56 protein-coding genes (1 of these 56 running past the window's edge) are annotated in these 55,144 nt (G+C 71.3%); 31 read left to right on the top strand and 25 right to left on the bottom strand.

Features of this window, described 5'->3' with window-relative positions:
• On the top strand, positions 1-203 hold the 3' end of the coding sequence (locus HJC40_RS23250; RefSeq protein WP_250003874.1) for an ABC transporter ATP-binding protein. The gene continues 1,528 nt to the left of window position 1, outside the view; only the last 203 of its 1,731 coding nucleotides appear in the window; its start codon lies beyond the left edge, outside the window; the stop codon is at positions 201-203.
• A 160-nt stretch (positions 204-363) separates the two neighbouring features.
• On the opposite strand, the gene HJC40_RS23255 is transcribed toward HJC40_RS23250, so the two are convergent.
• From HJC40_RS23255 to HJC40_RS23270, 4 genes are all read right to left on the bottom strand, one after another.
• On the bottom strand, positions 364-990 hold the full coding sequence (locus HJC40_RS23255) for a hypothetical protein (RefSeq protein WP_250003506.1): 627 nt from the start codon (positions 988-990) through the stop codon (positions 364-366).
• 84 nt (positions 991-1,074) lie between these two features.
• Positions 1,075-1,416, bottom strand: coding sequence for a VOC family protein (locus tag HJC40_RS23260; protein WP_250003507.1), 342 nt, complete (start codon positions 1,414-1,416; stop codon positions 1,075-1,077).
• 4 nt (positions 1,417-1,420) lie between these two features.
• Positions 1,421-2,056 carry a nitroreductase family protein gene (locus HJC40_RS23265; protein WP_250003508.1) on the bottom strand — a complete coding sequence of 212 codons (636 nt, stop codon included), beginning with the start codon at positions 2,054-2,056 and terminating at the stop codon, positions 1,421-1,423.
• Positions 2,057-2,391: 335 nt separating this feature from the next.
• On the bottom strand, positions 2,392-3,936 hold the full coding sequence (locus HJC40_RS23270) for a citrate/2-methylcitrate synthase (protein WP_250003509.1): 1,545 nt from the start codon (positions 3,934-3,936) through the stop codon (positions 2,392-2,394).
• Between the two features lie 67 nt (positions 3,937-4,003).
• On the opposite strand from HJC40_RS23270, the gene HJC40_RS23275 reads away from it, so the two are divergent.
• Together HJC40_RS23275 and HJC40_RS23280 are read left to right on the top strand one after the other, a co-directional pair.
• Positions 4,004-5,119: a citrate synthase 2 gene (locus tag HJC40_RS23275; protein WP_250003510.1), complete on the top strand. Its 1,116-nt coding sequence runs from the start codon at positions 4,004-4,006 to the stop codon at positions 5,117-5,119.
• 294 nt (positions 5,120-5,413) lie between these two features.
• A complete protein-coding gene (locus tag HJC40_RS23280; protein WP_250003511.1) occupies positions 5,414-5,641 on the top strand; it encodes a hypothetical protein in 228 nt (75 codons plus the stop codon).
• Positions 5,642-5,676: 35 nt separating this feature from the next.
• Here HJC40_RS23280 and HJC40_RS23285 read toward each other — a convergent pair whose 3' ends face one another.
• The 3 genes from HJC40_RS23285 to glgX all read right to left on the bottom strand — a co-directional run bounded on the left by HJC40_RS23285 (position 5,677) and on the right by glgX (position 9,435).
• On the bottom strand, positions 5,677-6,192 hold the full coding sequence (locus HJC40_RS23285; RefSeq protein ID WP_250003512.1) for an SET domain-containing protein: 516 nt from the start codon (positions 6,190-6,192) through the stop codon (positions 5,677-5,679).
• Positions 6,193-6,272: 80 nt separating this feature from the next.
• Complete coding sequence (locus HJC40_RS23290; protein ID WP_250003513.1) at positions 6,273-7,298, bottom strand: hypothetical protein; 1,026 nt, start codon at positions 7,296-7,298, stop codon at positions 6,273-6,275.
• Positions 7,299-7,326: 28 nt separating this feature from the next.
• Positions 7,327-9,435, bottom strand: coding sequence for a glycogen debranching protein GlgX (gene glgX / locus HJC40_RS23295; protein ID WP_250003514.1), 2,109 nt, complete (start codon positions 9,433-9,435; stop codon positions 7,327-7,329).
• Positions 9,436-9,519: 84 nt separating this feature from the next.
• Between glgX and HJC40_RS23300 the strand changes: the two genes are divergently transcribed.
• Genes HJC40_RS23300 through HJC40_RS23310 form a run of 3 tightly spaced genes read left to right on the top strand, consistent with a single transcriptional unit; the run spans position 9,520 to position 11,818 of the window.
• Complete coding sequence (locus HJC40_RS23300) at positions 9,520-10,143, top strand: hypothetical protein (protein WP_250003515.1); 624 nt, start codon at positions 9,520-9,522, stop codon at positions 10,141-10,143.
• Entirely contained in the window at positions 10,140-11,303 is a 1,164-nt protein-coding gene (locus HJC40_RS23305; protein WP_250003516.1) for a PrsW family intramembrane metalloprotease, read from the top strand. Before HJC40_RS23300 ends, HJC40_RS23305 begins: the two co-directional genes overlap by 4 nt.
• Before the next feature lie 17 nt (positions 11,304-11,320).
• The gene (locus HJC40_RS23310; protein WP_250003517.1) at positions 11,321-11,818 is read left to right on the top strand and encodes a DUF1990 family protein; all 498 of its coding nucleotides are present in this window, start codon (positions 11,321-11,323) and stop codon (positions 11,816-11,818) included.
• A gap of 313 nt (positions 11,819-12,131) precedes the next feature.
• Here the strand turns inward: HJC40_RS23310 and HJC40_RS23315 are convergent, their stop codons facing one another.
• Together HJC40_RS23315 and HJC40_RS23320 are read right to left on the bottom strand one after the other, a co-directional pair.
• Positions 12,132-13,079 (bottom strand): LLM class flavin-dependent oxidoreductase, encoded by a 948-nt coding sequence (locus HJC40_RS23315; protein WP_250003518.1) that lies wholly within the window; start codon positions 13,077-13,079, stop codon positions 12,132-12,134.
• Positions 13,076-13,648 (bottom strand): sugar O-acetyltransferase, encoded by a 573-nt coding sequence (locus tag HJC40_RS23320; protein WP_284043649.1) that lies wholly within the window; start codon positions 13,646-13,648, stop codon positions 13,076-13,078. The genes HJC40_RS23315 and HJC40_RS23320 overlap by 4 nt, the downstream gene beginning before the upstream one ends.
• Positions 13,649-13,803: 155 nt before the next feature.
• On the opposite strand from HJC40_RS23320, the gene HJC40_RS23325 reads away from it, so the two are divergent.
• Positions 13,804-14,595: an inositol monophosphatase family protein gene (locus HJC40_RS23325; protein WP_250003520.1), complete on the top strand. Its 792-nt coding sequence runs from the start codon at positions 13,804-13,806 to the stop codon at positions 14,593-14,595.
• A gap of 153 nt (positions 14,596-14,748) precedes the next feature.
• On the opposite strand, the gene HJC40_RS23330 is transcribed toward HJC40_RS23325, so the two are convergent.
• Both HJC40_RS23330 and HJC40_RS23335 read right to left on the bottom strand, forming a co-directional pair.
• Positions 14,749-15,246 (bottom strand): GNAT family N-acetyltransferase, encoded by a 498-nt coding sequence (locus HJC40_RS23330; RefSeq protein WP_250003521.1) that lies wholly within the window; start codon positions 15,244-15,246, stop codon positions 14,749-14,751.
• 169 nt (positions 15,247-15,415) lie between these two features.
• Positions 15,416-16,678 (bottom strand): DUF1479 domain-containing protein, encoded by a 1,263-nt coding sequence (locus HJC40_RS23335; RefSeq protein WP_250003522.1) that lies wholly within the window; start codon positions 16,676-16,678, stop codon positions 15,416-15,418.
• A 90-nt stretch (positions 16,679-16,768) separates the two neighbouring features.
• Between HJC40_RS23335 and HJC40_RS23340 the strand changes: the two genes are divergently transcribed.
• Positions 16,769-18,160, top strand: coding sequence for an ROK family transcriptional regulator (locus HJC40_RS23340; RefSeq protein ID WP_250003523.1), 1,392 nt, complete (start codon positions 16,769-16,771; stop codon positions 18,158-18,160).
• Between the two features lie 283 nt (positions 18,161-18,443).
• Here HJC40_RS23340 and fliQ read toward each other — a convergent pair whose 3' ends face one another.
• The 3 genes from fliQ to HJC40_RS23355 form a co-directional block, all read right to left on the bottom strand.
• Positions 18,444-18,701 carry a flagellar biosynthesis protein FliQ gene (fliQ, locus tag HJC40_RS23345; RefSeq protein ID WP_250003524.1) on the bottom strand — a complete coding sequence of 86 codons (258 nt, stop codon included), beginning with the start codon at positions 18,699-18,701 and terminating at the stop codon, positions 18,444-18,446.
• Positions 18,702-19,029: 328 nt separating this feature from the next.
• Positions 19,030-19,833: a maleylpyruvate isomerase N-terminal domain-containing protein gene (locus HJC40_RS23350; RefSeq protein WP_250003525.1), complete on the bottom strand. Its 804-nt coding sequence runs from the start codon at positions 19,831-19,833 to the stop codon at positions 19,030-19,032.
• A 55-nt stretch (positions 19,834-19,888) separates the two neighbouring features.
• Positions 19,889-20,512, bottom strand: a complete 624-nt coding sequence (locus HJC40_RS23355) for a hypothetical protein (RefSeq protein WP_250003526.1) — start codon at positions 20,510-20,512, stop codon at positions 19,889-19,891.
• 166 nt (positions 20,513-20,678) lie between these two features.
• Between HJC40_RS23355 and HJC40_RS23360 the strand changes: the two genes are divergently transcribed.
• The 4 genes from HJC40_RS23360 to HJC40_RS23375 all read left to right on the top strand — a co-directional run bounded on the left by HJC40_RS23360 (position 20,679) and on the right by HJC40_RS23375 (position 23,467).
• Positions 20,679-21,077 carry a ChaB family protein gene (locus HJC40_RS23360; protein WP_250003527.1) on the top strand — a complete coding sequence of 133 codons (399 nt, stop codon included), beginning with the start codon at positions 20,679-20,681 and terminating at the stop codon, positions 21,075-21,077.
• The gene (locus HJC40_RS23365) at positions 21,074-21,481 is read left to right on the top strand and encodes a DUF1810 domain-containing protein (protein WP_250003528.1); all 408 of its coding nucleotides are present in this window, start codon (positions 21,074-21,076) and stop codon (positions 21,479-21,481) included. Before HJC40_RS23360 ends, HJC40_RS23365 begins: the two co-directional genes overlap by 4 nt.
• Positions 21,482-21,493: 12 nt before the next feature.
• The gene (locus HJC40_RS23370; protein WP_250003529.1) at positions 21,494-22,660 is read left to right on the top strand and encodes an acyl-CoA dehydrogenase family protein; all 1,167 of its coding nucleotides are present in this window, start codon (positions 21,494-21,496) and stop codon (positions 22,658-22,660) included.
• Positions 22,661-22,726: 66 nt separating this feature from the next.
• A complete protein-coding gene (locus tag HJC40_RS23375) occupies positions 22,727-23,467 on the top strand; it encodes a hypothetical protein (RefSeq protein ID WP_250003530.1) in 741 nt (246 codons plus the stop codon).
• Here the strand turns inward: HJC40_RS23375 and HJC40_RS23380 are convergent.
• Positions 23,464-24,042 carry a DinB family protein gene (locus tag HJC40_RS23380; protein WP_250003531.1) on the bottom strand — a complete coding sequence of 193 codons (579 nt, stop codon included), beginning with the start codon at positions 24,040-24,042 and terminating at the stop codon, positions 23,464-23,466. The two genes, HJC40_RS23375 and HJC40_RS23380, sit on opposite strands and share 4 nt — an antisense overlap.
• 88 nt (positions 24,043-24,130) lie before the next feature.
• Here HJC40_RS23380 and HJC40_RS23385 point away from each other — a divergent pair, with 88 nt between their 5' ends.
• On the top strand, positions 24,131-24,391 hold the full coding sequence (locus HJC40_RS23385) for a hypothetical protein (protein ID WP_250003532.1): 261 nt from the start codon (positions 24,131-24,133) through the stop codon (positions 24,389-24,391).
• Positions 24,392-24,515: 124 nt separating this feature from the next.
• Here the strand turns inward: HJC40_RS23385 and HJC40_RS23390 are convergent, their stop codons facing one another.
• From HJC40_RS23390 to HJC40_RS23400, 3 genes are all read right to left on the bottom strand, one after another.
• A complete protein-coding gene (locus HJC40_RS23390) occupies positions 24,516-25,175 on the bottom strand; it encodes a GNAT family N-acetyltransferase (RefSeq protein ID WP_250003533.1) in 660 nt (219 codons plus the stop codon).
• Between the two features lie 52 nt (positions 25,176-25,227).
• Positions 25,228-28,269 carry a bifunctional diguanylate cyclase/phosphodiesterase gene (locus HJC40_RS23395; RefSeq protein WP_250003534.1) on the bottom strand — a complete coding sequence of 1,014 codons (3,042 nt, stop codon included), beginning with the start codon at positions 28,267-28,269 and terminating at the stop codon, positions 25,228-25,230.
• 78 nt (positions 28,270-28,347) lie between these two features.
• Positions 28,348-29,382: a Gfo/Idh/MocA family protein gene (locus HJC40_RS23400; protein ID WP_250003535.1), complete on the bottom strand. Its 1,035-nt coding sequence runs from the start codon at positions 29,380-29,382 to the stop codon at positions 28,348-28,350.
• Positions 29,383-29,438: 56 nt separating this feature from the next.
• Here HJC40_RS23400 and HJC40_RS23405 point away from each other — a divergent pair, with 56 nt between their 5' ends.
• On the top strand, positions 29,439-30,887 hold the full coding sequence (locus tag HJC40_RS23405) for an MFS transporter (RefSeq protein ID WP_308200934.1): 1,449 nt from the start codon (positions 29,439-29,441) through the stop codon (positions 30,885-30,887).
• A 114-nt stretch (positions 30,888-31,001) separates the two neighbouring features.
• On the opposite strand, the gene HJC40_RS23410 is transcribed toward HJC40_RS23405, so the two are convergent.
• Positions 31,002-31,913, bottom strand: coding sequence for a 5'-3' exonuclease (locus tag HJC40_RS23410; RefSeq protein WP_250003536.1), 912 nt, complete (start codon positions 31,911-31,913; stop codon positions 31,002-31,004).
• Positions 31,914-31,973: 60 nt separating this feature from the next.
• On the opposite strand from HJC40_RS23410, the gene HJC40_RS23415 reads away from it, so the two are divergent.
• The 3 genes from HJC40_RS23415 to HJC40_RS23425 all read left to right on the top strand — a co-directional run bounded on the left by HJC40_RS23415 (position 31,974) and on the right by HJC40_RS23425 (position 33,953).
• Complete coding sequence (locus HJC40_RS23415; protein WP_250003537.1) at positions 31,974-33,116, top strand: acyl-CoA dehydrogenase family protein; 1,143 nt, start codon at positions 31,974-31,976, stop codon at positions 33,114-33,116.
• Positions 33,117-33,174: 58 nt separating this feature from the next.
• Positions 33,175-33,405, top strand: a complete 231-nt coding sequence (locus tag HJC40_RS23420; RefSeq protein WP_250003538.1) for a DUF2007 domain-containing protein — start codon at positions 33,175-33,177, stop codon at positions 33,403-33,405.
• A gap of 71 nt (positions 33,406-33,476) precedes the next feature.
• Complete coding sequence (locus HJC40_RS23425) at positions 33,477-33,953, top strand: Lrp/AsnC family transcriptional regulator (RefSeq protein ID WP_250003539.1); 477 nt, start codon at positions 33,477-33,479, stop codon at positions 33,951-33,953.
• Here HJC40_RS23425 and HJC40_RS23430 read toward each other — a convergent pair.
• Entirely contained in the window at positions 33,948-34,676 is a 729-nt protein-coding gene (locus HJC40_RS23430) for a class I SAM-dependent methyltransferase (protein WP_250003540.1), read from the bottom strand. The two genes, HJC40_RS23425 and HJC40_RS23430, sit on opposite strands and share 6 nt — an antisense overlap.
• Before the next feature lie 341 nt (positions 34,677-35,017).
• Between HJC40_RS23430 and HJC40_RS23435 the strand changes: the two genes are divergently transcribed.
• On the top strand, positions 35,018-35,305 hold the full coding sequence (locus tag HJC40_RS23435; RefSeq protein ID WP_250003541.1) for a hypothetical protein: 288 nt from the start codon (positions 35,018-35,020) through the stop codon (positions 35,303-35,305).
• Between the two features lie 208 nt (positions 35,306-35,513).
• Positions 35,514-35,705: a CsbD family protein gene (locus tag HJC40_RS23440; protein WP_203769777.1), complete on the top strand. Its 192-nt coding sequence runs from the start codon at positions 35,514-35,516 to the stop codon at positions 35,703-35,705.
• Positions 35,706-35,769: 64 nt separating this feature from the next.
• Here the strand turns inward: HJC40_RS23440 and HJC40_RS23445 are convergent, their stop codons facing one another.
• The gene (locus HJC40_RS23445; RefSeq protein WP_250003542.1) at positions 35,770-37,158 is read right to left on the bottom strand and encodes a KamA family radical SAM protein; all 1,389 of its coding nucleotides are present in this window, start codon (positions 37,156-37,158) and stop codon (positions 35,770-35,772) included.
• Between the two features lie 100 nt (positions 37,159-37,258).
• On the opposite strand from HJC40_RS23445, the gene HJC40_RS23450 reads away from it, so the two are divergent.
• From HJC40_RS23450 to HJC40_RS23500, 11 genes are all read left to right on the top strand, one after another.
• Positions 37,259-38,275 (top strand): L-erythro-3,5-diaminohexanoate dehydrogenase, encoded by a 1,017-nt coding sequence (locus HJC40_RS23450; RefSeq protein WP_250003543.1) that lies wholly within the window; start codon positions 37,259-37,261, stop codon positions 38,273-38,275.
• A gap of 5 nt (positions 38,276-38,280) precedes the next feature.
• A complete protein-coding gene (locus HJC40_RS23455; RefSeq protein ID WP_250003544.1) occupies positions 38,281-39,795 on the top strand; it encodes an amidohydrolase in 1,515 nt (504 codons plus the stop codon).
• A 14-nt stretch (positions 39,796-39,809) separates the two neighbouring features.
• Positions 39,810-41,369 (top strand): lysine 5,6-aminomutase subunit alpha, encoded by a 1,560-nt coding sequence (locus HJC40_RS23460; RefSeq protein ID WP_250003545.1) that lies wholly within the window; start codon positions 39,810-39,812, stop codon positions 41,367-41,369.
• 69 nt (positions 41,370-41,438) lie between these two features.
• On the top strand, positions 41,439-42,752 hold the full coding sequence (locus HJC40_RS23465; RefSeq protein ID WP_250003546.1) for an ATP/GTP-binding protein: 1,314 nt from the start codon (positions 41,439-41,441) through the stop codon (positions 42,750-42,752).
• 55 nt (positions 42,753-42,807) lie between these two features.
• Positions 42,808-43,329: an RloB family protein gene (locus HJC40_RS23470; protein WP_250003547.1), complete on the top strand. Its 522-nt coding sequence runs from the start codon at positions 42,808-42,810 to the stop codon at positions 43,327-43,329.
• Positions 43,326-44,060, top strand: a complete 735-nt coding sequence (locus HJC40_RS23475; protein WP_250003548.1) for an OAM dimerization domain-containing protein — start codon at positions 43,326-43,328, stop codon at positions 44,058-44,060. The genes HJC40_RS23470 and HJC40_RS23475 overlap by 4 nt, the downstream gene beginning before the upstream one ends.
• Entirely contained in the window at positions 44,057-44,422 is a 366-nt protein-coding gene (locus HJC40_RS23480) for a hotdog domain-containing protein (RefSeq protein ID WP_250003549.1), read from the top strand. Before HJC40_RS23475 ends, HJC40_RS23480 begins: the two co-directional genes overlap by 4 nt.
• Positions 44,419-45,669: a glutamate mutase L gene (locus tag HJC40_RS23485; protein ID WP_250003550.1), complete on the top strand. Its 1,251-nt coding sequence runs from the start codon at positions 44,419-44,421 to the stop codon at positions 45,667-45,669. The genes HJC40_RS23480 and HJC40_RS23485 overlap by 4 nt, the downstream gene beginning before the upstream one ends.
• Positions 45,670-46,195: 526 nt before the next feature.
• On the top strand, positions 46,196-47,815 hold the full coding sequence (gene lnt, locus HJC40_RS23490) for an apolipoprotein N-acyltransferase (protein ID WP_250003877.1): 1,620 nt from the start codon (positions 46,196-46,198) through the stop codon (positions 47,813-47,815).
• Positions 47,812-48,600: a polyprenol monophosphomannose synthase gene (locus tag HJC40_RS23495; RefSeq protein ID WP_250003551.1), complete on the top strand. Its 789-nt coding sequence runs from the start codon at positions 47,812-47,814 to the stop codon at positions 48,598-48,600. The genes lnt and HJC40_RS23495 overlap by 4 nt, the downstream gene beginning before the upstream one ends.
• A gap of 49 nt (positions 48,601-48,649) precedes the next feature.
• Positions 48,650-49,174, top strand: coding sequence for an FxsA family protein (locus HJC40_RS23500; protein WP_250003552.1), 525 nt, complete (start codon positions 48,650-48,652; stop codon positions 49,172-49,174).
• 157 nt (positions 49,175-49,331) lie between these two features.
• On the opposite strand, the gene HJC40_RS23505 is transcribed toward HJC40_RS23500, so the two are convergent.
• The 4 genes from HJC40_RS23505 to HJC40_RS23520 all read right to left on the bottom strand — a co-directional run bounded on the left by HJC40_RS23505 (position 49,332) and on the right by HJC40_RS23520 (position 53,972).
• Positions 49,332-49,670, bottom strand: coding sequence for an RNA polymerase-binding protein RbpA (locus HJC40_RS23505; protein ID WP_133877974.1), 339 nt, complete (start codon positions 49,668-49,670; stop codon positions 49,332-49,334).
• 583 nt (positions 49,671-50,253) lie between these two features.
• Complete coding sequence (locus HJC40_RS23510; protein WP_250003553.1) at positions 50,254-51,387, bottom strand: serine/threonine protein kinase; 1,134 nt, start codon at positions 51,385-51,387, stop codon at positions 50,254-50,256.
• A 769-nt stretch (positions 51,388-52,156) separates the two neighbouring features.
• Positions 52,157-52,792 (bottom strand): LysE family translocator, encoded by a 636-nt coding sequence (locus HJC40_RS23515; protein ID WP_250003554.1) that lies wholly within the window; start codon positions 52,790-52,792, stop codon positions 52,157-52,159.
• A gap of 133 nt (positions 52,793-52,925) precedes the next feature.
• On the bottom strand, positions 52,926-53,972 hold the full coding sequence (locus tag HJC40_RS23520) for a DUF4037 domain-containing protein (RefSeq protein ID WP_250003555.1): 1,047 nt from the start codon (positions 53,970-53,972) through the stop codon (positions 52,926-52,928).
• 53 nt (positions 53,973-54,025) lie between these two features.
• Here HJC40_RS23520 and HJC40_RS23525 point away from each other — a divergent pair, with 53 nt between their 5' ends.
• A complete protein-coding gene (locus tag HJC40_RS23525) occupies positions 54,026-55,039 on the top strand; it encodes a phosphotransferase (RefSeq protein ID WP_250003556.1) in 1,014 nt (337 codons plus the stop codon).
• The last annotated feature ends 105 nt before the right edge of the window (positions 55,040-55,144 follow it).

The following is a 55,144-nucleotide window of genomic DNA, read 5'->3' on the forward strand; positions in this document are numbered from 1 at the left end:
TCGACAACGAGACCGAACGGGCCGTGCAGAAGGCGTTCGACGAGCTCTCGATCGGCCGCACGACGGTGACCATCGCCCACCGGTTGTCCACAGTCCGCGACGCCGACCAGATCGCCGTCGTCGACCACGGTCGCATCCTCGAGGCCGGCACCCACGAAGCCCTCGTCGACGTCGGCGGCCGCTACGCCGCCCTGGCCGCGTAGTGCTTGATTCGCCATCCACTGTCGTGGCCGCGCAGTCGACGCCTCACTCGGCCCTGGGGTTGATTGCCGTGCCCGGCCGGGCACGCGAGTCGCTGCCCGGCCGCGCGGTCGAGTTCCGACGGAGAGACGCCCCGAGCCGATGGCCCGGGGCGTCTCGCTGTCACTTGCTCTTCTTGCCCTCGGGCGGCGGGCTGGGCAGCTTCGGGGCGCTCTTCGCGTAGTCCACGACGATCGGCTTGCCCACCCGCACCAGCTCACGGGCCCGCCGGCGCACATCCTCGGCGCTCGTGTTGCGACCCGCCGGCACGTGGATGGCGACGTTCCCGACGAACCGCAGCAGGTCGTCGACCGTACCGGGAAAGATGTTGCACAGCTCGGCCGCGGCCAGCAACTGCGACTCGGGGACGGCGCCGACATGGTCGGACAGACCCGCCGACCAGGCCTTCGGGTGCACCAGGTAGCCGGCCGGGAGCAGGCCCGGCCCACCCAGTTCGCTGAGCGTCTGGGAGCGGTCGCCCTTGGCCGGTCGTGCCGCGTTGACCATGTAGAGGAAGCCCAGCCCGCCGAACAATCCGGTCACGGCCAACGCGACAGCGACGGAATCCGCGCCCTTCATCACGATGATGAAGAGAACGGCGAGCAGGAAAGCGCCGGCCATCATCTCGGCGGTGCCGTCACGGGCCTCGTAATCCTCGGAATGGTCGACCGCGCGGGCGATCAGGCCTTCGTAGATCCGGTCCGTGGGCTGCCACCGGTCGTCGCGGACCGGCAGAGTCCGCTGAGCCATGGGCGTGGGTCCTTCCTCGGGAAGTCGGCGTGCGATACCCCGATATCGGTCGGCCCCCGCCGTACTTTACGAGTCGCCGCCCCGCTACTCCTCGACGCAGAACTCGTTGCCCTCCGGGTCACGCAGCACGATGATGCCGTCCGCCTCCCACGCGAAGGTCGCGCCCAGCCCGGTCAGCCGCTCCACCTCGGCCGGGATGTCACCGCCGGGCGCCCGCAGGTCGAAGTGCAGCCGCAGCTTGCCCTCCTTGGGCTCGGGAACCCGCTGGAACCACAGGTTGGGGCCGCCCCACCCCGGCGCCTCCACGAACGCCTTGGCCGACGTCGAGTCGTCGTCGAGTTCACCACCCAGCGCGGCCGCCCAGAACCGGGCCACGACCAGGGCGTCCTGGCAGTCGAAGGTCAAGCTCTTGACGTACGGGTTCATGCCGTCAGCTCCGTTCCTCGTACCTCTCCTGGAAGACCACCTCGTCGAGCGGCCGCCGCTTCGGCTGGGCCCACCGCCCGCGCGCCGGGTAGCCGAGCGGGACCAGCGCCATGGTGATCGCGTCCTCGGGCAGGTTCAGCAACGCCCGTACGCCGTCCTCGTGCGCCGCGTACAGCGTCGTCAACGTCGAGCCGATGCCATGAGCGCGCGCGGCCAGCATCAATTGCTGCACAGCGCCGTAGATGGACGAGCCCAGCCGCGGGTTCCGCGACCGCGCGGGCCCGAGCAGCACGGGAAAGACCCAGACGGGCGCCTCCTCGAGGTGGTGCGCGAGGTGCTCGGCGGCCCGGAAGTTGGCCGGGCTCATGCTGCCCGACGCGAGGATCTGCTCCCGGCGCGACCCGTAGCTGTGCTCCCAGCCCTCGCGGTACCACTCGGCGATCTGCCGCTTGACCGCCGTGTCCCGCACCACGATCCACGCCCAGCGCTGACTGTTGCCGCCACTGGGCCCCCGCACGGCCGCGTCGAGGATGACGCGGAGAACGTCGTCGCCGATCGGCTCGGCGGACAGGTAGCGGCGGGCGGGCGTGGAGTGCAGCCCCTCGAGCAGGGACAGACCGGCCGGATCTTCAGGCGACATTCCCGGACCTTACCCTCCACAGGGGGCACCGGCTGAGGGCGCCGGCCGGCCGTTCTCCACAGGCCGCCGCGCCGATCCACGCTGCTGTGGTGATAGGCCGTCGCGCCGATCCACGCTGCTGGTGATAGGTCGGGATGATGCTGCACGCTGTCGTGGTCTCCTAGTCGCGCATCTCGTCCTCGATTAGGCGGTGGCTTTGGCGGGCTGACGCCACATGCCGGTCGGTGCTCGGCCGGTTGATCCGGTGTGTTGACGCGACTGTATTGACAGGTGCACGTGTTGACGTGTTGACGTATTGATTGGGTCGTGACGGTCGCGGTCCGCGGTGCGGTTCGTCAGGCGGGAGCTCGGCCCGCGTATTCGCCCGACGGGCGGAAGCGTGACGGCCGGTCGGCGTACTCCTCCAAGGCGTGAGCGATCCACCCGGCCGTGCGCGCGACCGCGAAGATCGTCTCGCCGGCGTCCGGCGGCATGTTGTGTTCCAGCGTGATCGCGGCGAGGGCCAGGTCCACATTCGGGTGCAGGCCCGATCGCGTACGCATGACATGAGCGACGCGCTCGGCCGCGTCCCGGGCGCGGGTGTCGCCGAGCATGTCCAGCAACGCCACCGCGCGGGGATCGCCGTTCGGATAGAGGCGGTGGCCGAACCCCGGCACCGGATCACCGGCGCGCAGCTTGTCGGCGATGGCGTCGATCGGGTCGGGCCGCGTCATCGTCTCGGTCAGCAGCGCGTACGCGAAGCTGCTGGCCGCGCCGTGCAGTGGCCCGTCGAGCGCGGCGAGCCCGGCCCCGACAACGGCGTAGGGGTGAGCGCGAGTCGACGCCGCGACCCTGGCGGCCAGCGTGGACGCGGCGATGTCATGGTCGGCCAGCAGGATCAGCGCGGCGTCGAGCAGATTGTGGTCGCGGGGAGCGGGCTCGCGCGTGGTGAGGCGCGGCCAGAGCCTCTCCGCGATGCGCTTCGTACCGGATCGCTCGACCGGATCGAACGGCGCGCTGGAGCCTTCGTAGTGTGCTGAAGCCGTACGTCCGGTGAGCGACTCATCGGCGACGCGGTCACTGAGCGCTTTGTTTTTCTTCGGCTTGGCTGGTGTCTCGTTCTGGGCCTTGAGCGGTTGAGTCGCGGCGGGCGGATCAGTGGCGATCCGTTGTGCGGTAACCGGCAACGCGGCCGACGACGCGGCGGCCGTAGGCATGGCGGCCGGGGACGTGGTGGCTGGGGACGCGGCGGCCGTGGGCACGGTAGCCGGGGACGTGGCGGCCGGGGACGCGGGGGTTGTGGGTGCTCCGGCCGGCAATCCGGCGGGCTGGTGAGGGGCGAGCGGCGATGCGGCGGGGGGACAAGCGGGGAGCGGGAGGGCGGCGACCATCGTGGCGAGCAGGGTGCGGCCGGTGGCGGTCACCGCGGCCGGCGAGGTGTCGAAGCGGAGCGGGTCGCCGGCCGCGGCCGCGGCGGCTATCACGCGGAGGCGGTCCGTGTTCCGGGCGGCCTCGGGCAGCGGCGCGATGACGGCCTCGGCCAGGCGGCGCAGAGACTCGTCGGGGACGAAGTCGACGTAGGCTCGCGTGCCTGTCCATAGCAAGGTGACGACTTCCTCGAAACTGGCCACTCGTGCGAGCTGGACGGCGTCGAGGCCGCGGTAGTACAAAGTTCCGTGCTGGATGAGGGTGATGCCGGTCTGGATGCCGGGCGTGGTCGGGCGTCGGCGCGCGGCCAGGAAGGCGTCCACCTCGGCGCGGTCGAAGAGGCTGCCCTTGCCGTTCGCGTTCCGGTGGCTGCCGAGCAGGCCACGGCTCACGTAGGCGTACACCGTCGCGGGTCTCACTCCCAGCAGGCGGGCAACGTCATTGGTGGTCAGGCGGGGCACGTCGACATCCATGTGCAGATCCTCTCATGTTGACTGGATCAACGTTGACGTCAACATGAACGACATTGACTCTGTAGTCATGGTGAATGTCAATCCAGGACTGGCCGGTGTCGTCGCGTTCGACACCGAGATAGCGGAGCCCGACCGGGACGGAGGCGCCCTCCGATATCGCGGGGTCGACATCCGCTCGTTGGCCGGGATCGTGTCCTTCGCCGACGTCTGGGGTCTGCTGGCCGACAGTTCGTTCGACTCGCCGCTCCGCCCGTCGCCAGCGCCTCGCGTTCCGGTGCGGACGGGGGACGCGCGGGTGGATGTGCAGGCCGCGGCGGCCGCGCTCGGGCTACGACCGCTCATCGACATCTCCGACGAGCAGGCACGCCAGGACGTGGCACGAGCGTCGGCGGCGATGCTCAGCGTCGCGGCGGCGTCGGCTCGCGGAGACGACCTGCCACCGGTGCCCGAGAGTCGCGTCGCCGAGGGCCCGGACATCACGTCGCAGTTCATGATCCGCTGGAGGGGGGAGCCGGACCCGCGGCATGTCGCGGCGATCGACCGCTACTGGGTCTGCGCCGCTGAGCACGGCCTGAACGCGTCGACGTTCACCGCCCGCGTCGTGGCCAGCACCGGCGCCGACGTCGGGGCCTGTCTCTCGGCGGCGGTGGGCGCGCTCTCGGGACCGCTGCACGGCGGGGCGCCGGCTCGCGCGCTCGGCATGGTCGCCGCCGTCGAGAGGAGTGGGGACGCCCGGGCGTACGTGAAGAAAGTCCTCGACAGCGGTCAGCGGCTGATGGGCTTCGGGCATGCGATCTACCGTGCCGAGGATCCGCGGGCCCGCATCCTGCGCGAGGCGGCGCGGGAGCTGGGCGCGCCGCGCTACGAGGTCGCGCTGGAGCTGGAGAAGGCCGCGCTGGCCGAGCTGCGCGAGCGCAAGCCCGACCGCGTGCTCGAGACCAACGTGGAGTTCTGGGCCGCCATCGTGCTCGATTTCGCCGAGGTCCCGGTGGACATGCTCGCCGCGATGTTCACGTGCGCCCGCACGGCCGGCTGGAGCGCCCACATCCTCGAGCAGAAGCGCCTCGCGAAGATCATCCGTCCGTCGGCCGACTACGTGGGCCCGGCCGAGCGCGCCGCCGCCGACCTACCCGGCTGGGACACGGCGGTCAAGCGCCACGCCACCGCCGAGCTGCCCGGCTAGGACACGGCGGTCGTGCGCCACGCCACTGCCGAGCTGCCCGGCTAGGACACGGCGGTCGTGCGCCACGCCACTGCCGAGCTGCCCGGCTAGGACACGGCGGTCCTGCGCCACGCCACCGCCGAGCTGCCCGGCTGAGACACGGCGGTCGAGCGCCACGCCACCGCCGCGTCAATGCGACGGCCGTCGTGCCGAGGTGGGGTCAGTACCTGCTCGATTTGCTGTGCGGGGACGACGACGTGATCGGCTGGGAATAATCGCTCGCGCGCGGTCCGTCCCGGCGCGCACGATGCTGTGATGGCGGGTGCACCGGAGGGATTCACGTACCGCGTTCGCAAGAACGGGGACATCGAACTGCTGCACCACGGCCGCCCGGCCGGTGTGCTCCGCGGGCAGGCCGCCGCGCGGTTCCTGGCTGATGTGGAGGAGTCCGACCCACAGGAGCTGATGGCGCGGCTCACCGGCAACTATCGGCATGGCAACGAGCGCGTGGCCCGCGAGCACCCGCGCAACCGCAGACGGTAAGCCCACCGCTGGGCCGGCTTTGTGAAGGCGCGACGTCAGGTCAGACCCCGTATGCGGCTCCGCAACGCCGGCACCCAGTGGTCCCCGTAGATCTGGCGCAGGTCCAGGCGTTTCCAGTCCTGGCCGCTCACCACGCCCCGGCACCGGCGCGTGCCGCAACGGCAGCTCATCCGCCACGCCTCGACGCCGGTGCTCGTGGCGTAGTCGTTGGTCAGCTCCTCACCGGCGGCCAGGTCCCGCCGGGCGATCAGCGTGTACGGCGGCCCCCACCACAGATTCGGGTCGCAGCTGTGGTTGCCCTTCCCGTTGGGCCGGCCCGGCGGCAGCACCAGATGCACATCCTCGGCCACGGTGATCGTGTCGACCCACCCGGTGCTGTTGTCCAGCAGATCAGTCAGCTCGCCGGTGGACACGAGCCGCCCACCCAGGCGGGAGACGGTCGCACCCCTCGAGATCGGCGTTCGCGCGAACAAGCCGTCGCCATCGACGGCGGACGGGCGCACCTCGACCGCGGGGTGCAGCCAGCAGTCCGGCTCCGGCGTGGGCCACATGCGTCCACCATCCACCGTCCTCGATGGCTCAGGCAACCCCGCCACCGCGCGAGGCTCCACCGGCCGATCCAGCCCCGGCTTCAGATCGCCAGGCTGTCCGGACCCGCGTCACCACCGGGAAACAGGTGCCGGTGCAGCTCCGACTCCCGGAAGCCGGAGCCGTGATGAGGACTCGACCAGGTGAGCGACTCGTCCGCGTCCCCCGTGCGCACGGCCACGTGATAGTCCGGATGGACACGGTCGTCGCTGGTCGTACGGCTGAAGGTGAGGGCCAGGTGGTCGCCGTGCCGGACCGGCAGGCCGTCCGTCGAGAGCGGCACGTACACCGGCGCCCACCCGCGCGTCCCGCCGGCCAGCGTGTCGATTTCCGGACGGCCCGCGGCCGGCGTGACGGCGATACGGCTCCACAGCAGCAGGCCGGTCAGCCGTGCGGAGGCCACGTCGACCGTCAACCTCGTCGTGGCCACCGCGTTTTCGTCGGGAAGGGACCGCCGGTGGTCGAAGACGAGCGACTCGACCACCGCCGCCGACGAGACGCGCAACGACGCGCCGGGACCACCGAGGCACAGCCGCAGATCGAAGGGGGCGCCGGCGGCGGCGAAGACCCGCTCGACGTACGGCAGACTCGCCGGGTCCAGGACGCGCGCGCTGTCGGGAAGTTGCACCGCCGCGGCCCACGTCTGGATCCGGAACGGGATCCAGACGCAGTCCGTCGTGCACAGGCGCCGCCGCGCGTCGTTGAGGACGGCGACGGCGCCTTCGGCCGAGGCGATGTTCCCGACGATCTCCGAGATGCACACCTGCGCCGGCGAGGGCAGCCCGATCGCGGTCGACGAGCCCTCGATGATCGTCACCCGGTCGCCGAGGCCGGCCACCGCCCGGCGCGCCTGGTCCGCCGCGTCCGGCTGCCGCTCGACCGCGTAGACATGCCGAGCCCCGGCCCGGGCGGCCGCGACGGCCCACAAGGCGTCGCGGCCGGTGCCGATGTCGACGACGACCTTGCCCGCCACCGACCCGGCGATCGCCTGCTGATAGGCGGCGAACCGCTCATCCCGTACGTCGAAGCTGTCGTACACCGCGTCGTCGTAGGCCGGATATTCGCCCATCGACGGGAACAGGGCAAAAGGAGCGTCACTAATAGCGGCACCGTAGCACCACGAGCGTGTGCCCCAGGACCGTCAACTGCGACGCGGCTTTCGCCGTCTTCCGCCGCACCGCCAGCAGCGGGTCCGCCGTGTTGACGACAATCTCCCACGTACGCCCGAAGGTGCGGTCGGGCAGGGTGAAGTCCACCGAATCGCCCAGGGGATTGAACAGCAACAGGAACGAATCGTCGGTGATCGGCTCGCCCAGCGCGTCGCGTTCCGGAATGCCGCGGCCGTTGAGGAAGACCGTCATCGTCATGCCGCTGCGGGCGTTCCAGTCCGACTCGGTCATCGGCCGGCCGTCGCGGCGCAGCCACGCGATGTCGGGCACCTTGTCGTCGCCGAAAGCCTCGCCGGTGAAGAATCGCCGGCGCCGGAAAATGGGGTGCGCGGCCCGTAGCGCCGTGACCCGGCGCGTGAAACTCGTCAGCACGTCCTGATTGCGGGCGTCCGTCCAGTCGACCCAACTTGTTTCGTTGTCCTGGCAATAGACGTTGTTGTTGCCGCCCTGGGTGCGGCCCAGTTCGTCGCCGTGGGCAATCATCGGTACGCCCTGCGACAACAGCAGGGTGGCCAGGAAATTGCGTTTCTGCCGCTCGCGCAGGGCGACGATCTCGGGGTCGTCGGTCGGCCCCTCGACCCCGCAGTTCCACGACCGGTTGTGGCTCTCGCCGTCGCGGTTCTCCTCGCCGTTGGCCTCGTTGTGCTTCTCGTTGTACGACACCAGGTCGTTCAGCGTGAAGCCGTCGTGGGCCGTGACGAAGTTGATCGACGCGATCGGGCGGCGGCCGTCGATCTCGTACAGATCGGAACTGCCGGTGAACCGCCCGGCGAACTCGCCGAGGGACGAGGGTTCGCCGCGCCAGAAATCGCGCACCGAATCGCGGTAACGACCGTTCCATTCCGTCCAGAGCGGGGGGAACCCGCCGACCTGGTAGCCGCCGTCGCCGACGTCCCAGGGCTCGGCGATGAGCTTGACCTGTGAGACGATCGGGTCCTGGTTGACCAGGTCGAAGAACGCGGCCAGCCGGTCGACGGCGTGGAATTCGCGGGCCAGCGCGGCCGCCAGGTCAAACCGGAAACCGTCGACGTGCATCTCGGTCACCCAGTAGCGCAGCGAATCCATGATGAGCCGCAGCGACTCGTGGTGGCGCACGTTGAGGCTGTTCCCGGTGCCGGTGGTGTCGTAGTAGAACTGCTTGTTGTCCTCGACCAACCGGTAATAGGCGGGATTGTCGATGCCCCGGAAGGACAACGTCGGGCCCAGATGGTTGCCCTCGGCGGTGTGGTTGTAGACGACGTCGAGGATCACTTCGATCCCGGCCTGGTGCAGCGCCTTGACCATCGATTTGAATTCCTGGACCTGGCCGCCGTGCCCGCCGAACGAGGCGTATCCGTTGTGCGGCGCGAAGAAGCCGATGGTGTTGTAGCCCCAGTAGTTCGTGAGGCCGCGGTCGATCAGCGTGCTGTCGTGCACGAACTGGTGGACCGGCATGAGCTCGACCGCGGTCACGCCCAGCTCCCGCAGATACTTGATCATCGCCGGATGGGCCAGACCGGAGTACGTCCCGCGGACGTCCTCGGGAATCTCGGGATGCCGCTCGGTCATGCCTTTGACGTGGGCCTCGTAGATGACCGTCTGATGGAACGGAATGCGCAGCGGCCGGTCGTTGCCCCAGTCGAAGAACGGGTTGATGACGACCGATTTCTGGGCGTACGCCGCCGAATCGTCGTCGTTGCGCGAATCGGGGTCGCCGAACCGGTACGCGAACAGCGCCTCGTTCCAGTCGTTACGCCCGTCGATCGCCTTGGCGTACGGGTCGAGCAGCAGTTTGCTGGGGTTGCAGCGCAGTCCGTTGGCCGGATCGTAGGGGCCGTGAACCCGGTACCCGTAGCGCTGACCCGGCACGATCCGGGGCAGGTAGCCGTGCCAGACGAGGGCCTCGCGCTCGGGCAGGTCGATGCGCGTCTCGGTGCCGTCCTCGTCGAAGAGGCACAGTTCGACCCTTTCGGCGAGTTCGGAGAAAAGGGCGAAATTCGTCCCGCCGCCGTCGTAGGTGGCACCCAACGGGTACGGGTTTCCTGGCCAGATGTGCATGCGGATGTTGCTTCCCTCCCACCACGGTCGTCAATCCGAGCGTTCGGCGACCGTCGGCACTAGGTTGTTGCCCAGGGGGTGGACATGAGTACAGGCATACCGGGCTGGGTGCCCGTGGAACATCGGTGGTTCGGTCTCGACCGGCGGATGCTGCGGCCCGCGCTGTTCGTGCTCGTCGTCGCCCTGCTGCTGATCTACGGCTGGCCGGCGCTGAACGCGATCGTGCCCTGGAACAATCCCACGAGGGCCGGGGACGTGCTCGACCTGGGCGCCGGCGCGACCGCTGTCCCCCCGGTCGGCTGGCAGCTCGAGGACGGCACGCTGGTCAGCGACCGTACGGGAGTGAGCCCGACCCAGGAGAGCGTGAAGCTGGCCAAGGGCGGCGCGACCATCCAGATGACCGGCGCATCGTTCAACGGCACCGCGGCCCAGTTCCTCGACCAGGTGATCACCTCCCAGGACCCGCAGGCCGACATCTCCGGGTCGCCGGCGACCTTCACCACGACGTCCGGCCTGGTCGGCGTGGTCCGCAGCGCCAGCGGCACGGGCGGCGACGAGCTCCTGGCCGCCTTCAAGATGTCGCTGTCCACCCCGGCGACCGCCCCCGCCCTGCTCGTCAACGTCTCCGCCGTACCGGGCGAGTTCCAGCAGGTCTCCAGCGAGGTCGAGACGTTCCTGCGCAGCATCACCCCGGAGGCCGCGGCATGACGATCACCACCTCGACGGCCAAGAACGCCCAGCTCGAGGCCATCGACGAGTCCGGCTGGGGCGCGCGCTTCAGGTTCTTCCAACCGCACAACCCGGCCTTCTGGGTCTATGTCATCGGTGTCGGCGCCGGTGCGATCGGCATGATCAAGTACTTCGGCCCGGCTCTCGGCGGGACCTATCGCCTGGCTGTGACCAGTGGCATCGTCTTCTTCGGGATCTACCTCATCCCGTGGCTGCTGTTCCTGCGCCGGCAGAACCGCTACACCGCGCAGCCGGGCGGGCTCCTGGCCACCGGCTTCATCTGGGGCGCGGTCGCCGCCACCTTCTGGATCGCCCTGCCGGCCAACACCGCCCTGCTCGAGATCTGGACGAAACTGCTCGGTCCGGCCGGCGCGGAGACATGGGGCGCCGGTCTCGCCGCGCCGATCGACGAGGAGTGGAGCAAAGGCCTCGGCCTGATCCTGCTGATCGCCCTGGCGCCCCGGCTGGTGCGCAGCGCCTACGACGGCTTCATCATCGGCGCGTTCATCGGTCTCGGTTTCCAGGTCTCCGAGGACATCCTGTACGCCTACAACAACGCCACCGCCAGCTTCGGCGTCGGGCAGCTGGAGTCGTCGCTGTTCATCCTGGCGCTGCGAGGGTTCGCCGGCATCACGTCGCACGCCCTGTTCAGCGCGATCTTCTGCGCCGGGGTGATGTGGATCCTCGGCCGCGCGCCGGGGGAGAGGCGCATCGGCCGGGGCCTGCTGGCCTGCCTGGCGGCGATGTTCCTGCACTTCGCGTGGGACGACGCGTCCGGCCTGTTCGGCTGGAGCACCTTCCTGACGCTCTTCGCGCCGTACCTGCTCCTGATGCCGCTCGCCATCGTGGTCCTGCTCGTCGTACGCCGCCTGGCCTCGTCCAAGGAGCGCGCCTGGATGCGCGAGCTGCTGGCCCCCGAGGTCGAGTCCGGCGTCGTCGACCAGCCCCTGCTCGACGCGGTGAGCGGCCTGCACAAGGACCGTCGGCACTTCCGCAAACTCGTCCACGACCGGCGGCGGGCCCGTCACCTCGTCGAGAGCGCCGGCGACCTGGCCCAGGAGATCGCCGCGTCGGGCGGGCAGGAGACAGCGCGGGTGGCCCACGCGCGGGCCGAGGTGCTCCGTTTACGCGGGGCCTGACCGGATACGTTGACGCCATGGAGAAGCCCCTGACGTACGCCCGGGTCGGCGCCACCCGTGAGGGCCCGCTGCCCGCCGGCTACGACCACGTCCACCGCGACGCCCCGCTCGGGCACGGCCGGGAGACGTTCGAGCGGGCCGCCAACGGGCTTCTCCACTGGCGCATGCACCGCGCGGCCGGTCTGAAGGTGCGCGCCGACGGGCCGTCGGCCGCGGAGGGGGTCAACGTGACCCTGCGGCTGCTGATGCTGACCATCCCGTGCCGCGTGGTCTACACCGTCGACGAGCCGAACCGGCGCGGCTTCGGCTACGGCACGTTGCTGGGTCACCCCGAGAGCGGCGAAGAGGCCTTCTTCGTGGTGCTGCGCGACGACGACTCGGTCCGGTTCCAGGTGCGCGCCTTCAGCCGTCCGGCCACCCTTCTCGTACGGCTGGGCGGCCCGATCTCGATGCTGGCCCAGCGCCTCGCGACCGACCGCTACATCAAGGCCATGCAGCGGATCAGCCGCGGCTGAGGTTCAAGCGCTTCCTCGCCGGCGCGGGCTTGTCCGGCATGAGTGGCTGGGTCGGCCTGCGCTCGCGTCGGGCTCGTGCTCGACGGGTGGCATCAGGTCGGCCTGCGCTCGCGTCGGTCGGCCCGCGCTCGCGTCGGCCCAGCCTGCGTGAACTCGCGTGGCGTCGCCGCGGGACGTTGTGGCCCACGCCCACCATGCTGTGCGGTTGAGTGTCGCCGCCCGCAGTGTCGCCGTCCACAGCGCGCGTATGTCCGCTTCGATCACGGACGAACCGGGACCCGTCGTGCCTGTGGACAGCCGCGGCCGGCCGGTGTCAGCGCCGGAGGACCCCGGCCAGGCGGTCCAGCGCGCCGAGGCGGTCGGTCTCGGCGGGGATCATCACGACGCTTGTCGCGCCGGCGTCGTGCCGGGCCGCGATCCGGGTACGGACCTCGTCGGGTGTGCCGGCCAGGGACAACTCCCGCACCCACTCGTCGGGCAGGGTGGCCGCGAACTCGTCCGGCCCGGCCGACGCCGCACGATGGCGGGCCAGATCCCCGGCGAACGGCAGCGCGGCCAGATGCGGCGCCCAGTCGGGCTCGCCGATCCAGGCGAGGCCCGGGCGCACCAGGTCGCGGGCGGCCCGGCCGTCGTCGCCGACGACCGCGGCGTCGTACGTGATGACCTCGAGAGACGACGAGCCCAGATGCCCTACCGACGCCTGGATGTAGGGCGGCGCGGACGGCTCGGCCAGCAGCACACCGTCGGAGACCCGCCCGGCGACCGCGATCGACTTCGGCCCCCGCACGCCCAGCACCACCGGCGGCACCACCTCGGGTCGCTCGCCGATGACGACACCCTCCACCTGGACGTACCGGCCGGCCGCCGGCCCGGGCTCACCACGCAGAAGGGTGCGCACCGCCACCGTGTACTCCTCGAGCAGCGTCAACGGGCTGGCCGGCCACGCCCCGACCTGCCGCATCCAGGCGGGCATGCCGTGCCCGATACCCGCGATCAGCCGCCCGGGGAACAACTGCGCGAGCGTCCCCAGGTCCATCGCCGCGAAGGCAGCGTTGCGGGCCCCCGCCGGCAGGATGCCGATGCCCACCACGATCCGCGACGTCGCGGCGAGCACAGCCCCGGCCTGCGCGACCCCGCCCCGGAAGCCGAGGTCCTCCACAACCCACAGCTCGTCAAAGCCCAGCTCGTCGGCCCGCTGTGCATAACGAAGCACCTCGTCCACAGGCAGGTCCCGCGGCAACATCACACCCACACGCGTCACGACGAGCTCCCTCTGAATCCGGTCCGGTCGGCCTCCGTGATCTTACGGAGCACCCGCGCCGGGTTGCCCGCGACGATCACCCCGGCCGGGACCGGCCGCGTCACGACGCTGCCCGACCCGACGATCGACCCGTCACCGATCGTCACTCCCTGGTTGATCGTGACGTCACCGCCCACCCAGACCCGATGACCGATGGTGACCGGTTTGGCGTAACACCCACCGGCCGCGCGCTCGTCCGGGTCGATGGCGTGATTGCTCGTGTAGATGCCTACCCGCGGCCCGAACAGCACATCGTCCCCGATCGTGATGCCACCGCCATCGAGCAGCACGCAGTCGAAGTTGGCGTAGAACCGGTCTCCGACGGTGATGTTGAACCCGAACTCACACCGGAACGTCGGCTCGAAGTGGCAGCCCGTCCCCACGCTGCGCAACAGGCGCCGCAGGATCGCCTCCCGCGCCGCTTGCGGCTGCCCGAAGCTGTCGTTGTACTCGCCGGTGAGCATGACTGTCCGCTTCCGCGCCTCGACAAGCTCACTCGTCAAGTCGTCATACATTGCGCCGGTCAACATGTACGCCCGCTGCTCTTCAAGAGTCACAACGAATCCTTACGCGCCGGCCGCCTGTGGAGAACCCCTTCGAGATCAAAATCTGATGGGTACGGACCTCAACTTCCCTCATGGGCCGGGCGCATCGAGCAGGGCATCGCCATCTCTATGATCGAGCGATGTTGATCAGCGACGCCGACCTGGCAGTGTCAGCGGCCGAGGCGGGCGCGGCGGTGGTGCTTGAGCACTACGGGACGCACTTGGCACGATTCGACAAGGCGCCCGGCGACTTCGCCACGCAAGCCGACCTCGATGCCGAGCAGGCGATCTTCGCCCGGCTGACCGGAGCCCGCCCCGGCGACGTGATCGTCGGCGAGGAGAGCGGTCGCACCGGCGCCGCCGGCGGCGAGCGCGAGTGGCTCGTCGACCCCCTGTGCGGAACGCTGAACTACGCCGCCAGGACCATGCTGGTTGCGGTCAACGTCGCCCTGCGCACCAACGGCCGCACGTCGGCCGCCGCGGCGGCCGATCCGTTCGCCGCAGAGGTCTTCTGGACCGACGGCGCCCAGTCCTGGGTGCGCCACCGGGGCCGCGACGAGTTGCTCGCGCCGACTGCCGCCACCAACCTCGTCGACCTCAACCTCGACCCGCCGTTCCCCAACGCCCCAGCCTTCCGAGCCGCGCGCCTGCTCCTCGACGACCGTTTCACCGCCCGCTTCCGGCCGCGCGTCATCTCGACCACCTTGGCGCTGGCCTGGGTGGCCGCGGGCCGGCGAGCGGCGTACCTCACCGACGGCCACCTGAAAGACAGCGTCCACTTCGCGGCCGGCATCGCCCTGTGTGAGGCCGCGGGCTGCATCGTGACCAGCCTCGACGGCGGCCCCCTCCACACCGGCGCCCAGGGCCTGATCGCCGCAGCCGACCCGGCCACCCACGGCGCCCTGCTCGAGCTGACAGCTCACGTCGAATAGCCGGACCGGATGCGGACCCTTTGCGAACTCGTCGAGCGAGGGCGCAGAGCGTTCCCGAAACAGCCGGGCGGCGGTACAGAGGGTCCCCGAATTCGTCGGAGCGATCGTCGCTGTCCGATGACAGGTCGGCTTGTGTGATTTCCGAGCCGAAGGTCAGTGGTCGCCCCGGGGATAAGACGCCGACGGGACAGACAGGCGCATAGCCGGGTCGGACGTACGACGGAATCCCTGTGAGGCGTAGAGCGGCTCTCCTTCCGAGCTGGCGCGCAGGTCGATCACTCCGGCGCCCCGGACGCGGAACCACTCGATCAGAGCCGACATGCAAGCGCGGGCGTAACCCCGGCGCCGGTGGGCCGGGTCGGTCGCGACATTGAATACGTAGCCGGCCAGACCGCTGGGATTGCGAGGGCCGCCCAGCCGCTCCTCGAGGATGCCGACCGCGCAAGCCGCGAGCCGCCCCGGCGCGTCCGGATGATCGACGACAAAGCCCACCATGGTCGGCGTGGATTCCGCCAGCCGCCGCAGCAGTGTCTGCCGAGCCACGTCCCGCCAGCCGCCCTCGTCCGAATCGTCGGCCACCCCGAACAGCACACCCCGGAGCCGCACCAACTCGGCCGCATCGTCCACCGTGGCCATGCGTACGTCGATCATGGCTAGAGGGTAATGACGCCCCCTCCCATCACGTCACCGAATAAGGGCCAGCAACCTCACCGGGCGGGACCGTCCCGCCGTTGTACGCCGCCGCCCGGTAGGGGCGAGCTGACCACCGGACGCCGATCGCAGCGGCGGCTGGCCACGGCGGTCGGCGTTCGACGGTGCTTCAGACGAGACCCAGACCGCGGCGGCCGGTTTCGTTCAGGTCGGCCTCTGTGAAGCGGTTGGTCCAGTCGCGCTCGTAGTGTTCGGCCGGGAAGTCCGACGGGCTGGAGCCGCTGAGGAACGCCTCGCGCACGTTAGCGGCGTACGTCTCGTTGCGGGGACACCACGGGGCCGCGGGGATGTACATGACGTTGCCCCAGCCCTTCTGGTCCTGGACGGGCGCGACGCTGTGGATCATGTCGCAGTGCCACCAGACCGAGTCGCCGGCCTGGACGTCGGGAATGCCGGACAGGGCCTCCATGAGCAGGCCGTGCCACTTGTCGTCGGCCGGGAAGACCTGATTGACGGTCACTCCGCACATGTCGTCGTCAGGAACGTCGTTGAGCAGCGGGCGCAGCATCAGATAGGCCATGGCACCGGGGATCGGCACCGTGTGGAGAACGCCTTGGTCGTGCGCCATGTCGGACAGGGCCGTCCAGCCCTGGAACGTGCGGAACGCCGAACACATGGTCGTGCCGGGATACTGCGGGCCGGCCGTGCGATACGCCGCGTCCCACGGGTCGTACTTCTCCACATCCCCGTTGAACAAGTGACGGAAAGCCTGTTGATAAGCCTCGGTCATCCACAGGTCCAGCGTGCCGGGGTCCAGGTGTGTCCCCAGGCCGGCGGAGTCGGCGCCCTCGGGGCGGCGGCGGATGCGGTCGGGGTACAGCGAGTCGCGCTCCGGGTCGAACCACTGCACACCGTCTGAGGTGTGCTTCCACTGGTTGTTCAGGAAAGCCTGTACGCGAGCCATGCGGTCGCTCTGGCGGGCTTCCATCTGCGCGCGGGACCAGTAGATCGGGTAGATCTCGGGCTTCGACCCGACGCTGCCGAAGAAGTCGTCGCCGGGCCCGCGGTAGTTCTCGAAGAACTTGTTCTCCTCGACGTACTGCACGATGCCGGCATCCCAGCCCAGAGCTTGAGACCGCTCGAAATGTCCCCGGACGACCAGGCAACCGCGCCTGCGCAGCAGGGCGACGTCGGCGGCGCTCACCGTGCCGGCCTCGATGTCGTCGTACGAGATGACCGGCCAGACCGTCTCGCCGCGCGCCTTGGCAGCGACGATGTCCGCGACCTCGGCGGCGACCTTGCGCTCGACGACGGCGAAGACTTCCTCCACCGTGCGTCCGGAGGCGGCGATCTGCTTGCGCAAGGCGGTCTTGACTTCACGGATGGCGGTGGGGAGGTCGGCGGGCGTCTCCTCCCAGTGGGGGAGCGGCATGGCGGTTCTCCTTCTAGTCAGGGCTCTTGCCTAGAAGAAGAGTAGGGTCCCGAGACCTTTCTAGGCAAGAGTCCTGACTAGAGTGATGCTGTGGATACGGTCAAACCGTCACAGGAACTGCTTCGCTCCCTCACCGACGAGCATGTGTTGCGCGCTCTGATGCGTCACCGCCTGTTGACGCGCGCGGAGTTGTCCGCCGAGATCGGCATCTCGAAACCCACAGCCGGCGAAAGCGTCCGCCGACTCACCGAAGCCGGCCTCGTTGTGGATACCGGTCAGCGCACCCCGGGCGGTCGGGGACGCGGGCGGGTGGGCTCGTATTACTCGCTGGCCCCCGATGTCGGCCTGGCTCTCGCGGTCAGCGTCGCGCCCGAGGGCGTGGTGGCGGAATGCCTGGACGCGTACGGGGATCTGGTCGCCCGAGTGGAGAAGCCGATAGGTCGTCCGGCTCGTCCCGACGATGTGGCCGCCGCACTGGGCAGCGCCGTGGACGCGGTTCGCGAGCTGGTCGAGGCTCGGCAGGAAGCCGAGTTCCTTGAGAGCGGTGGGGGCCGTGACGATAGTCCCGAGTTGCGCGGGGCCGGCGTCGGCGGTGACGACAATGTCGAGTTGCGCGGAACAGGTGCGGGCCGTGACGACGGCCTTGGGTTGCTTGAGGGCGGTGTGGGCCGTGGCGGCGGTGTCGGGTTGTCTGAGGGCGGTGTGGGCCGCGACGACGGTGTCGGGTTGTCTGAGGGCGGCGTGGGCCGCGACGACGGTGTCGGGTCGCGCGACGACGGTGTCGGGCTGCGGCAGCGTGGGCGGCTACGGCTGAACGCCCGCCCCCGGCTCGCGGTGGTGAGCGCGGCGGATCCGGTCGATCGGCACACGGGGCGGCTCCTGCAGTTGCCGGATGCGCCGTTTCTGCTCGGGGAGATCGACCCGGTGGCGGTGCTGGCGGAGCGCGTCGGCGGCGCCGTGCTTGTGGACAACGACGTCAACTGGGCTGCTGAAGCGGAACGAGCGGCGACGCCACTGGACGACTTCGCGTATCTCTACCTCGATGAGGGCCTGGGATGCGCCGTCGTGAGCGACGGCGAGGTGCGCCGTGGGCACCGCGGAGTCGCCGGTGAAGTAGCACATCTGATCACGGTGGGGCCGGAGGGACGCGCGATGCCTTTGATCGAGGTGTTCGGCTTACTCGGGCTCCGGCACGAGCACTCAACGGCTGTGGATGTCGACCGGCTGCTCGCGCAGCGGCCGCCGGAGGTGGTGACGGCGGTCGGCGGGCTGATCGCGGCTCTCGCGGCGCTCATCGATCCCGAAGTGGTCGTCATCGGGGGACGGTGGGGTACACAGCTGATCGACGTCATCGCCGCCGAAGTCGGGCGATCGCCTCGTCCCGTGCCGGTGCGGGCCGCGTCTGTGAGCACGGAACCGTCGCTCACAGGTGCCCGGGCCGACGCTGTCCACAGGCTGCGTGGACTCATCACTGCCCGGTGACCGCCTCTGGGTCCGCGGGCTGTGTGAGCACGTGGTTGCCCGGCGACGGCCTCTGGGTCTGCAGGCTGTGTGAGCGCGCGGTTGCCCGGCGACGGCCTCTGGGTCTGCAGGCTGTGTGGGCTCATGGTTGCCCGGCGGCGGCCTGTGGGTCGGCAGGCTGTGTGGGCTCATGGTTGCCCGGTGACGGCCTGTGGGTCCGCAGGCTGTTTGGCTCATCGTCGCCTGGTGACCGCTTCTGGTGACGTCTGAGCCTGTGGGCGGGCGGATCCGCGCGCCTGGAAGGTCAGCCGATGAGTTCGGGGATCCGGCCGAAGAGCTGCGTCGTGTAGGTCGTCATCTCGTGGAGCATCCAGTTGCCCGAGAAGAGCAGGGCGGCGCAGACCGCGGCCGCCTTCGGGACGAAGGACAGCGTCGCTTCCTGGATCTGGGTCACCGACTGGAACAGGGAGATGGCGAAACCGACCGCGAGCGCCGTCAGCAGGACCGGTGCGCACATCTTGGCGGCGATGGTCATGGCCTGAAGGCCCAACTCGATGATCATGGTGTCGCTCATACCTCTCTGTTCGGGCTGAACGGGTCGGCGACGAGTGCAGACCGGTTGCAGTTCGGTGAGAGCGGCCCGGAAATACTCAACTTGGCGCCGGCGGGCCGCCCAGTCCGCGATCCGGTGGCCCAGTTATCCGAACACCCACCTTGCCGACCAAAGCCGACAAGGGCAAGACCCTCCACGGGGGCGAGAACCGACAGGACAGCGCCTGCGCAGGCCGAAGCCGACCAAGAGCCGGCCGGTAGGGAATCGGCCCGAGCGGGTAGATGCCGGCCAGGAGCAGCGCCGGGTGGGTACAGGCTGCAGTCGGCCGGCACCCGGGTCAGACGACGGAGAAGTTTTCCGGGAGGGGCGTACGGCCGGTCAGCGCGCTCAGCACGGCTGGGCCCTCGCCCAATGCCACGGCGATCCGGGCCGCGAGCAGCGTGGCCTCCGAGACGGCGGCGGGGTCGAAGGCCACCGGTACGCCGGCCGCGGCGGCCACGTCGGAGCCGTGGACCACCAGCTCGAACGTTCGGGTCGGGAGCCAGTCGCGGACCCGCATGCCGCCGACGGGGGTGGACACCACGTCGTCGTCGGCGACCGCGGCCAGCGCCTGGGTGGCGCGGCCCGCGAGGTCACCGGCCGACGTCAGGAGATCGGCTGCTCGGCGGGCGTCGTCGTCGGAGGCGGCCACCGCGGCGGCGTACAGCTCGGGCGGCACGTCCCGCACGAACGCGAAGTAGCCCTCGGGGGCCTCGACGTTCACGGTCGGCGGCGCGGGGCGGAAGGTCGACGGGGAGCCGGGGGAGGAGGCCGCGCCGGGCAGCGATGTCGACCTGCCGGAACTCGCAGCGGAACCCGGCAGGAAAGACGGTTCGCCGGCGGGTGCCCCGGAGCCCGGGGGCGGCGGCGATCCGTCGGAGGTCTCCCCGGACGACGTCGAAGCGCTGGACGTGCGCCCGCGTGCCGAGGCGGTGCCGAGCACCGCCGGCACCTGCTCGAGGGCGGAGCTCACGGTGTGGCCGATCAGGTCGCGCAGCGTCCACTTGCCGAGGCCGGGACCGTCGAGGCGGTCGGCCGGCACGCGGCTCACCAGGTCGACGAAGGAGACGGCGGCGGAACGGTAGGTCCGGCGGTAATCCATGCCGCCAACCTAAGCCGTTCACGCCTGGGGGCGGCGCCCGCCTGGCCGAGCCGGGTCAGGCGTCCGGGTCGGGGCCGTTCGCGCGGTGGCGGCCGCCGGCGTAGTCGTGGTCGGCTGTCTCGTCGTCGGTGGCGCCGTGGCGTGCGTGGTAGTGGGGTTCCGCGTGTGGTTGCGGCAGGCCGGACGGGCGCGGCGGGCGGGGCTCGGCCTCGGCCGGGCGGGCGCCCAGGCCGGACGGTGGCAGGCCGGACGGCATGGGACCGGAGGCGGGGCGGGATTCCGGCTCCTCGCGGGGCTTCGAGGGTTGTGCGGCCGGGTCGAGCGGGGGCGGCGGTGACGGGAACGGCTGCCGCTCCGCGTGGCTGGTCGCGTGGTGGCCCGCGTACGGCTGGGTGACGTTCTCCTCCAGGCGTTTGATCTTGACGCGGGAGCGGTGGCGCGCGAAGACGGCCGCGGCGAGGGCCAGCGCGGGGGTCGCGAAGACGAACCACGACGTGAACGGCGACTCGGGCGCGACCACCATCAGGTAGCCCGCGTAGCCCAGGAACGCCAGGCCCAGCAGCACGTCGACCACGCGCATGATCAGGTTCTGGCCGAGACCCAGCACGGCCAGGATCAGGAACAGCAGGCCCGCGGCGGCCAGCGACCCGGCGTACGCGAGAAATTCGCCGTCCGACATGGAGACTCCAAGAAATGATCAGGAACCCCCATTGTCGGCGCTTTGGGACGTTACCGGCGCCATTTCTGGCCGAGCCACCCGTCGCAGTCCCATACCTGTACGTTCGTCCGGTTCTGAAGGCCCGGCGCAGGAGTTTGCCGGGCGTCCGTCGGGGAACCGGGAACTCATGCCAGCACGTGAGGAGCTGCCGTCGACGCTGAAGCGGTCGTCGAAGAAGGCCCAGGAGACGTTCGCGAAGACGCATGATTCGGCCGTCGAGCAGTACGGCGAGGGCGAGCGGGCCCACCGCACCGCCTTCTCGGCCGTCAAGCATTCGTTCGAGAAGGTCGGCGACCACTGGGAGCCGAAGGAGCAGAAGGGGCCCAGCGACGCCAAGGCGGCCGGCGGCCGGGACACCGGCGCCGAGACCGCGGGCGGCGTCGACGCCAACGCGTCCAAGGAGCACCTGGCCGGCATCGCGAAGCGGCTGGAGATCCGCGGACGCTCCCGGATGACCAAGGCGGAGCTGGTCGAAGCCATCCAGAAGGCCAACGCCCGGGAGTCGCGCCGAAGCCTGAACCGATGAGTCTCGACCGTTTCGTGCAGGCGCAGAACGGCACCTACGAGGACGCCCGGGCCGAGCTGGAAGCCGGCCGCAAGCGCACCCACTGGATGTGGTTCATCTTTCCGCAGCTGAGCGGGCTGGGCTCGAGCCCCACGGCCCAGCACTACGCGATCCGCGACCTCGACGAGGCCCGTTCCTACCTCGCTCATCCGGTGCTCGGCCCGCGCCTGCGGGAGCTGGCGGCGATCCTCGTGAAGTCGGACCGGAGCGCGAAGGACATCTTCGGCTACCCCGATGACCTCAAGCTGCGCTCGTCGATGACGCTGTTCGCCGCCGCGGCCGACGACCCGGCCCCGTTCCAGCAGGTCATCGACCATTTCTACGACGGTGCCGACCAGCGCACGCTGGAGCTGCTGGGGCACTGATACGTTGCCTCGATGAGGACCCACGCCGAGGCCGTCGCGGCCGCCACCGAGCTCGCCGCCGCCCTCGTCCCGGGCGCGGTGGAGCGGGACCGCAACGGCGCCGATGTCATCCCGTACGAGGCCCTGGCCCTGCTCGACCGTTCGGGCCTGCTGGCGATCACCGTGCCGGTCGAGGACGGCGGCCCCGGTCTCGGCCCGTCGACGCTGGCCGAGGTGACCCGGCTGATCGCCGCGGCCGATCCGGCCATCGCCCAGGTGCCGCAGGCCCATTACCTGCTGATCGACGTGCTGGCCGTGCATGGCGGCGCCGATCTGCGCAAGCGTCTTTACGCCGAGGTGCTGGCCGGGCGCCGGATCGGCAACGCCCTCGCCGAGCGGGGCGGCAAGCACGCTCAGGATCTGAAGACCCGGGTCGCCGGCGGTCGCCTGAACGGCGTCAAGTATTACTCCACCGGCGCCCTGACCAGCGCCTGGATCGCCGTCAGCGCGATCGGTGAGGACGGGCGCCTGGTGCTCGCCTTCGTGCCGCGCGACGCGGACGGGGTCGAGGTCGGCACCGACTGGGACGTGATCGGTCAGCGCGCCACGATCAGCGGCACTGCGACCTTCACCGACGTGCCGGTCGAGTTCGCCCTGGACTACTCCCGCGCCTACGAGGTGCCGCAGCAGCTCGGGGCCCGCGCCCAGCTCGTGCACGCCGCCATCGAGGTCGGCATCGCCGGCGGCGCGCTGGCCGACGCCCGCGCCTACCTGCGGGAGAAGGCCCGGCCGTCCACCGAGGCGGTGCGCGCAGGTGCCACCACCGCGGTGGAGGACCCCCACGTGATGTATCGGTACGGCCGCCTCGCCACGCGCGTGCGCGCCGCCGAGGCGCTGCTGATCGACGCCGCCCGGACGCTCGACGAGATCGGCCGGGTGCCCGCCGACGCCGGGACGGCCGCGCGCGGCTCGCTGGCCGTGGCCGCCGCCAAGGCCTTCGGCAGCGAGGTGGCGGTGGAGGCGGGGTCGGAGCTCTTCGCGCTCTGCGGCACCAGCTCGGCCGCCGCCAAGTACGACCTGGACCGGCACTGGCGCAACGCCCGCACCCACAGCGTCCACGACCCGGTCGACTGGAAATACCACCACCTGGCCGCCTGGGAACTCAGCGACACCCCGCCCCCCAATCACGGCCAGCTCTAGCCCGGCAGACACCACCCGCGTCGATACGTTAGGTTCTGCCGTCAGGATCTTGGGGAGGGCGGCGGCATGACGATGGTCGACATCCAGGCGGGGGAGTCGGTGGAGGCGGGGGAGCCGGTGCGGGGCTCCCGGGTCGACATGGTCATGGCTGCGGCCATCGTGCTCACCGTCGATGCCGTGCTGCTGCTCGCGGTCGCTGTGCTCGGCGTGCCGTTCCTGATGTTCGCCTTCGGTGACGTGGACGGCACCTGGCAGCGGCTGTGGCCGCTGACCGTGGCGTGGGTCGTCGCGGTCGGGCTCGCGCTCGTCTGCGCCGCCGCGGTGGCCGGGTTGTCGGGATTCGGCTCGTACTCCGTGCGACGGGTGAGCACCGGCGCGGCGCTCGGTGTCGCGGTGGTCGCGGTCGTGCTCGCCACCGGCTCGATCGGGTCGACGCCGGGCTGGCTGCTGCTCGGCCTGCCCTTCGCCGTGGCCAACCTGGCTGCCGCCCTGGTCCTCGCCGGGCCCGACCGCGCCGTCGCCTTGACGGACCGGTTCCCGCTCTTCCGGCCGGCCGCGGCCGCGGGGCGTGCGCCCGAGCCGATCGAGGAGCCCGCCTACGAGCAGGACGAGGCCGCGTACGCCCGTCCCGAGGCCGACGAGTCGCACCCGTCGAGGACCCACGACACGATCGACCTGCTCGCCTTTTACGGCCGGCCGGGCCGGGCGGACAGCAGGGCCGCGCCCCGGCGGCCGCGCGGGCCCGCGGCGCTGCGGACCTTGACGGGTGTGCGCCTGCCGCCCCGCGCCCGCCGCCCGCGGCGTTAGCGCCACCGGCGGGCCGCCCGCTCGAGCCGGTCACGGTAGGCGGCCCACCAGTCGCGGTCGCCCGCCGGCAGGTTGCTGTTGGACGCCCGCACCCCGACGGACTCGTCGATGAGCTCCCGCACGATGTCGGCATGGCCGGCGTGCCGGTGGGTCTCGGCGATGACGTGGACGAGGATCAGGTGCAGCGTGACCTCGTCGCTGCTCGGCCACCACGGCACCCGGCCGGTCGCGTCGAGCGGCAACCCGGCGACGGTCTCGTCCCCGTGGGCCCAGACCCGCCGGTAGAGATCGACGATCTGCTCGCGGGTCTCGGACGGCTCGGCCCACATGTCCGCGTTGGGCTCGGCGTCGTCGGCCATCCACGGCATCGGCTCGGGGAACGGCCGCCCGAACGTGACGCCGAGATAGCCGGCCTCGACGCCGGCCACGTGTTTCACCAGGCCGAGCAGGTTGGTGCCGGTGGGCACCAGCGGCCGCCGGATGTCGTAGTCGGACAGTCCGTCGAGTTTCCACAGCAACGCCTCGCGCGCCTCCTGCAGATAGCGGACGAGGTCGGCCTTGGGGTCGGTAACCATGCCGCGGAGCCTGCCACGCGCCTACGACATTTGTGGGCTGGGTCGCGCCGAGGGTTCGCCGCCGCGGACGTGGGGGAAAGGGACGCCCATGCAACCCGAACAGATCAGCCAGGCAGAGTACGAGTCGGAGCTCAACCGGCTGCACGAGCGGCGCGAGGAGCTCGAGGAGTCCGAGAGCACCCTCACCTCCCACGACCACGGCGGCGGCCTGCCCGCCGACCAGCAGAACCGGCTCGCGAAGGTGCGCGGCGAGATCGCGGACGTGCTCCAGCAGATCGGTGATCTGCAGGACCGCTGGGCCGACGCCGGCAACGCCAAGCCGAACCCGGACGGCGCGCTAGGCGAATAGCTCGCGCACACCCCGCACCCGGGTGGTCAGCGGTGCCGCCGCCCAGGATCACCGACGTCCGCACCACGGCGGCCGACCGAGATGCCCGGTGACGCCGGTGATCAGGACTCGCACGCGGGGCGGGCTAGCCGACGTGGCGGTAGGTCGCGAACACCACCTCGTGCGAGACCTGGAAGCCGAGCCGCTCGTAGAGCCGGATGGCCGCCGCGTTGTCGGCCGCGACGTGCAGGAACGGCAGGTCGCCGCGCTCGAGCAGGCCCGCGGCGACGGCCATGGTGAGCCGCGCGCCCAGGCCCTGGCCGCGGAAGGCGGGGTCGGTGCAGACCGCGCTGACCTCCGTCCACCCCGGCAGCCGGAACCGCTCGCCGGCCATCGCGACCAGCCGCCCCTCGTGCCGGATGCCCAGGTAGTCGCCGAGCTCGACGGTGCGTTTGCCGAACGGTCCGGGCTTGGCCCGTGACACCAGGTCGAGCATCTCGGGCACGTCGGTCTCGGTGAGGCGCACGGTGGCCGGGTCGTGCACGCCGGTCATCGTGTGGCCGACCATCTGCACGCCGGCCAGCACCGTGACCGGCTCCCAGCCCGGCGGCGGGTCGATCGCGGGGGCGGTCAGCGCGGCGTGGTCGGTCAGCGTGGCCAGGTCGGCCCAGCCGGACGGGTCGGTGAGGTCGGCCATCGCGCACCAGGGCGCGATGTCGGACAGGTAGCGGGCGGCGTCACCGGACGCCTCGGCGAAACAGGCCTGTGGCCCCGAGAGAGCGGCCCACGCGGGATTCTCCAGCACACCCAGAACCCTGCCGCCCGCCGTCCATGACCGCCAGCGAATAACCCGAATTTCAGGCTGCGGGCGACATGACCCCGGACTGCGGCTGGGCGACGATCTCTTGCGGCCACACCGGCTTGGAGAAGAGATAGCCCTGTCCGTACGGGCAGCCCATGGCGACCAGCTCGGCGCGCTGACCCTCGTCCTCGATGCCCTCGGCCACCACGGCCAGGTCGAAGTTGCGGGCCAGGGTGACGATCGCGTCGACCAGCGCCCGCTGCTGCTCGCTGCCCAGGATGTCGTCGATGAACGATTTGTCGACCTTGAGCACGTCGACCGGCATCTGCCGCAGGTAGCTCAGCGACGAGTACCCGGTGCCGAAGTCGTCGATCGCGATCCGCACGCCCAGCGTCCGCAGCGCGCCGAGGTCCTGCCAGACCTGGTCGGCGTCGCGCAGCAGCAGGCTTTCGGTGATCTCCAGGAGCAGCCACTCGGGGCGCGCGCCGCTGTCCTCGAGGGCCGCGCGGACCTGGTCGACGAACCCAGGCGTCCGGAACTGACGGGCCGAGACGTTCACGCTCACGTACTTCAGGGTCGTGCCGGCCCGCAGGCGGGTGAACTCGGCCAGCGCGGCGCGCAGCACCCACCGGCCGATCTCGACGATCGCGCCGCTCTCCTCGGCCACCTCGATGAAGTGGTACGGGCCGAGCAGGCCGCGGACCGGGTGCTGCCAGCGCACGAGGGCCTCCACGCCGGCCATCTCGCCGGTCCCGAGGTCGACGATCGGCTGGTACATGACCGCGAACTGCTCGCCGTCGATGGCCTCGTGCAGCGCCGTCCGGGTCTCGAGCCGCTGGACCATCGCGGTGTGCAGTTCGCTGCGGTAGCGCTGCCAGGTGCCCTTGTCCTCGCCCTTGGCCTGGTAGAGCGCCAGGTCGGCGTGGCGCAGCACCTCGGTGGCCGACACGGCGTCCCGGTTGGTGGCCACGCCGACGCTGGCCGCGCCGCTGACGATGTGGGTGCCGCCGATGCCGTCCGAGACCTCCACCGGTACGGCCAGGGCGCGCACGATCCGGTCGGCGACCTCCTCGGCGCGGGCGTCGTCGTCGCTCTGCTCGATGAGGATGGCGAACTCGTCGCCGCCCATCCGCGCCGCGGTGTCGGCCACGCCGATGATCTCGGCGATCCGCTCGCCCACGCTGACCAGCAGCTGGTCGCCGACGGCGTGCCCGAGGGTGTCGTTGACGTCCTTGAAGTCGTCCAGGTCGACGAAGAGCACGGCGATGGTGGCGTCGTCCCGGCCGGCCACGGCGAACGCCTGCTCGAGGCGGTTGCGGAACAGCACGCGGTTGGCCAGCCCGGTGAGCCCGTCGTGGAACGCCAGGTGCGACAGGTCGTCCTCGAGGCGCCGGCGGTCGGTCACGTCCCGCATGGTCAGGACCAGACCTCGTACGGTGGGGTCGTCGCGCAGGTCCCGGCCGGTGAGCTCGACCTGCAGCATCCGGTCGTCGGCGCACAGCACGGCCAGGTCGATGGCGTCGTCCTGGTCGCGCCCGCCCCGGATCGCGTCCAGGGCGTCGCGCAGGGCGGCGTGGTGGCTCAGCGCGATCAGCGACTCCAGCGGCGTCCCGGCCAGGTCGGGGTGGCCCAGCACGGTGTCGGCCGACGGGCTCGCGTAGGTGATCCGGTCGTCGGCGCCGAGGATGACGATGACGTCGGACGCGTTCTGGATCAGCGTGCGGAAGTAGGCCTCGCTGTCGCGGCGGCTGACCTCGCGGGACAGGCCGATGCGCTCCATGACGACCTCGATCTGGCCGAGGAACGCCTCGACCGAGGGCATCAGCTCGCGCAGGACCGGGCCGCGTCCGGCGAGCAGCCCGGCGCCGACCTGGCCGTTCCCGGGCAGCGGCATGGTCGCGTACAGGAACCGGCCGAAGCCCTCGGTGCGCAGGCCGGCCGGCACCTCGGCCGCGGACAGCAGCCGCAGGCCCGGCGTGTGCGGCACGTCGGCCTCGCAGACCAGGGTGAACTGGAAGGACGTGTCGGCCGGCATCATCGTGGTGATGCCGTCGCGAATGGCGCGGGCGGCCTCCTCGACCGTCGTCGCGGCGAACAGCTCGGCGGCGGCCTGGTGCAGCGCCCGTTCCCGGGAACGCGCGCGGCGCTGGGCGTCGGCCAGACCGTTGACCCGGGCCAGCACCAGCAGGAACATCAGGGCCGCGGCGCCGGCGATGACGGGCGCGTCGACGACCCCGCCGCGCTGCGCCTCGACCTCGCGGCCGTTCATCCACTCGACGTACAGGACGGCCGGCGCGATCAGCGCGGCCGAGGCCATCCAGACGATGCGGCTGGTGCCCAGGTCGGCCCCGGCGGTCTGGGGCAGCTTCTCGGTGAGGTCGCGCATCGACGGCATGAGCGCCGTCCAGCTCAGCATGGTGTAGAAGACGATCCAGCCCAGGTCGACCGGGCCGCCGAGCGACCAGGCGCTGCTGAGCTGCGACTGGCCGTAGAAGATGTCGCTGATCAGCAGGCCGACGATGGCGACGACGACGGCGGTCAGGGCCCGCGGTCGCCGGCCCGGGCTGGTCAGCATGCGCAGCGTCATGGCCAGCGCGAGGACGTCGCCGAGCGGGTAGCCGATCGAGACGAGCTTCTCGAGGAAGCTCAGCTCGTGGGAGCGGGTGAACGGCGCGATCCAGTAGATCCAGGAGAGCAGCCCGAGGCCGACCGTGGGCACGAGCGCGTCGAGCAGGGCGGCCCGGTTGCTGGCGCCGCCCCGGGCCCGCACGAACAGCAGGAACGCGCCGGTGATCAAGGGGTAGACCAGCAGGTAGAGCAGGTCGGCCGGGCCCGGGAACTCGGGCTCGCGGCCCAGCACGATGATCAGGTTGTAGAGCGTGTCACCCGTGACGAAACAGGCCAGCCCGGCCGCTATCAGATACCACGGCAGCCGGCGGGCCGGACGGTTCAGGCGTACGCCGATCAGCACCACCGCGGCGCTGGAGTAACCGATCAGGGCCCAGGTGACCAGGTGCGCGTCGGGAAAGGTGTAGTAGACCGCGGTCAGCACCACGATCCACGCGCCGAAAGCGGCGCGTGCTGTGCGCGTCGTCATCGGCCCTCCTCCGCCTCGTTCCCAGCCGTCCCGTGTTTGATCGGGCGGCGGGACCCACGCCTGAGCGAATGATCCGGTTCACCGCCACGGAGGTGCGGAGATCGTCACCTTCCGGTCTGTATCGGCCGATTCCTCGATGGCGAGCGCGACGAGGTGGTCGTGCGCGCCGTCGGCCAGAGAATACGGTGGCGGGCCCTCGCCGCGTACCCAGTCGGCCATCTTGCGCAGCAGCGAGGCGATCGCGATCTCCTCGTCGTTCCAGCGCTTGCCCGGGAACGGATTGCGGAACAGCACGCGGTCACCGAGCGAGATCGTGTCGGTGTCGAAGTCGTCGAGGTCCAGGTCGTAGCCGGTCTGCCGGCGGACCAGCGGGGACCGCAGGATCGTCCGCGGCTCGGTCAGGCGGACGACCTCGTCGTCGCGCAGCTCCCCGTGCGAGCCGCGCACGACGATGCGCCGGAACCGCAACTGGTTGTGCCACTGGTTGTCGGTGAAGTCGTAGAGGCCGGACCGGCCGTCGCCGAAATCCAGCGTGGCGATCGTCGTGGTGGCCGGCCGGGGCTGGTCGTCGTCGGTCCAGCCGGCCCGGGTCAGCGGGTCGACCAGCGGCGCGGTGGTCCGGGAGGCCCGTACGGTGACCGGGCCGCGACCGGCGCCGAGGAACCCGCGGATCAGCGACACCGCGTGGTACATGTGCGTCGACGAGACCTGCACCTGGCTCGGTTCGCCGATCACCCCGGCCCGTACGGCGGCCAGCCGGGCGGCGTGCGCGGGCACCAGCAGGTACTGCTCGGCGATCTGCACCAGCCCGCTGTCGCCGGTGCGCTTCCACAGCGCGGCCAGGCCGTCGGCGTCGGGCGCGGGCGGGGTCTCGGCCAGCACCGGGATGCCCCGCTCGACCGCCTCGACGATCACGCCCGGGTTGGCCGCCCAGGGCACGGCGGTGACCAGGAAGTCGGGTCGCACCTCGTCGAGCGAGGTGAACGCCGGCACCGGCAGGTCACGGGGCGTGCGCACCACCGCCCCCACGCACTCGACGCCGGGCAGACCCGCCGCCAGCCGCCAGAACATCTCGGCCCGCCAGCCGGATCCCACCACCGCGAACGACGTCATGCGGCACACATTAGATCGCGGGTTATACAAGTATCGACCGGGGAACCGGTCAGCCTGTGACAACAGATCAGTCGACGCGCTGGAAGGCGCTCTCGGTCGCCCTGGTGGCGGGCTTCATGACCTTGCTCGATGTGAGCATCGTCAACGTCGCGCTGCCCTCGATCCGCGACCAGTTGCAGCTGAGCTCGGCCGAGCTGCAGTGGGTGCTCTCCGGCTACGCGCTCACCTTCGGCCTGCTGCTCGTGCCGGCCGGCCGCTTCGGTGACGCCCGGGGCCGGCGCGACGTCTTCATCGCCGGGCTGGTCCTGTTCACGCTGGCCAGCGCGGCCGCCGGCCTGGCCCAGTCGGCGCTGTGGCTGGTCGTCGCCCGGCTGGTGCAGGGCGCCGCCGCCGGCATCGTGAACCCGCAGGTGTCCGGGCTGATCCAGCAGATGTTCGAGCCGAAGGAGCGGGGGCGCCCGTTCGGGCTGCTCGGCGCGACCATCGGGGTCTCCACTGCCGTCGGGCCGCTGCTCGGTGGCGTGCTGATCGCAACGATCGGACCGGCCGAGGGCTGGCGCTGGATCTTCTACCTGAACATCCCGATCGGCATCGCCGCGGTCTGGCTCGGCTACCGGTGGATCCCGGCCCGCACCGGGGAGCGCCGCCGGGAGAGCCTGGACCCGGTGGGCGTGGGACTGCTCGGCCTCGGGGTCGTGCTGGTGCTGCTGCCGCTCGTGCAGGAGCGCGAGTGGCCGGGCCCGGGCAAGTGGCTGATCGCGGCGGCCGGGGTGGTGGTGCTGGCCGGCTTCGTGTTCTGGGAGAGCCGCTACGGGCGGAACCGGACGGCGCTGGTCGAGCTCGGCCTGTTCAAGGTGCGGTCGTATGCCCTGGGCGCGCTGATCGGGCTGCTCTACTTCGCGGGCTTCACCACGATCTTCTTCATCTACACGCTGTACCTGCAGAGCGGGCTGGGCTACAGCGCCCTGGAGGCCGGGCTGGCGATCACCCCGTTCGCGGTGGGCTCGGCGGTCGCGGCCGCGGTGGGCGGGCGTTTCGTCCAGCGGTTCGGCCGGCAGATGGTCGTCGGCGGCCTGGTGGCCGTGATCGTGGGCCTGGTCGCCACCGATCTCGTGCTCAAGGCCGTGCCCGGCTCGGGTGGCGGCTGGGCGGCCGCGCTGCCCCTGCTCGTGGCCGGCGCCGGCAGCGGCTTCGTGATCAGCCCGAACCAGACGCTGACGCTGGCCGAGGTGCCGGTGGCCCGGGCGGGCAGCGCGGGCGCCGTGCTGCAGACCGGACAGCGCATCGGCACGGCGATGGGCATCGCCGCGGTCGGCTCGTTCTTCTTCAGCCGGCTGGCCGCCGGGCAGGGGGACTGGGGCCCGGCGTTCCGCGGCGCCCTGTGGCTGACGATCAGCTTCGTGGTCGTCGCGCTGGTGGCTGCCCTGGCCGACGTGCTGACCTCGCGTGGTCAGCGCAAGGACGCGCCGGCCACCCGCAACTCGTCCAAGGCGGCCAGCGTATAGGGCGCCAGGCCGGTCTCGGTGTCGCTCTCGGACTACTCGGCGTAGCCCCGCTTGAAGGCGAGGACGCCCAGCTTGCCGGCGAGAGCCGCCGTCGCGCCGGGGACGCCGCGGGCGCTAGTGGGCCAGGGCGTCGACCAGGCGCTTGGCCGAGGACGCCAGGTTCCAGCGGTCGGCCAGGGCCAGCAGCGCCTCCGGGTCCTCCGGCGAACGAGGAAGCGCCGGGTCGAAGGCGGGCAGCTCCACGTCGAGCGCGACCTTGCAGACCGGCAGCGCCCGGGCCAGGTAGTCCCGGGCCGCGTCGAGCTTGGTGCGCACGCCGGGCGCGAAGCCCGCGTCCGGGTCGTCGAGCGCGGCCAGGATCTCCTCGACGCCGCCGTACCGCATGACCAGCCGGGCCGCCGTCTTCTCGCCGACGCCGGGCACACCGGGCAGGCCGTCGCTCGCGTCGCCGCGCATGGCCGCGAAGTCCGCGTACCACTTGGCCGGTACGCCGTACTTGGTCTGGACCAGGGCGTCGTCGGCGTCCTCGAGCTTGGCCACGCCCCGGCCGCAGTAGAGCAGGCGGGTGCCGCGCGCGTCGTCGACCAGCTGGAACAGGTCGCGGTCGCCGGACACCACCTCGACCGGCGACGGCTGGGTGGCCGCCAGCGTGCCCAGGACGTCGTCCGCCTCGTACCCGTCGACCCCGAAGGCCGGGATGCCCACCGCCTTGAGGACGTCGAGCAGCACCGGGATCTGCTTCTCGAGGGCGGCCGGGACCTCCTCGACGTCGCCGTGGGCGACCCGGTGCTTCTTGTACGACGGCACGAGCTTCACCCGCCACGCGGGCCGCCAGCTGGCGTCGAGCGCGCAGACGACGCGATCCGGCTGCCGGGTGCGGATGAGCTGGGCGAGCATGTCCATGAAGCCGCGGATCGCGTTCACCGGCTCCCCGGCGCTGGTCTGGGCGGCCTTCTCCGGAATGCCGTGGAAGGCGCGGAAGTACAGGCTGGGGGCGTCGACGGCGAGCAGCGGCTGAGCGGTCACCGTGCCACCATAGCGACCACTAGTCGCCCTGCTGCCCTAACGACCGTTAAGCTGGCGGGCGTGACGGTAGATCGCATCCTCCCCACCGACGAGGCCCACGACCTGCTCGACCTGACCCGCGAGCTCTGCGACCGCGAGCTCGACGGTCAGGCGCACGACTTCGAGACCCGCGGCGCGTTCCCCCGCGAGATCATCCGCAAGCTGGGCCGCTCCGGCCTGCTCGGCCTGCCCTACCCCGAGGAGGTGGGCGGCGCCGGCCAGCCCTACGAGGTCTATCTGCAGGTGCTCGAGACGCTGGCCGGCAGCTGGCTGGCGATCGCCGAGGCGGTCAGCGTGCACACCCTGGCCTGTTACCCGGTGTACGCCCACGGCAGCGAGCGGCAGCGCAAGATGCTGCCCGACATGCTCGGCGGCGAACTGCTGGGCGCCTACTGCCTGTCCGAGCCGCAGGGCGGCAGCGACGCGGCGTCGCTCACGACCAGGGCCACCCGCGACGGTGACACGTGGGTCGTCACGGGCACCAAGGCCTGGATCACCCACGGCCGCGACGCCGACTTCTACAACGTCTTCTGCCGTACGGGGGAACCGGGCCCCCGCGGCATCTCGTGCCTGCTGGCCGACGCCGGCACCCCCGGTCTCCAGCCGCAGAAGGCGGAACGCGTGATGGGCCTGCGCTCGTCCGCCCCGTCCCCGATCGTGTTCGACGGGTGCCGCCTGCCGGCCGACCGTCTGGTCGGCGCCGAGGGCGGCGGCTTCGGCATCGCCATGGAGGCGCTCGACGCCGGTCGCCTCGGCATCGCCGCCTGCGCCGTGGGCCTGGCCCAGGCCGCCACCGACTACGCCGTCGCGTACGCCCGGGAGCGCGAGCAGTTCGGCCGGCCCATCGCCGACTTCCAGGGCGTCGGTTTCCTGCTGGCCGACATGTCGACCCAGGTCTCGGCGGCCCGGGCGCTGCTGCTGTCGGCGGCGCGGCTCAAGGACGCCGGCCGTCCCTTCTCGACCGAGGCGGCCAAGGCCAAGCTCTTCGCGACCGACGCCGCCATGCGGGTCACCACCGACGCGGTGCAGGTGCTGGGCGGGGCCGGCTATGTCAGCGACCACCCGGCGGAGCGCTGGTTCCGCGAGGCCAAGGTGCTGCAGATCGTCGAGGGCACCAACCAGATCCAGCGGCTGGTGATCAGCCGCGCTCTGGTCAAGGGGTGACACGCGTCGCGGTGGGGGGTGCGTGCGCGGGAGCGGTCGATCCGCGATGCTGGCACCCATGGACAACATCGAGGGTGTCACCGTCGCGGTCGCCGGCTCCCAGATCGAGGCCGACCTGATCGTCGGCCTGCTGCGCAGCAACGGGCTGCGGGCGATCGCGCTGGCCGACAGCGCCGGCGGCCTGGACCCGGCGCTGTCGGTCACCGACGGCGTGCAGGTGCAGGTCAATCCCGACGACGAGACGGACGCCCGGGCCCTGCTGGCCGAGGCCGAGAAGAACGCGGGGTAGGGCCGTCCGGGTATCGATCATGAGCCGCGCGTCCCGTGGAGGGGCGCGTCCGGTTCGGTAGGGTGTCGCCCGTGGAAGAGATCGACCGGGCGATCGTGGGCGCCCTCACCGCGGACGGCCGCCTGTCCTACACCGACCTCGCCGAGCGGGTCGGGCTGAGCGTGTCGGCCGTGCACCAGCGGGTGCGCCGCCTCGAGCAGCGCGGGGTGATCGCCGGTTACAGCGCCAAGGTCTCGTACGAGGCACTGGAGCTGCCGCTGACCGCGTTCGTGGCGATCCGGCCGTTCGACCCGTCCCAGCCCGACGACGCGCCCGAGCGGCTGGCTCATCTTTCCGAGATCGACTCTTGTTACTCGGTGGCCGGCGAGGACTTCTACATGCTGCTCGTACGGGTCGGCAGCCCGGCCGATCTGGAACGGCTGCTGCAGGAGATCCGCACCGCCGCGAACGTCACCACCCGCACGACTGTCGTGCTCTCCACCCCGTACGAGAATCGGCCGCCCCGCATCGCCCCGGCCCCGGTGGCGGCCACCGAGACGGCGTCATAGGGCCCCCACGGTCGCGCGGGCGCACTCGGTGACGTAGGGCAACCGGAATTCCGTCCGTCCGACCATCTCCGGGTGGGTGGCCATCAGGCGCCGCACCTCGTTGAGCAGCGCCGCCCGCTCGGCCGGGGGCAGCAGGATGACGTAGCTGCGGGACGCCACCATGTCGATCAGGCGTTCCGGGCCGATCACCTCGGTCCACGGGAACTCGGTGGTCTCCACCGCGCCGAACGGGGCGCCCACCGCGGTGTCCCGGCTCTGCTCCGGCGAGCCGATGATCTCGCCGAGGCGGTGGACCCAGCCGGCGCGCTCGTCCCGGACGTTCCAGAGCAGGCCGAGCCGCCCGCCGGGGGACAGGACCCGGGCGATCTCGGGCGCCGCGCGCTCCGGCTCGACCCAGTGCCAGGCCTGCGCCACCAGCACCACGTCGGCCGACCCGTCGGGCAGCGGAATCTCCTCGGCGCTGCCCTTGAGGGCGGGAACACCGGGCACCGACCGGCGGAGCTGGTCGAGCATGCCCGCGGACGGCTCGACCGCCGTGACCTCGAGGCCCCGCTCCCGGATCTGGCGGGTCAGCTTGCCGGTGCCGGCGCCCAGGTCGACGACCCGCGGCCGGCCCGCCGGCAGCAGCCAGTCGAGGGCCTCGCCGGGATAGGAGGGCCGGCCGCGCTCGTAGGCCTCGGCGGCCGGCCCGAACGAGTTGGCGTGCGCGGCACGGTCATTCACATTCACGATCTTATCTCCGGGCCGATGCGCGCGGGCGCCACGACCACCCGGCGCTCCCGGACGGCCACCCCACGATCAGGGAGATCGCAACCCAGGTGGCTCGGCTATGCGCTCAGGTCGCAGCGCGGGCATCGGGCCGGCACCTGAGCAATGGTGGACCTGGCACCGAGTCAAGTCACGCCTGCGGCAGCGCACCGGACATGCGCCTGCGGGGTGCGGCGTGGTGTTCCAGCAATGGATGCAGCGATGTATATATCGACAATGTACGATGGATGTATGGCTCGCGCTTACGCTTCTCACGTTGCCTACGCAGTAGGCGAGTTGAGAGGAGAACGAGTATCTTGAAGAAGCGTTTCGTCACCTTGTTGGGTGCCTCCGCCGTCCTGGCTCTAGGGCAGGCGGCTATTGCACCCGCCGCCAACGCGGCACCGCCGAGCTGCCTCGCCGCATCCGTGACCAGTGGCAGTTCTGGTGGAACCAAGGTAGTGGTCTTCAACGGATGTTCCACCACTCAGAAATTCGTTATCGCCTGGGATCTGTTTCCGGACTCCCCCTGCTACACGCTGAAAGTGGGCAAGAACCTGTCCCGCACCCAGTACACCCACTTCGAGCGACTGAAGAGCTGTTGACATAACTGTGCTCCATATTGTCCACTCCGACGGGGTGGGCAATATGGATGCCGGCGTGACAATCACGCGAGCCGAAATTCGTCTGCGCGAGTTGTACAGCGGCGGACATGTGCAAACTAGCCTCCTAGGATGCCTTACGCGGTGTGTTTTGGAGAGGTGCTCAACGGGCACATCACCAGCAAGCCGACACCACGGAGGTTGGAGCGACATGAGCTTCACGGACAAGGTCAAGAACGAGACCGAAGAGCTGACCGGCAAGGCGAAGCAGGCCGTGGGGCGGGCCACCGACAACGAGCGGCTGGTCGCCGAGGGGCAGGCGCAGGAGACCGCCGCCCACGCCAAGAAGGCCGGCGAGCACGTCAAGGACGCCGGCAAGGACGTCCGCGACGCCTTCAGCTGACCCGCGGCACCGCAACGCGACGAACGGCCCCCGGGACCTCCCGGGGGCCGTTCGCCGTCGTGGGTCAGGCGGCCGCTTCCTGCTTGCGCCACCAGTCCTGGCCGGACTCGGGCAGCGTGTCGATCGGGTCGTAGTAGGCGTACAGCTTGGACAACGCCTCGTCGTCGTGCTGCTCGATCGACGTCCGGTAATTCTTGGTCCAGTACGAGATGCCGTGCTCCCGGTCGTACTCGGAGATCATGTGCACCCAGCGCTTGCCCACGAACGGCACGTCGCAGACGATCCGCGGGGTCGCGTAGCCCGGCAGGTAGCCCATCATGTCGTGCTGCAGCTGCTGGGCGTGCCACACCGGCACCCGCCAGTGCTCGGCGTTGGGGATCATGTCGCACATGTAGAAGTAGTACGGCAGGATGCCGGCCTCGCCCTGCAGCCCGAAGCACAGGTCGAGCAAGTCGGCCGTCGTCGCGTTCACGCCGCGCATCAGCACGCCCTGGTTGCGGACGTCGCGCACGCCGACCTCGAGGAGCATCTGCGCCGCCTGGGCGACCAGCGGGGTCAGCGAGTTCACGTGGTTGACGTGGGTGTGCACGGCCAGGTTGACGCCGCGCCGCTGGGCGGTGATGGCCACCCGGTGCAGACCCTCGACGACGTCGGGTTGCAGCCAGTGCTGGGGGAGACCCATCAGCGCCTTGGTGGCCAGCCGGATGTCGCGGACGGTGGGCACCGAGAGCAGACCCATCAGGTACGCCTCGAGCTGCTTCCACGGCACGTTGGCGACGTCGCCGCCGCTGACCACGACGTCCCGTACGCCGGGGTGGGCCTTGAGGTAGGCCAGGTGGGCGTCGTACCGGTCGACCGGCTTGAGCGACAGTTTGAGCTTGTCGACCGTGGGCGTGCTGTTGCCGACCAGGTCCATCCGCGTGCAGTGCCCGCAGTACTGCGGGCAGGTGGAGAGCAGCTCGGCCAGCACCTTGGTCGGGTAGCGGTGGGTGAGCCCCTCGGCGACCCACATGTCGTGCTCGTGCAGCGAGTCGCGGGTGGCGTGCGGGTGCGACGGCCAGTCGAGGTGACGGTCGGTGGCGACCGGCAGCATGTAGCGGCGGATCGGATCGGCGTAGAACGCCTCCGTGTCGGGGACCCGATCGGGGACCATGGTGTTGAGCATCTGCGGCGGGAGCAGCATCGACATCGTGGCCAGGCGCTTCTGGTCGGTCTCGAGGTCGGTGTAGAAGCTCTCGTCGAGCAGGTCGCCCAGCACGGCCCGCAGCTGCTTGACGTTCTTGACGCAGTTGACCCGCTGCCACTGGGCGGACTGCCACTGCGCCTCGGTCACGTCGCGCCACCCGGGGAAGCGTTTCCAGTCGGGCTCGACCAGGGTGCGGCGGCGGTATTCGTACGGCTGTCCGGCGGGCTGGGTCAACGGTGCCTCCCTGATCGATCGTTCGGCCAACATCACGCTACTGGAGGATTTCCGGTCTAGAAACCACCTACCCGTAGGATTTACGGTGTGGATCCGGGCAGACGCCCATGATTTCTTGGTGAAGGTGGGGCGAATGACGTCTTCTGTCGGTCTTGATCGGGTTCTGGAGCCGGCCGGTGTGCTGCCCCAGGCGGCCTGGCGGCTCGACGCGAGCCCCGAGATCAGCGAGGACGAGGTCCGGGTCCGGGTCGAGCGGCTCAACCTGGACGCCGCGAGCTACCGCCAGCTGTCCGAGAAGCACGGCGGGGACGGCGCCGCGATCCGGGCCGAGGTGCTGGAGATCGTCGGCGCCCGCGGCAAGATGCACAACCCGGTCACCGGGTCGGGCGGCATGCTGATCGGCGTCGTCGAGGAGGTCGGCCCGCGTTCGCCGCTCGGCGTCCAGCCGGGCGACCGGGTGGCCACGCTGGTCTCGCTGACCCTCACCCCGCTCCGGATCACCGACGGGCTGCGGGACTGGGACGGCCGCGGCGAGCAGGTGCCGGCGGCCGGGACGGCGATCCTGTTCGGCCGCTCGATCGTCGGGGTGCTGCCCGCCGACCTGGCCCCCGAGCTGGCCCTGGCGGTCTACGACGTGTGCGGCGCCCCCGCGCTGACCGACCGGGTCGTCCGCGGCTACGACCGGCCGGCCGTGGCCGTGCTCGGTGGCGCGGGCAAGAGCGGCTCGCTCGCCCTGGCCGCCGCGCGCCTGGCCGGGGCCCGGACGATCGGCGTCGTGCGCGACGAGGGCGAGGCGGTGGCCCTGCGCGCGGCCGGGATCGCCGACGTGGTGGTGGTCGCCGACGCGCGCAACCCGGTCGAGGTCGCCGCGGCGGTGGGGGAGCCGGCCACGGTCACGGTGGTCTGCGTGGACGTTCCCGGCTGCGAGCACGGCGCGATCCTGGCCACCGCCCCCGGCGGTACGGTGATCTTCTTCTCGATGGCCACGAGCTTCCCGGCCGCCGCCCTGGGGGCCGAGGGGCTGGCCGCCGACGTGACGATGCTCATCGGCAACGGCTACGTCCCCGGTCACGCCGAGTTCGCCGTCGGCCTGCTGCGCCGCGTACCGGCGGTCCGGTCCCTCTTCGAAGCCCGTCTCGCGAGAGACTGACGGGCATGATTGAGGTGCTCTACACCCACGGCCGCTTCTACTCCGCCGCCGACCCGCGGGCCACCGCCATGCTGGTCCGCGACGGCCGGATCGCCTGGCTCGGCGACGCCGCCGACGCGCCGCCGGCCGGCCGCACCGTCGACCTGGAGAACGGCCTGGTCACCCCGGCCTTCGTCGACGCCCACCTGCACGCCACCGACACGGGCCTGGCCATCGACGGCCTCGATCTGTCGGCGGTCCGGGCCCGGGATGAGCTGCTGGCCGCGGTCGAGCGGTTCGCCGCGACCCGTCCGGCCGGCGGGGTCGTGCACGGCCACGGCTGGGACGAGTCGACGTGGGCCGACCAGACGCTGCCGACGGCGGCCGAGCTCGGCCGCGCCGCCGGCGGCCGCCCGGTCTACCTGTCGCAGGCCTCGGTGCATTCCGCGCTGGCCTCCCCGGCCCTGCTGGCCGCGGCCGGCCTGCCGGTCGGTCAGGGCCTGGTCAAGGAGGAGCACCACCACGCCGTACGGGCCATCGCCCTCAACGATCTGACCCCGGCGCAGCGGACGACGGCGCAGCGGGCCGCGCTGGCCCGGGCCGCCTCCCTGGGCATCGCGGCGGTGCACGAGTGCGGCGGTCCGGGCACGTCGAGCGAGGCCGACTTCACCTCGGTGCTGGCGCTCAACGGTCAGGGCCTGCCGCGGGTGTACGGCTACTGGGGCGAGCTGGGCGGGGCCGTCAAGGCCAAGGAGCTGGGCGCGGTCGGCGCCGCCGGCGACCTGTACGCGGACGGCGCCCTCGGGTCGACCACGGCCTCGGTCCGGTCGCCGTACACCGGCGGTGGCTGCGGCGAGGCGTTCCTGAGCGCCGAACAGGCCGCCGACCACCTGCTCGACTGCGTCACGGTCGGCGTGCAGGGCGGTTTCCACGCCATCGGCGACGCCGCCATCGAGACCGTCCTCGAGGGGTTCGCGCTGGCCGCCCGGTCGGTCGGCGTCGACGCGGTCCGGGCCGGGCACCACCGCATCGAGCACGTCGAGCTGATCGACAAGCCGATGATCGCGCGGATGGTCGAGTTCGGGGTGATCGCCTCGGTTCAGCCGGTGTTCGACGCGCTCTGGGGCGGCCCCGACCGGATGTACGCGCAGCGGCTCGGGGTGGAACGCGCGATGGCGTCCAACCCGATCGGGGCGATGCACGCGACCGGGGTGCAGCTGGCCTTCGGCTCCGACTCGCCGGTCACCGCGCTCGACCCGTGGGCGGTGGTCGTCGCGGCGGCGGCCCCGCGCAACCCGGTCTACCGGATGAGTGTGCGGGCGGCGTTCGCGGCGTCGACGCGGGGCGGCTGGCGGGCCGCGGGGGTCGGCGACGCCGGGGTGCTCGCGCCGGGCCAGTCGGCCACCTTCGCCGTGTGGGAGACCCCGTCCGGCGTACGGGAGGGTCTGCCCGCCCTGCTGCCGGAGCTCGACGGCGCGGAACCCGCGCGGCCGGTGTGCCGCCGCACAGTCCTGCAGGGCGAAATGATCCACGAGATCTGAGGAACGGAGTACGGGTGGCGTCCAAGCTTGATCTGGACCCGCGGGTGGTGCGCGCGGCGCGCCGGCTCGCCGCACGGGCCGGGCAGCCGGTGGTCGATCTGGCCCGCTCGCACACCACCGTGTCGGTGGAGCGGGCGGTGCTGCGGCTGGCCGGCGTGCACGGGGCCGACCAGGACGGCATCCCCTGGGTCAACCGGCTGGTCGACGCGGTGCGCGCCGACGTCGGGCTGGGGCACGGGGTCGCCGTCCCGGTGTTTCATGCCCTGCGCAGCTCCGGGGTCGACGATCTCACCGTGCTGGCCCAGAAGGCCGCCGCGGGCGCGGTCCGGTTCGACGTGCCCGATCGGAAGGCGGACGTCACGGCGGCCCGCCGGGCGGCGAAGAGGGCGACCGGCCGCGGACTGACGACCGTCGACCGGCGGCGGGCCGAACGGGACCGGCTGATCAAGCGGTACGGGGATCCGCAGCAGCGCCCCTGGATCTATCTGATCGTGGCGACCGGCGACATCGTCGAGGACATCCCACAGGCCCAGGCGGCCGCCCGGGCCGGGGCCGACGTGATCGCGGTGATCCGGTCGACCGGGCAGTCGCTGCTCGACTACGTGCCCGAGGGCGCCACCCGCGAGGGCTTCGCCGGCACCTACGCCACCCAGGAGAACTTCCGGCTGATGCGGGCCGCGCTGGACGAGACGTCCAGGGAGCTCGGGCGGTACGTGCGGCTGACCAACTACGCGTCCGGGTTGTGCATGCCCGAGATCGCCGCCCTGGCCGGGCTGGAACGGCTCGACATGATGCTCAACGACTCCATGTACGGCATCCTGTTCCGCGACATCAACCCGATCCGCACCTTCGTCGACCAGCGGTTCAGCCGGCAGGTCCACGCCCGCGCCGGCATCATCATCAACACCGGCGAGGACAACTACCTGACCACCGCCGACGCCGTCGAGGCGGCCCACACGGTGACGGTGTCGCAGCTGCTCAACGAGTTCTTCGCGCACGAGGCCGGGCTGGCCGACTGGCAGCTCGGCCTGGGCCACGCTTTCGAGATCAACCCGGAGCTGCCCGAGTCGTTCCGCCTGGAGCTGGCGCACGCGCTGCTGGCCCGCGAGCTGTTCCCGGACGCGCCGCTCAAGTGGATGCCGCCGACCAAGCACATGACCGGCGACGTCTTCCGCGGCAACCTGCTCGACGGGTTCTTCAACCTGGCCGGCGCGCTCACCGGCCAGAGCATCCTGCTGGTCGGCATGATGACCGAGGCGGTGGTGACGCCGTGGCTGTCCGACCGCGACATCGCCCTGCAGAACGTGCGCTACGTGCTCACCGGGGCCGGCAACCTGCACGAGGACTTCGTCCCGGCGCCCGGCGGCTTCATCCAGCAGCGCGCCCACGCGGTGCTGGGCGAGGCCGTCGAGCTGCTGGAGAAGATCGTCGACGACTCGCTGCTGACCGCGATCGCCGAGGGCACCTTCGGCATCATGAAGCGGCCGGCCGACCGGGGCAAGGGCCTCGACGGCGTCGCCCGGCACGAGGAGGACTACTTCAATCCAGTGACAGAGGCGCTGGAGCACCGGTGAGAACAGACAGGACACCCAGACTGCGATTTACTGGCGCCGACGAGTGGCCGAACTCAACGGAGCGCATTCATGTTGCGTAGTTTCCGCGTTACCAATCACCGCTCCTTGCGGAACGAGCAGGAACTTCTGCTGATGCCGGCGGTGGAGAGCGGGGCCCGGGTCCTGCCGGTGGCGGCGGTGTTCGGCGCGAATGCCTCGGGCAAGTCCAACCTGGTCGACGCATTGGGATGGATGGATCGAGCGGTGCAATCCTCCTACCGCTCATGGGAGGCCGAGTCCGGGGTACCGCGCGACCCGTATCGGCTGGACGACGTGTCCGCCGCCGAGCCCTCAGATTTCACGGTCGAACTGATCCTGGACGGCGTGCAGGTGGTGTACGGCTTCACCGCGGACCAGGACACCGTGATCGAGGAGTGGTTGCACAGTTACCCGGACGACGAGCGGTCGGTGACGTTCGAGAGACGGGGACGAACGGTCGAGTTCGGTCCGGCAGTGCGGGGCGGTCAAGACCGAGCGGAGCTGCTGGGCAGTTTGCTTCGCGACAACGCACTGCTGCTGAGCACCGCGGTTCAGGCCGGACAGGAGGATTTGCTGCCGGTCTATCGATGGTTCCGCGACAAATTGCGGATCCTCGGAAGTCAGCGATCCTGGGCCCGGACGCCCGGCACAGTCAGTGCTCGAATCCTCGAAGCGGCGCACCGTCATCCGGAGTTCGCGGATCTGCTCAGGGCGGCCGATCTGGGAATTTCCGGCGTGGAGGTGGTCCCGTCGCCCGAGGAGCTCGACCGGGCCCGGCACGCGGCCCGCCTGCTGGCCGCCGACTCCGGAACGGCGCAACGGCAGATCGCCGAGACGCTTCTGGATGACCGGCGGCGAGCCGGGCAGCTCAAGCAGGAAGTGAACTTCCTGCACGGCAAGGACGGTCGTCGGCTCGGTCTCGCGGACCAGTCCCACGGAACGCTGGCCTGGGCCGACCTACTGCTCGCGGCCTTGTCCGCGCTCGAAGCAGGAGCGGTGCTGGTCATCGATGAGATCGATGCGAGCCTGCATCCCCGGCTGACCGCCCGGCTCGTCGAGCTCTTCCGGAACGACGACACCAACCGGCACCAGTCTCAACTGGTGTTCACCACCCACGACGCGACCCTCCTCGGGTCGGACCTCGGCGATGAGGAAGTCCTCGCGCGCGACGAGATCTGGTTCGTCGAGAAGCGGGAAGGCGCATCGGCCCTTTATCCCTTGTCGGACTTCGAAGGACCGGAGCGCGAGCACAGAGAAAGTCGATACTTGGCGGGTAGCTACGGAGCTGTCCCCGCGCTTTTCACCGATACGCTTGTCGACTCGCTCCGACGGAATCGGACGGGATCCGCCGATGCCGAATCGTAGGCCTTCCCAGCGTCGGCGGCCGCCCTCCCGTACGGCACTGCCCCGGTATCTGGTCGTGATCGGAGCCGACCGCACCGAAGCTGACTATCTGCGGGGTTTGCGGGCGTCAGGACGTACGGCTCCCGTCACAATGCGGTTGGCTCTCAAGCCCGGTTCGCCGGATCAACTGGTACACCATGCGCAGGGCGAGTTCGACCGGACCAGGTTCGACGAGGCGTGGTGTGTGACGGACGTCGACCATTACGAGCGCGAGGGCGGCAAGGTCTCGGCGGCCGTCACTCTCGCGGCCGCAGCGGGCATCCAAGTCGCCGTTTCCAACCCGTGCTTCGAGGTCTGGCTGTTGCTGCACCACGAACCGTGCACTGCCGCATATGAGAATTGCACTGCGGTGGTCCGCAGGCTGCGCAAAATCCTTCCCTCGTACGACAAGACCCGGCTCAGCTTCGACGACTTCGGCGACGGGCTGGACCGCGCGATCGAGCGGGCGCAACGGCTGGATCCGAGTGGGCGGGAGCATGTCCGAAACCCGTCGACCGGCGTCTGGCGCCTCGTCACAGCGATTCTGGAGCAGAAGTGAGCATCGTCCGGCCGTACGGGGACACCACCGGGGACGGGATGGTGCAGCTGTCGTTCACGCTGCCGATCCCGCACGACAAGCGGGCCGAGGGCGCCGCGGTCCAGCTGGCCAACAAGATGGGCATGGACCCGGCGCTGCTCGTGCACGCCAAGCCGATGGGCGAGGGGTTCACGTTCTTCGTCGTCTACGGCAAGGTCGCCCACCTCGTCAACACCGACAAGGTGCAGGTCGTCGAGCGCGACTTCCCGCTGCTGAGCGCCAAGGAGGTCAACGCGGTCATCAAGCGGCGGCTGCGCCGGCGGCTCAACGTGGTCGGGGCGTGCATCGGCACCGACGCGCACACCGTCGGCATCGACGCGATCCTCAACCTCAAGGGGATCGCGGGGGAGAAGGGCCTGGAGTACTACAGCGAGCTGTCGGTGACCAACATGGGCGCGCAGGTCTCGGTGCCCGACCTGGTCGAGACCGCCCGCGAGCGTAAGGCCGACGCGGTGCTGGTCTCCCAGGTGGTCACCCAGCGCGACGCACACCTGCAGAACACGCGGGCCATGTCGGCCGCCTTCCGGGAGGCCCTGCCGGCCGGTCGCCGTCCGCTTCTGATCGTCGGCGGGCCGCGCTTCGACGAGCTGATGGCCGGCGAGCTCGGCGTCGACCGCATCTTCACGCGGGGCACCACGCCCCGCGAAGTCGCCTCGTATCTCGTCCACGCCATCACCGGGAGCTCTTCGTGATCACGGTCACCCACCGCCGCTATGTCCCGTACTCGCACGCGCATTACGCGGGCAACCTGGTCGACGGGGCGTACTCGCTCGGCCTGTTCGGCGACGTGGCCACCGAGGTGTGCATCCGGCTCGACGGCGACGAGGGGCTGTTCGCCTCGTACGACGACGTTCAGTTCAAGGCCCCGGTCCAGGCGGGCGACGTGCTCGAGATCGTCGCCACGGTGACCCGGATGGGCACCCGGTCGCGGACGATCGCGTTCGAGTCGCGGGTCGTCTGCCGGGGCACGGCCGGGTCGGCCGCCGCCGTGCTGGACGAGCCGATCGTCGCGGTGACCGCCACCGGCACGGTCGTCGTCCCGCCGGCGGCGTGAGCACCGCGGTCTGCGTCGACGTCGGATCCACGTACACCAAGGCTGCCCTCGTCGACCTGGGCGCCGGCCGGCTGGTGCGCCGGGCCGAGGTCCCGACCACCACGGCGGGCGACGTCCTGACCGGTCTTGATCAGGCGGTGGCGGCGGTCGGGGGCGGCGACGAGCTGTACGTGTGCTCGTCCGCCGGGGGCGGGCTGCGACTGGCTGTGGTCGGCTACGAGTCGCTGGTCACCGCCGAGGCCGGGCACCGGGTCGGGTTGTCGGCGGGCGCCCGCGTGGTGCACGTGGCGGCCGGGCTGCTGGACGGCCGGGCCGTGACCGCGCTGCGCGAGTCCCGTCCGGATGTGATCCTGCTCGTCGGCGGCACCGACGGCGGCGACGGCGAGGTGCTGGCCCACAACGCCCACCGGCTGGCCACCTCCCGGCTGCGCGTGCCGGTCGTGGTGGCCGGCAACGCCGAGGTCCGCGACGAGGCGGCGGCCCGGCTGGGCGCGCGGCGGGTCCCGGTGACCGTCACGGGCAACGTGCTGCCCCGGATCGGCGTGCTCGACCCCGGTCCCGCGCGGGCGGCGATCCGCGAGGTGTTCCTGCGGCACGTGATCGGCGGCAAGCGGCTCTCGAAGGGCCCGCGGTTCGCGTCGCTGGTGCGGGCGGCCACGCCGGACGCGGTCCTGGCGGGCGTCGAGCTGCTCGCTGACGGCACGGGAGCGGGGGTCCTGGTGGTCGACGTGGGCGGGGCGACCACGGACGTCTATTCGGCTCTGGTGCCCGACGCCGAGAGCGAGTCGGGTCCGCGGCGCGACGTGGCCGGCACGCTGTGGCGGTCCCGGACGGTCGAGGGCGACCTCGGCGTCGCCGTCGGCGCCGACGGCACCCGCGCGGCCGCGATCGCCGAGAAGTTGGCACTACCGGATCGGGGGACCCGGCCGGGTGACTATGAGTTAGCCGCGGCGGCCGCCACGATCGCCCTGCGGCGGCACGCCCGCGGTCACTCGTCCGGTCCCGGGCAGCCCCGCACGGGCGGCCGGGATCTGCGCGACGTCCGTCTGGTGGTCGGCTCCGGGGGCGTGCTGCGCCACGGCGGCGGGCCGTATGTGCTGGACGCGGTGCTGTCTGACCAGTCAGGCGGCTGGGCCGCGCCCACCTCGGCCCGCACGGTCGTCGACCAGCAGTACGTCCTGGCCGCCGCGGGCCTGCTGGCCATCGATCACCGTGCCGCCGCCACCGCCCTGGTGAACAGCCTGTAGCCCGAACGGGTACGTCGGATGACACGCCGACGAACGCGACACGCCCGAGGACGGGGACGGCGGTTGACAGACCTCCGGGGGCCGGACGTACCGTCGTCGAATCCTGAGTACGGGAGTGACTCTGTTCGCTCCGTTCCCTCACCCACTGGCCGCAGTCCTCGCAGGGGTCGCGCGTTCAGCCAGGTCCAGGGGGTGAGGGCCGGCGGGGCGGCGCGGACCGGTCGCGTCCGCGGTGGGCCGCAGGAGAGAACGGGCACCAGTAGACAACGGTGTGACCCGCGCAGCCGGCGCGGAGCATGCCGGTCCGAAGGCGTCCGCGACCTCCGTACGGCCCACCGGCCGTGCCCAGGGTGTGGTGCACAGGAGGCGCGGTCCCGGGGCGGGGCCGCGCCTCGTTTCGCTCCGATCCGCCCGCATCTCCCCGGCCCGGCGCTAGGCTGATGAATTGTTTCCTTATCGATGCGCCCGCGCGCCCCGACTGTCCGATTCGGGCCGGTCGTCGCCAGGTAGCCTCTCGCGCGTGGAGATGACGTTGCAGCCCCCCGCTCCGCCGCAGGTCACGGCGCAGCCCGGACGCCGGCCGGTGAGCCGCCGGGTCGCCGTGCCGATGGCCGTGCTCGCCGGGGTGGCGCTGCTGCTCGCGCTGCCGCCGTACGGGCTGTGGTGGCTCGCCCCGGCCGGGGTGGCGCTGCTCGCCGGCGCGACCCACCGCCGGCGCCTGCGCCGGGCCTTCGGGCTCGGCTTCCTGGCCGGGCTGGTGCTGTTCCTGCCGCTGCTGTGGTGGACGACGTTCGCCGCCGGCTGGCTGCCCTGGCTGCTGCTCTCGCTGGCCCAGGCCGCCTATCTGGGGCTGGCCGGCCTGGCCACCGCCTGGCTGTCACCCCTTCTCGACCGGTGGCGGGCACTGTGGCCGCCGGTGCTCGGGCTGCTCTGGGTGGCTCAGGAGGCGGCCCGCGACCGGGCCCCGTTCGGCGGTTTCCCGTGGGGGCGGCTCGCGTTCAGCCAGGACGACGCCCCGGCGCTGCGCCTGGCCGCCTGGGGTGGCGCCCCGCTGGTCACCTTCGCCGTCGCCGCCGCCGGTGGCGCTTTGGTCGCGCTGGCCTGGCGCGGGTGGCGGCCGAGCGCGAGGGCGCCGCACACCCGCCGCCCGCTCGGCCCGGTGCTCGGCTTCGGCCTGGCCGCCGCCGCCCTGATCGCCGGCCCGCTGCTCGTGCCGGTGGCCGAGCCGGGCGGCGAGACCGCGACGGTGGCGATCGTGCAGGGCAACGTGCCCCGCCTCGGCCTCGACTTCAACGCCCAGCGCCGGGCCGTGCTCGACAACCATGTGAGGGCCACCGAGCGGCTCGCCGCCGAGGTCGCCGCCGGCCGGCAGAAGCAGCCCGCCCTGGTCGTCTGGCCCGAGAACTCCAGCGACATCGACCCGCTGCGCAACTCCGACGCGGCCGCCGTGATCTCCCGCGCGGCCGACCTGATCAAGGCGCCGATCCTGGTCGGCACCGTGCTGCGCACCGACAAACCGGGCGACATCAAGAACGCCGGCATCCTGTGGAACCCCGGCACCGGCCCCGACCTGGCCCAGACGTACGTCAAGCGGCACCCGGTCCCGTTCGCCGAGTACATGCCCCTGCGGTCGATCGCGCGCCTGGTCAGCAACAAGGTCGACCTGGTCCGCAACATGCTCCCCGGCGACCACCCGGGCGTCCTGCGCAGCGGGGCCGTGACCGTCGGCGACGTCATCTGCTTCGAAGTGGCGTACGACGACATCGTCCGCGACACTGTGACCGGAGGGGCGCAGGTCTTCGCCGTCCAGACCAACAACGCGACGTTCAACGAGGCCGAGGCCCGTCAGCAGCTGGCCATGGTGCGGCTGCGGGCCGTCGAGCACGGCCGCGAGGCATTGATGGTCTCCACGGTCGGAGTGTCCGCCTTCGCCGGTACGGCCGGTCAGGTGTACGACTCGAGCGGCTTCAATGTCGGCGCGACGATGGTGCGTGACATGAGGCTGGGCGGACCGACTACGCTAGCGACTCGTTTGGGCCACTGGCCCGAATTGGCGATGGTCGCCCTGGCGATCGTCGCTGTGGTCGGCGCGCTGCCGTTGCGTCGCCGCCGGCGTACGAAGACTGACTTTACGGAGGCACGGTGAGCGACGCGGAAGGCTACCCGGGGGTAGGACGGGTCCTGGTGGTGATCCCGACCTACAACGAGGCGGACAACATCCGCCTGATCACCGAGCGGGTACGCCGCGCCGTCCCCGAGGTCGACATCCTCGTCGCCGACGACAACTCGCCCGACGGGACCGGCACCATCGCCGACGAGCTGGCGGTCGCCGACGACCACATCTTCGTGCTGCACCGCGCGGGCAAGGAGGGGCTCGGGGCGGCGTACAAGGCGGGCTTCGCCTGGGCCAAGAACAAGGGGTACGACGCAGTCGTCGAGATGGACGCCGACGGCTCGCACGCCCCCGAGGAGCTCTCGAAGCTGCTCGACGCGCTCAAGGAGAACGACGCGGTGCTCGGCACCCGTTACATCCCCGGCGGCAGCGTACGGAACTGGCCGATGCGCCGGCTGCTGCTCTCGCGCGGCGGCAACATCTACATCCGGCTGGCCCTGCGCATGCCGTTCCGCGACGCGACCGGCGGTTACCGCGCCTACCGGATGCCCGTCCTGGACGAGATCAACGTCGAGACGGTGGCCTCGACCGGCTACTCCTTCCAGGTCGAGCTGGCCTGGCGCAGCTACCAGTCCGGTTTCCGCATCGCCGAGGTGCCGATCACGTTCACCGAGCGCGAACACGGCGTCAGCAAGATGAGCGGCAACATTTTCAAGGAACAGCTGCTCAGGGTCACGTTGTGGGGCGTGCAGGCACGGCGGGAGTCGGTCCGCAAGCGGTTCGGCAAGCGCGCCGCCGAGGGTTCCACCTGGCCGTGACCTCGCGACTCCGTGTCATGCTTGAGGTCGATTGACACGGAGGAACCGCATGCGTGGTCGAGGCCTAGCCCTGCTGCCGCTGGGGCTGTCAGCACTGGCGATCGTCGAGATCGTCGTCTTCATCGCCGTGGTCCACGCCGTCGGTGGCGTCTGGGCGGTCCTGATCGGGCTCGCGGCCAGTGTCACGGGCATGGCGCTGCTGCGCCGCGAGGGCATGAAGGGCTGGCGCCGGTTCCAGGCCGCCGCCGCCGAGGGGCGCCCGCCCGGCCGGGCCGTGGCCAACTCGCTGGTCGGCCTGCTCGGGTCCCTGCTGCTCGCGGTCCCCGGCTTCGTCTCGTCCGTGGCCGGCCTGCTCCTGCTGCTGCCGCCGGGCCGTCAGCTGGCCCGCCACCAGATGGAGCGCTACGCCGAGCGCCGCGTGGGCGGGGCCGCCGCGAGCGACCTGTTCGGCGCCCGCCACGTGCGGGTCCACCCTGGCAACCCGGTCGTCATCGACGAGGAGCCGGCGCCCGCGCAGCGCACGCCGGCCGCCGCCATCGAGGGCGAGGTCATCGAGGGCGAGGTCATGCGCTGACCTCGTCTCGACGCCGGATCACCTCTTTCGGGCGGCGGATGAGCCTTTTGATGCCGGATCACCCTTTTTGGCGCCGGATCACCCTTCAACGCTGAATTGCCCTTTTGCGCCAAAGGCCGCCCCGAGGGGCGGCCTTTTTCGTTACGTTCGGACCGGTTCAGCGGCCTCGGCGCGTGCGGACTTCCTGGAGCCGCTCGTTGAGGATGTCCTCCAGCTCGGAGATCGACCGACGCTCGAGGAGCATGTCCCAGTGGGTGCGCGGCGGCTTCGCCTTCTTCTGCTCCGGCTCGTTGCCGTCCACCAGGCGGGCGACGCTGCCGTCGAACTTGCACTCCCAGGTGGTGGGCACCTCGGCGTCGACGGCGAACGGAACCTCGAACTGGTGGCCCTTCACGCACAGGTACTCTCGGGTCTGCCGGGGCGCCAGCTCGGTGTTGCGGTCGGACTCGTAGCTGACTGCGCCAAGACGGCTGCCGCGCAGCATGCGTTCGCCCATGGTGGCTTCCCCTCGCTCGTGGTGCTGCTTCCGTTGATGTAACGAAAGGGGCGTCTGTCGGATTCCTGTGGTGGGATCCCAACGGTCGCCGAGACACTGGACCACCGTTGTGACGGTGGTGTTAACGCTACGAGCGTAACCGCCCGCAGCTCTTACCCGGCACCGCGAACCCCCGCCGAAGTGGACCTTGGTCCACTTTACGGCCTATGAGTGTTCTCCAGGTGGTGCGACATTGGTCACCCGGTCGGGTAACCGTCAAATCGCCACCCTGGTGTGGCTCCGCACCGAGCACATTCGTCCGTCGGTCCCCGAAGATGAGAACTGTCCTGCCAATGTTCACCTGTGGGGTGTTCTTCCCCACCCCGCGCCGATCATGCGCATTCGCGGCCGTCGACTTCCCGGTGCAGTCCTGCCTCATGCGCTGCACGCCCTGAGCGGCGGGCCGCCCGGCCTTCCTGGCCCCTTGGTCCCATCGGTTCGGCTCCCATCGGTTCGGCTGGCTCGCGCGGCTCGCCCCCTATCGGTCTCGTCGGTTCGGCTTGATCGGCCGGACTCGGCGGGGCTCGGCCGGGCTCGGCGGGGCTCAGACGCGGGCGTCGGCGGGGCCTGGCTGGGCCGGTGGTGCGGCCGGCCGGACCGTACCGAGACTGGCCAGGGCGGACGCGAGGTCGCTGACCTGCGTGGACAACTGAGCCGCCCGAGACTGTGCCGCCTCGGCCTCCGCCTGGGCGGCGGCCAACCGGCGTTGCAGTTCGGCCCGGTCGCGGTCGGCGCGTTCGAGCTCCTCCCGCGTCCGCAGCAGCGCGTCCCGTTCGGACACGGCAGTGGTGAGGTCCTGGCGCACCCGGGCGAGCTCGGCGTCGGCCGCCTGATGAGCGGCCGCGGCCTCCCGTCGTACCCCTTCGAGGATCTTGTCGGCGGCCGCCCGCTGCTCGGTCACCTCGAGGCGGACGGCCTTCAGGTCCGCCTCGGCCCGCCTGATGTCGTCCCGCGCGGCGTCCCGCTCCCGGCGCAACTCCTCGCCACGGGTGGCCGCCGACTCCGCGTCGCGCAGGGCCGAGGCAAGCTCACGCTCGGTCGCTTCGCGTTCCCGCCGTACGTCGATGATCTCCGCCCGCGCCCCGCCGAGCTCCTCGCGGGCCGCGTCCCGGTCCGCCTCAGCCCGTTCGCGCAGCGCAGCCGCCGCCGTGGCCGCCCGCTCGGCGTCCTCCCGCCCGGCCTGCGCCGCAACGGCCCGCTCGACTGCCGCCTGGGCCGCTCGCTCCGAGTCCTCGGCCCGCCGGAGCGCCTCGTCCCGCTCGGCGTCGGCCGCCGAGGCGAGCTGCTGCGCCGCAGCGGCCTCCGCCGCCGACCGCTCCGCGTCACGACGGGCGTCATCGCGCTCGGTGTGCGCGGCCGCGATCCGTCCCGACGTCTCCGCCCGGATCTCCGCGACCTGGCGCTCGACACCGGTAGGGGACAACTCCGAGTGCAACGCCTCGGTCAACGACCCCACTAGCTGATCGAGCCGGTCGACAACCTCCCACGTGCGGGCGACCTCCCCGGCCAGCCCCGGCGAGGAACGGTGCCGCATCCGCACGTTCCGCGAGGCACGCTGACATTCGCCGTCGTTGTCCCGGCAGTACCGGAAGGGCCGCCCGGCGGAAGCGCGTTGCTGCACCGGCTTGCCGCAGTGCGCGCAGGGCCTGGTCTCGGTCGCCGTGTCGTTCTCGTTCATCGCAAGGTCACCCTAGGCGTGCCGGAGCTCCCAACCCCGCCACGACACGGCTCCATCCGCCCTCCGCGCGATCCACCGTGGCCCGCCTGCGTCGGCAGGCCCGATCGCCGACCCCCGATCAGCCGAGACAAGTGCCCACCGGAGTGCGGGCAAGGTGCCCGAACCCGTCGGGGGACTGGCTCACCCCGACAGGCCTCGAGATCTCAGATCCGGCTAGGCCCGGCCGGATCCGGCCGGGCCAGGCCTGGCCCGGTGCGGGTGACGGCCTGCCCCAAATCCGGCGCGGGCGCCGCGCATCAGCGACAACTGCCATCCTAGGATGCCTTAGGGGCAGTGCGCGAGCGCACCACTGCATCAAAGGAAGACTTCGAGTCCCATAAACTCGTTTGGTGCCCGACCACTGTTGACCTGCAGGCCCCGACCAAGGCGTTCGGCGGCGGCAGCCTGGCGTCGATCAGGGCCCGCTCAGCGGCAGCCTGGCGTCGCTAAAAGGCCCACTCGGCAGCAGCCTGGCGTCGATCAGGGCCCGCTCGGCGGGGGCGCGGCGTCGCCTCAGTACAGCGACCGCAGGCCGGACACGGCGAGTCGACGGATCCGCCCGCAAGGTCCGGCGGCACCGCGACTGATGAACGGTCGGACTGTTGGTTGCCCGAAGCCGACGGACCGACCGACCTCGAAGAGCCCGGACTGATCAGCGAGATCCGAAGTCAGGAGCTCGGCTGCGCGGTCCACGGTGCGCTCGTTGAGCGCCGGCGTCGGTGACGCCGGATCACCGGCTTTCCGTGGCCAGGCGAGCGCCGAAGCCGACGATGACGAAGCCGGTGACGCGGTCGAGCAGACGCCGGGCGCTCGGCCGGCTCAGCAAGCCGCGGAGGCGGTGGGCGCTCGCAACCAGCAAAGCCGACCACAGGAGACCGAGCACGACATGCACGCCCGCCAGCAGGACACCGGAGAGCAGCGGCGCCGCACCCGCCGGGACGAACTGGGGGAGCAGCGCCACGTAGAAGGCGCCCATCTTCGGGTTCAGTAGATTGGTGAACACGCCCTGCCGCCACCCGACGACGAACCCGTCCGCCGTCGCGGCGCCGGGTTGCTGGTGCTGCTCCGGCTGTCCACGGCGACTGGCCCACAGCATGCGTAGGCCCATGGTGACGAGATAGCAGACCCCGGCCCAGCGGATCACCTCATAAGCGACGTGCGATGCGGTGAAGACCGCGGTGATGCCGGCCGAGGCCAGCACGCCCCAGAGCAGCGTGCCGGTCTGGATGCCGAGCACGACACCCCACGCCTGCCGCGCCGACCGGACCGTCGCCGTCCGCAGGATGAGGGCCGTATCGAGCCCGGGGGTGAGCGTGAGCAGCCCGACGACCACGACGAAGGACCACAACGCGGCGAACGACATCATGTCCGCAAGCTATCCGATGGTCCCGCGCGATCTGATCCCGTTCTGTCGTGCCGTGAGACCGGCCAGGCGGCCCGCTCCCGTGCCGCCGCTGTGGGCTGCGGTCCTCGACCGGTGCGGCGGCCGTCGCTGGTCCTCAGGGACCGCCGGCCGCCGCTACGACGGCTCGGCAGGTGGCCGGACTGGTCAGGACGGCGACGTTGTCGGTGATCTGGTCGATCGAGCCGGTCAGCGGCCGGGCCCGCAGCACCGGATCGGTGATGGCGTCGCGCAGCGCCTCGGCGAAGCGGCCGGCGCCGATCACCGCGTAGCCGCGGTCGAAGAACTCCCGGCGGGTCGGCGAGAGCTCGGCGGCCAGGCCCAGGTCGTTCTGCCGTTCAGCGGCGATCTCCAACGCGGTGCACAGCGCGTCCTCGCGGGCCTTGGCCTCGTTGGCGTGCAACGCCTCGGCCAGCCGCTCGGCGAGCCGATCCGGCGGCAGGGCGGCCGACAACCACTTCTGGTAGGGCGGCCAGCGCCTCGACTGGAGCACCGCGAGACGGGCCACCTCGCGGCAGAGCCGGGCGGTGATCATGGCCGCGCCGCTGTCGTCGTGGGCCTCGGCGGCCCGGGCCGGGAACGCCTCCTCCTCGGCGATGCGCTGCCACTGGGCGGCCAGCACGTAGCGCCAGAGGTCCGCCGGATACCAGCGCAGACTCATCCGTACGCGGGAGAGCGCACCCTCGGGATCGTGGAAGACGGCACCGCCGGTGGTCTCGGCGAGGCGCTGCCACGGGGTGCTCAACCAGTCGTGCGGGCCGACGCCGTCAGCCGGGTCGAAGCCGAGCACGCCGCGGCACCACTGCGGGAACGGGATGATCGTCACATAGTGATCGACCGGGCCGTCGGTGGCGGCCATCGAGCGGACCCGTGCACCCGGCGGCTCGAAGTGGGTGAACCAGCCGCGGAAGGTCTTCGGCAGCGTCTCCCTGAGCCGGGCGTCGAGCTCGCCGGTGTCGTCGTCGACGAACAGCTCGAGGCGGGGGCCCCAGTCGTGATCGGTGGATCTCGCGGTGTCGAAGCCGAGCACGTCGGAGCCGGGGCCGAGCCGGGCGGCGGCGTGGGGCAGGTCGCCGAGCAGCGGACGGACCGCCTCGACGTAGAAGAGGCGGGCGAGCTCGACACCGGGGAGGAATGCGGTCATGGCGAGCAAGGTAGTGGGCGGCTCCGACAACTTCGCGCCGATATCGTCGCCCTGTGGAAAACCTGCTCCGTCCGGGATGGACCGCCGAGGAACTTGTCCACAGCACGTCGAACGAGGTGACCGGCGGCGTCTGGCGGGTCTACCGTGACGACGGCACCGCGATCCTCAAGATCGTGACGCCGAGGAGGGAAGGCGCCGCCGAGCACCTGGCGGCCAGCGACGATCCCGGTCACTTCAACTACTGGCGGCGCGAGCCCCGGGCGTACGCCTCCGGGCTGGTCGCCTCCGGCCTGCCCGGCCTGCCCGGGCCCGAGTTGCACGAGGAGGTGAACTGTCCCGACGGTTCGGTGGCGATGTGGCTGGAGGACGTGACCGGCACAGCTGGGCCAGCGGGTGGGGTGACCGATCTGGGTGACGTGGCCTTCCGGCTGGGTGGCGCGCACGCGCACTGGCTCGGACGCCCGCCCGCGGAGCCGTGGCTGGCGCGGGACTGGCTGCGCGACTACACGACGGCCAACGCGCCCGGGGCCGACCTGAACTGGGATCACCCGGTGCTGGCGGCGGCGTGGGAGCCGGCGCTGCGTGCCGGGTTGCGCCGGTTGTGGGAGCGGCGGGTGGAGGTCTTGGCGCTGGCCGACGAGCTTCCTCGTACGTTGTGCCACCACGACGTCTGGCCGATGAACCTGGTCTTCGGCCGGCGGGGGCCCGTGCTGCTGGACTGGGCGTTCGTGGGGCCGGGGGCGATCGGGGAGGACCCGGCGAACCTGGCGCTGGACACGTTCTTCGACGGTCTGATCGACATCGGGCTGCTCGACGAGGTGCTGACGGTGGTGGCCGAGCAGTACCGGCGCGGCCTCGACGGCGCGGTCGACGACGAGACGGTGCGCCGCGCGATCATGACGTGCGGCGCGGCGAAGTACTTCTGGCTGGCGCCGCGCATGGTGACGGCCGTGATGGACGGCGGCAGTCGCAAGCTGAATTACGACACCCGCGGGCTGGAGGCCATGCTGGCCGGCCGCGCGCCGGTGCTGAGGGTGGTCGCCCGCTGGGCTGACGCAGTCCTCTGATCAAACGGCGGTGGAGGCGGTGGAGGCGGGGGAGGGGCCTTCACGGTGGAGGTAGGGAGGGCCCGTTTGTTGGGTGGTCGCCGCCGGGTCCGGGTCGAGCTTTGG

Source organism: Actinoplanes sp. M2I2, assembly GCF_023544445.1.
Classification (GTDB): Bacteria; Actinomycetota; Actinomycetes; order Mycobacteriales; family Micromonosporaceae; genus Actinoplanes.

Bases quoted from the DNA above. Each gene is read 5' to 3' on its own strand.
- HJC40_RS23255 (WP_250003506.1), bottom strand. From the start codon at position 990: ATGGCTCAGCGGACTCTGCCGGTCCGCGACGACCGGTGGCAGCCCACG.
- HJC40_RS23260 (WP_250003507.1), bottom strand. From the start codon at position 1,416: ATGAACCCGTACGTCAAGAGCTTGACCTTCGACTGCCAGGACGCCCTG.
- HJC40_RS23265 (WP_250003508.1), bottom strand. From the start codon at position 2,056: ATGTCGCCTGAAGATCCGGCCGGTCTGTCCCTGCTCGAGGGGCTGCAC.
- HJC40_RS23270 (WP_250003509.1), bottom strand. From the start codon at position 3,936: ATGGATGTCGACGTGCCCCGCCTGACCACCAATGACGTTGCCCGCCTG.
- HJC40_RS23275 (WP_250003510.1), top strand. From the start codon at position 4,004: ATGGTGAATGTCAATCCAGGACTGGCCGGTGTCGTCGCGTTCGACACC.
- HJC40_RS23280 (WP_250003511.1), top strand. From the start codon at position 5,414: ATGGCGGGTGCACCGGAGGGATTCACGTACCGCGTTCGCAAGAACGGG.
- HJC40_RS23285 (WP_250003512.1), bottom strand. From the start codon at position 6,192: ATGTGGCCCACGCCGGAGCCGGACTGCTGGCTGCACCCCGCGGTCGAG.
- HJC40_RS23290 (WP_250003513.1), bottom strand. From the start codon at position 7,298: ATGGGCGAATATCCGGCCTACGACGACGCGGTGTACGACAGCTTCGAC.
- glgX (WP_250003514.1), bottom strand. From the start codon at position 9,435: ATGCACATCTGGCCAGGAAACCCGTACCCGTTGGGTGCCACCTACGAC.
- HJC40_RS23300 (WP_250003515.1), top strand. From the start codon at position 9,520: ATGAGTACAGGCATACCGGGCTGGGTGCCCGTGGAACATCGGTGGTTC.
- HJC40_RS23305 (WP_250003516.1), top strand. From the start codon at position 10,140: ATGACGATCACCACCTCGACGGCCAAGAACGCCCAGCTCGAGGCCATC.
- HJC40_RS23310 (WP_250003517.1), top strand. From the start codon at position 11,321: ATGGAGAAGCCCCTGACGTACGCCCGGGTCGGCGCCACCCGTGAGGGC.
- HJC40_RS23320 (WP_284043649.1), bottom strand. From the start codon at position 13,648: ATGTTGACCGGCGCAATGTATGACGACTTGACGAGTGAGCTTGTCGAG.
- HJC40_RS23325 (WP_250003520.1), top strand. From the start codon at position 13,804: ATGTTGATCAGCGACGCCGACCTGGCAGTGTCAGCGGCCGAGGCGGGC.
- HJC40_RS23330 (WP_250003521.1), bottom strand. From the start codon at position 15,246: ATGATCGACGTACGCATGGCCACGGTGGACGATGCGGCCGAGTTGGTG.
- HJC40_RS23335 (WP_250003522.1), bottom strand. From the start codon at position 16,678: ATGCCGCTCCCCCACTGGGAGGAGACGCCCGCCGACCTCCCCACCGCC.
- fliQ (WP_250003524.1), bottom strand. From the start codon at position 18,701: ATGATCATCGAGTTGGGCCTTCAGGCCATGACCATCGCCGCCAAGATG.
- HJC40_RS23350 (WP_250003525.1), bottom strand. From the start codon at position 19,833: ATGGATTACCGCCGGACCTACCGTTCCGCCGCCGTCTCCTTCGTCGAC.
- HJC40_RS23355 (WP_250003526.1), bottom strand. From the start codon at position 20,512: ATGTCGGACGGCGAATTTCTCGCGTACGCCGGGTCGCTGGCCGCCGCG.
- HJC40_RS23360 (WP_250003527.1), top strand. From the start codon at position 20,679: ATGCCAGCACGTGAGGAGCTGCCGTCGACGCTGAAGCGGTCGTCGAAG.
- HJC40_RS23365 (WP_250003528.1), top strand. From the start codon at position 21,074: ATGAGTCTCGACCGTTTCGTGCAGGCGCAGAACGGCACCTACGAGGAC.
- HJC40_RS23370 (WP_250003529.1), top strand. From the start codon at position 21,494: ATGAGGACCCACGCCGAGGCCGTCGCGGCCGCCACCGAGCTCGCCGCC.
- HJC40_RS23375 (WP_250003530.1), top strand. From the start codon at position 22,727: ATGACGATGGTCGACATCCAGGCGGGGGAGTCGGTGGAGGCGGGGGAG.
- HJC40_RS23380 (WP_250003531.1), bottom strand. From the start codon at position 24,042: ATGGTTACCGACCCCAAGGCCGACCTCGTCCGCTATCTGCAGGAGGCG.
- HJC40_RS23385 (WP_250003532.1), top strand. From the start codon at position 24,131: ATGCAACCCGAACAGATCAGCCAGGCAGAGTACGAGTCGGAGCTCAAC.
- HJC40_RS23395 (WP_250003534.1), bottom strand. From the start codon at position 28,269: ATGACGACGCGCACAGCACGCGCCGCTTTCGGCGCGTGGATCGTGGTG.
- HJC40_RS23400 (WP_250003535.1), bottom strand. From the start codon at position 29,382: ATGACGTCGTTCGCGGTGGTGGGATCCGGCTGGCGGGCCGAGATGTTC.
- HJC40_RS23420 (WP_250003538.1), top strand. From the start codon at position 33,175: ATGGACAACATCGAGGGTGTCACCGTCGCGGTCGCCGGCTCCCAGATC.
- HJC40_RS23440 (WP_203769777.1), top strand. From the start codon at position 35,514: ATGAGCTTCACGGACAAGGTCAAGAACGAGACCGAAGAGCTGACCGGC.
- HJC40_RS23445 (WP_250003542.1), bottom strand. From the start codon at position 37,158: ATGTTGGCCGAACGATCGATCAGGGAGGCACCGTTGACCCAGCCCGCC.
- HJC40_RS23450 (WP_250003543.1), top strand. From the start codon at position 37,259: ATGACGTCTTCTGTCGGTCTTGATCGGGTTCTGGAGCCGGCCGGTGTG.
- HJC40_RS23455 (WP_250003544.1), top strand. From the start codon at position 38,281: ATGATTGAGGTGCTCTACACCCACGGCCGCTTCTACTCCGCCGCCGAC.
- HJC40_RS23465 (WP_250003546.1), top strand. From the start codon at position 41,439: ATGTTGCGTAGTTTCCGCGTTACCAATCACCGCTCCTTGCGGAACGAG.
- lnt (WP_250003877.1), top strand. From the start codon at position 46,196: ATGACGTTGCAGCCCCCCGCTCCGCCGCAGGTCACGGCGCAGCCCGGA.
- HJC40_RS23500 (WP_250003552.1), top strand. From the start codon at position 48,650: ATGCGTGGTCGAGGCCTAGCCCTGCTGCCGCTGGGGCTGTCAGCACTG.
- HJC40_RS23505 (WP_133877974.1), bottom strand. From the start codon at position 49,670: ATGGGCGAACGCATGCTGCGCGGCAGCCGTCTTGGCGCAGTCAGCTAC.
- HJC40_RS23510 (WP_250003553.1), bottom strand. From the start codon at position 51,387: ATGAACGAGAACGACACGGCGACCGAGACCAGGCCCTGCGCGCACTGC.
- HJC40_RS23515 (WP_250003554.1), bottom strand. From the start codon at position 52,792: ATGATGTCGTTCGCCGCGTTGTGGTCCTTCGTCGTGGTCGTCGGGCTG.
- HJC40_RS23520 (WP_250003555.1), bottom strand. From the start codon at position 53,972: ATGACCGCATTCCTCCCCGGTGTCGAGCTCGCCCGCCTCTTCTACGTC.